General features: G+C 59.3%; 55 protein-coding genes and 1 tRNA gene (2 of these 56 cut by a window edge). 23 read left to right on the top strand and 33 right to left on the bottom strand.

Annotated elements, in window-relative coordinates; translation table 11 throughout:
• The 3 genes from E5180_RS03590 to E5180_RS03580 form a co-directional block, all read left to right on the top strand.
• Positions 1 to 808, top strand: partial view of a PfkB family carbohydrate kinase gene (locus E5180_RS03590; RefSeq protein ID WP_171048892.1) — the 3' portion only. It extends 77 nt beyond the left edge of the window; 808 of the gene's 885 nt are visible here — the last part of the coding sequence; its start codon lies beyond the left edge, outside the window; the stop codon is at positions 806 to 808.
• Positions 805 to 1,719 (top strand): pseudouridine-5'-phosphate glycosidase, encoded by a 915-nt coding sequence (locus E5180_RS03585; RefSeq protein WP_138923193.1) that lies wholly within the window; start codon positions 805 to 807, stop codon positions 1,717 to 1,719. Before E5180_RS03590 ends, E5180_RS03585 begins: the two co-directional genes overlap by 4 nt.
• 86 nt (positions 1,720 to 1,805) lie before the next feature.
• Positions 1,806 to 2,552, top strand: coding sequence for a DUF502 domain-containing protein (locus E5180_RS03580; RefSeq protein WP_138923192.1), 747 nt, complete (start codon positions 1,806 to 1,808; stop codon positions 2,550 to 2,552).
• 79 nt (positions 2,553 to 2,631) lie between these two features.
• On the opposite strand, the gene E5180_RS03575 is transcribed toward E5180_RS03580, so the two are convergent.
• Entirely contained in the window at positions 2,632 to 3,405 is a 774-nt protein-coding gene (locus E5180_RS03575; protein ID WP_206338739.1) for a 3-hydroxybutyrate dehydrogenase, read from the bottom strand.
• A 423-nt stretch (positions 3,406 to 3,828) separates the two neighbouring features.
• Between E5180_RS03575 and E5180_RS03570 the strand changes: the two genes are divergently transcribed.
• The gene (locus tag E5180_RS03570; RefSeq protein ID WP_138923191.1) at positions 3,829 to 5,547 is read left to right on the top strand and encodes an extracellular solute-binding protein; all 1,719 of its coding nucleotides are present in this window, start codon (positions 3,829 to 3,831) and stop codon (positions 5,545 to 5,547) included.
• A gap of 125 nt (positions 5,548 to 5,672) precedes the next feature.
• Here E5180_RS03570 and E5180_RS03565 read toward each other — a convergent pair whose 3' ends face one another.
• Positions 5,673 to 6,296: a helix-turn-helix domain-containing protein gene (locus E5180_RS03565; RefSeq protein ID WP_138925103.1), complete on the bottom strand. Its 624-nt coding sequence runs from the start codon at positions 6,294 to 6,296 to the stop codon at positions 5,673 to 5,675.
• Between the two features lie 64 nt (positions 6,297 to 6,360).
• Here E5180_RS03565 and E5180_RS03560 point away from each other — a divergent pair, with 64 nt between their 5' ends.
• The 4 genes from E5180_RS03560 (at position 6,361) to E5180_RS03545 (ending at position 10,442) form a co-directional block, all read left to right on the top strand.
• Positions 6,361 to 7,875, top strand: coding sequence for a class I adenylate-forming enzyme family protein (locus E5180_RS03560; protein WP_138923190.1), 1,515 nt, complete (start codon positions 6,361 to 6,363; stop codon positions 7,873 to 7,875).
• Entirely contained in the window at positions 7,872 to 8,513 is a 642-nt protein-coding gene (locus tag E5180_RS03555; RefSeq protein WP_138923189.1) for a DsbA family oxidoreductase, read from the top strand. Before E5180_RS03560 ends, E5180_RS03555 begins: the two co-directional genes overlap by 4 nt.
• Positions 8,514 to 8,628: 115 nt before the next feature.
• A complete protein-coding gene (locus E5180_RS03550; protein WP_138923188.1) occupies positions 8,629 to 9,102 on the top strand; it encodes an adenylyltransferase/cytidyltransferase family protein in 474 nt (157 codons plus the stop codon).
• A 101-nt stretch (positions 9,103 to 9,203) separates the two neighbouring features.
• Positions 9,204 to 10,442 (top strand): multidrug effflux MFS transporter, encoded by a 1,239-nt coding sequence (locus E5180_RS03545; RefSeq protein ID WP_138923187.1) that lies wholly within the window; start codon positions 9,204 to 9,206, stop codon positions 10,440 to 10,442.
• 162 nt (positions 10,443 to 10,604) lie between these two features.
• Here E5180_RS03545 and E5180_RS03540 read toward each other — a convergent pair whose 3' ends face one another.
• Positions 10,605 to 11,906: a DEAD/DEAH box helicase gene (locus E5180_RS03540; protein WP_138923186.1), complete on the bottom strand. Its 1,302-nt coding sequence runs from the start codon at positions 11,904 to 11,906 to the stop codon at positions 10,605 to 10,607.
• Positions 11,907 to 12,221: 315 nt separating this feature from the next.
• The gene (locus E5180_RS03535) at positions 12,222 to 13,265 is read right to left on the bottom strand and encodes an AbrB family transcriptional regulator (RefSeq protein ID WP_138923185.1); all 1,044 of its coding nucleotides are present in this window, start codon (positions 13,263 to 13,265) and stop codon (positions 12,222 to 12,224) included.
• Positions 13,266 to 13,398: 133 nt separating this feature from the next.
• Here E5180_RS03535 and E5180_RS03530 point away from each other — a divergent pair, with 133 nt between their 5' ends.
• Together E5180_RS03530 and eno are read left to right on the top strand one after the other, a co-directional pair.
• A complete protein-coding gene (locus E5180_RS03530; protein ID WP_138923184.1) occupies positions 13,399 to 14,268 on the top strand; it encodes a DMT family transporter in 870 nt (289 codons plus the stop codon).
• 69 nt (positions 14,269 to 14,337) lie between these two features.
• Entirely contained in the window at positions 14,338 to 15,615 is a 1,278-nt protein-coding gene (gene eno / locus E5180_RS03525; protein WP_138923183.1) for a phosphopyruvate hydratase, read from the top strand.
• An 80-nt stretch (positions 15,616 to 15,695) separates the two neighbouring features.
• On the opposite strand, the gene E5180_RS15675 is transcribed toward eno, so the two are convergent.
• Positions 15,696 to 16,367, bottom strand: a complete 672-nt coding sequence (locus E5180_RS15675) for a hypothetical protein (protein WP_171048891.1) — start codon at positions 16,365 to 16,367, stop codon at positions 15,696 to 15,698.
• A gap of 328 nt (positions 16,368 to 16,695) precedes the next feature.
• The gene (locus E5180_RS03510; protein WP_138923182.1) at positions 16,696 to 17,847 is read right to left on the bottom strand and encodes an anhydro-N-acetylmuramic acid kinase; all 1,152 of its coding nucleotides are present in this window, start codon (positions 17,845 to 17,847) and stop codon (positions 16,696 to 16,698) included.
• Positions 17,848 to 17,912: 65 nt separating this feature from the next.
• Between E5180_RS03510 and tyrS the strand changes: the two genes are divergently transcribed.
• Entirely contained in the window at positions 17,913 to 19,163 is a 1,251-nt protein-coding gene (gene tyrS, locus E5180_RS03505; RefSeq protein WP_138923181.1) for a tyrosine--tRNA ligase, read from the top strand.
• A 44-nt stretch (positions 19,164 to 19,207) separates the two neighbouring features.
• On the opposite strand, the gene E5180_RS03500 is transcribed toward tyrS, so the two are convergent.
• From E5180_RS03500 to E5180_RS03490, 3 genes are all read right to left on the bottom strand, one after another.
• Positions 19,208 to 21,019, bottom strand: coding sequence for an ABC-F family ATP-binding cassette domain-containing protein (locus tag E5180_RS03500; protein ID WP_138923180.1), 1,812 nt, complete (start codon positions 21,017 to 21,019; stop codon positions 19,208 to 19,210).
• An 85-nt stretch (positions 21,020 to 21,104) separates the two neighbouring features.
• Positions 21,105 to 21,854: a GNAT family N-acetyltransferase gene (locus E5180_RS03495; RefSeq protein WP_138923179.1), complete on the bottom strand. Its 750-nt coding sequence runs from the start codon at positions 21,852 to 21,854 to the stop codon at positions 21,105 to 21,107.
• 9 nt (positions 21,855 to 21,863) lie between these two features.
• Positions 21,864 to 22,328: an outer membrane protein assembly factor BamE gene (locus E5180_RS03490; protein WP_138923178.1), complete on the bottom strand. Its 465-nt coding sequence runs from the start codon at positions 22,326 to 22,328 to the stop codon at positions 21,864 to 21,866.
• Positions 22,329 to 22,419: 91 nt separating this feature from the next.
• On the opposite strand from E5180_RS03490, the gene E5180_RS03485 reads away from it, so the two are divergent.
• From E5180_RS03485 to E5180_RS03450, 8 genes are all read left to right on the top strand, one after another.
• Positions 22,420 to 22,974, top strand: a complete 555-nt coding sequence (locus E5180_RS03485; RefSeq protein ID WP_171048890.1) for a YceD family protein — start codon at positions 22,420 to 22,422, stop codon at positions 22,972 to 22,974.
• A gap of 194 nt (positions 22,975 to 23,168) precedes the next feature.
• Positions 23,169 to 23,375, top strand: a complete 207-nt coding sequence (gene rpmF / locus E5180_RS03480) for a 50S ribosomal protein L32 (protein WP_093733647.1) — start codon at positions 23,169 to 23,171, stop codon at positions 23,373 to 23,375.
• A gap of 42 nt (positions 23,376 to 23,417) precedes the next feature.
• Positions 23,418 to 24,494: a phosphate acyltransferase PlsX gene (plsX, locus tag E5180_RS03475; RefSeq protein WP_138923177.1), complete on the top strand. Its 1,077-nt coding sequence runs from the start codon at positions 23,418 to 23,420 to the stop codon at positions 24,492 to 24,494.
• Entirely contained in the window at positions 24,491 to 25,462 is a 972-nt protein-coding gene (locus tag E5180_RS03470; protein ID WP_138923176.1) for a beta-ketoacyl-ACP synthase III, read from the top strand. The genes plsX and E5180_RS03470 overlap by 4 nt, the downstream gene beginning before the upstream one ends.
• Before the next feature lie 96 nt (positions 25,463 to 25,558).
• Positions 25,559 to 25,861 carry an integration host factor subunit alpha gene (ihfA, locus tag E5180_RS03465; RefSeq protein WP_093733680.1) on the top strand — a complete coding sequence of 101 codons (303 nt, stop codon included), beginning with the start codon at positions 25,559 to 25,561 and terminating at the stop codon, positions 25,859 to 25,861.
• A gap of 4 nt (positions 25,862 to 25,865) precedes the next feature.
• Positions 25,866 to 26,843 carry a MerR family transcriptional regulator gene (locus tag E5180_RS03460; protein ID WP_138923175.1) on the top strand — a complete coding sequence of 326 codons (978 nt, stop codon included), beginning with the start codon at positions 25,866 to 25,868 and terminating at the stop codon, positions 26,841 to 26,843.
• A 69-nt stretch (positions 26,844 to 26,912) separates the two neighbouring features.
• Positions 26,913 to 26,989: transfer RNA gene (locus E5180_RS03455), tRNA-Pro, on the top strand.
• Positions 26,990 to 27,053: 64 nt separating this feature from the next.
• Positions 27,054 to 28,133, top strand: a complete 1,080-nt coding sequence (locus E5180_RS03450; protein ID WP_138923174.1) for a 2'-deoxycytidine 5'-triphosphate deaminase — start codon at positions 27,054 to 27,056, stop codon at positions 28,131 to 28,133.
• Positions 28,134 to 28,161: 28 nt separating this feature from the next.
• On the opposite strand, the gene E5180_RS03445 is transcribed toward E5180_RS03450, so the two are convergent.
• From E5180_RS03445 to E5180_RS03415, 7 genes are all read right to left on the bottom strand, one after another.
• Complete coding sequence (locus E5180_RS03445; protein WP_138923173.1) at positions 28,162 to 28,404, bottom strand: hypothetical protein; 243 nt, start codon at positions 28,402 to 28,404, stop codon at positions 28,162 to 28,164.
• 80 nt (positions 28,405 to 28,484) lie between these two features.
• Positions 28,485 to 29,138, bottom strand: a complete 654-nt coding sequence (scpB, locus tag E5180_RS03440; RefSeq protein WP_138923172.1) for an SMC-Scp complex subunit ScpB — start codon at positions 29,136 to 29,138, stop codon at positions 28,485 to 28,487.
• Position 29,139: 1 nt separating this feature from the next.
• A complete protein-coding gene (locus tag E5180_RS03435) occupies positions 29,140 to 29,925 on the bottom strand; it encodes a segregation and condensation protein A (RefSeq protein ID WP_138923171.1) in 786 nt (261 codons plus the stop codon).
• Positions 29,918 to 30,922: a beta-N-acetylhexosaminidase gene (nagZ, locus tag E5180_RS03430; protein ID WP_138923170.1), complete on the bottom strand. Its 1,005-nt coding sequence runs from the start codon at positions 30,920 to 30,922 to the stop codon at positions 29,918 to 29,920. Before nagZ ends, E5180_RS03435 begins: the two co-directional genes overlap by 8 nt.
• The gene (locus tag E5180_RS03425; RefSeq protein WP_138923169.1) at positions 30,922 to 31,839 is read right to left on the bottom strand and encodes an SPOR domain-containing protein; all 918 of its coding nucleotides are present in this window, start codon (positions 31,837 to 31,839) and stop codon (positions 30,922 to 30,924) included. Before E5180_RS03425 ends, nagZ begins: the two co-directional genes overlap by 1 nt.
• A 162-nt stretch (positions 31,840 to 32,001) precedes the next feature.
• Entirely contained in the window at positions 32,002 to 33,744 is a 1,743-nt protein-coding gene (gene argS / locus E5180_RS03420; RefSeq protein WP_138923168.1) for an arginine--tRNA ligase, read from the bottom strand.
• A 63-nt stretch (positions 33,745 to 33,807) separates the two neighbouring features.
• On the bottom strand, positions 33,808 to 34,950 hold the full coding sequence (locus tag E5180_RS03415; protein ID WP_138923167.1) for a deoxyguanosinetriphosphate triphosphohydrolase: 1,143 nt from the start codon (positions 34,948 to 34,950) through the stop codon (positions 33,808 to 33,810).
• Between the two features lie 85 nt (positions 34,951 to 35,035).
• Between E5180_RS03415 and E5180_RS03410 the strand changes: the two genes are divergently transcribed.
• Positions 35,036 to 35,359: a HesB/IscA family protein gene (locus E5180_RS03410; RefSeq protein ID WP_138925101.1), complete on the top strand. Its 324-nt coding sequence runs from the start codon at positions 35,036 to 35,038 to the stop codon at positions 35,357 to 35,359.
• A 70-nt stretch (positions 35,360 to 35,429) separates the two neighbouring features.
• Here the strand turns inward: E5180_RS03410 and E5180_RS03405 are convergent, their stop codons facing one another.
• On the bottom strand, positions 35,430 to 36,521 hold the full coding sequence (locus E5180_RS03405; protein WP_138923166.1) for a DUF6902 family protein: 1,092 nt from the start codon (positions 36,519 to 36,521) through the stop codon (positions 35,430 to 35,432).
• 60 nt (positions 36,522 to 36,581) lie between these two features.
• On the bottom strand, positions 36,582 to 36,809 hold the full coding sequence (locus tag E5180_RS03400) for a hypothetical protein (protein WP_138923165.1): 228 nt from the start codon (positions 36,807 to 36,809) through the stop codon (positions 36,582 to 36,584).
• Between the two features lie 363 nt (positions 36,810 to 37,172).
• On the opposite strand from E5180_RS03400, the gene xth reads away from it, so the two are divergent.
• The gene (gene xth, locus E5180_RS03395) at positions 37,173 to 37,955 is read left to right on the top strand and encodes an exodeoxyribonuclease III (protein ID WP_138923164.1); all 783 of its coding nucleotides are present in this window, start codon (positions 37,173 to 37,175) and stop codon (positions 37,953 to 37,955) included.
• A gap of 166 nt (positions 37,956 to 38,121) precedes the next feature.
• Here xth and E5180_RS03390 read toward each other — a convergent pair whose 3' ends face one another.
• The 12 genes from E5180_RS03390 to E5180_RS03335 all read right to left on the bottom strand — a co-directional run bounded on the left by E5180_RS03390 (position 38,122) and on the right by E5180_RS03335 (position 50,355).
• Positions 38,122 to 39,627, bottom strand: coding sequence for a mannitol dehydrogenase family protein (locus E5180_RS03390; RefSeq protein WP_138923163.1), 1,506 nt, complete (start codon positions 39,625 to 39,627; stop codon positions 38,122 to 38,124).
• 72 nt (positions 39,628 to 39,699) lie between these two features.
• On the bottom strand, positions 39,700 to 40,704 hold the full coding sequence (locus E5180_RS03385; protein ID WP_138923162.1) for an ABC transporter ATP-binding protein: 1,005 nt from the start codon (positions 40,702 to 40,704) through the stop codon (positions 39,700 to 39,702).
• Positions 40,705 to 40,719: 15 nt separating this feature from the next.
• A complete protein-coding gene (locus tag E5180_RS03380) occupies positions 40,720 to 41,550 on the bottom strand; it encodes a carbohydrate ABC transporter permease (protein ID WP_138923161.1) in 831 nt (276 codons plus the stop codon).
• Positions 41,551 to 41,562: 12 nt separating this feature from the next.
• Entirely contained in the window at positions 41,563 to 42,429 is an 867-nt protein-coding gene (locus E5180_RS03375; protein WP_093733631.1) for a carbohydrate ABC transporter permease, read from the bottom strand.
• A gap of 118 nt (positions 42,430 to 42,547) precedes the next feature.
• Positions 42,548 to 43,852: an ABC transporter substrate-binding protein gene (locus tag E5180_RS03370; protein WP_138923160.1), complete on the bottom strand. Its 1,305-nt coding sequence runs from the start codon at positions 43,850 to 43,852 to the stop codon at positions 42,548 to 42,550.
• A 115-nt stretch (positions 43,853 to 43,967) separates the two neighbouring features.
• Positions 43,968 to 44,999, bottom strand: a complete 1,032-nt coding sequence (locus tag E5180_RS03365; RefSeq protein ID WP_138923159.1) for a LacI family DNA-binding transcriptional regulator — start codon at positions 44,997 to 44,999, stop codon at positions 43,968 to 43,970.
• 192 nt (positions 45,000 to 45,191) lie between these two features.
• Entirely contained in the window at positions 45,192 to 46,133 is a 942-nt protein-coding gene (locus E5180_RS03360) for a carbohydrate kinase family protein (protein ID WP_138923158.1), read from the bottom strand.
• Positions 46,134 to 46,136: 3 nt separating this feature from the next.
• The gene (locus E5180_RS03355) at positions 46,137 to 47,327 is read right to left on the bottom strand and encodes an ROK family transcriptional regulator (protein ID WP_254700521.1); all 1,191 of its coding nucleotides are present in this window, start codon (positions 47,325 to 47,327) and stop codon (positions 46,137 to 46,139) included.
• A gap of 180 nt (positions 47,328 to 47,507) precedes the next feature.
• Entirely contained in the window at positions 47,508 to 48,092 is a 585-nt protein-coding gene (locus E5180_RS03350) for an HNH endonuclease (RefSeq protein WP_138923157.1), read from the bottom strand.
• A 213-nt stretch (positions 48,093 to 48,305) separates the two neighbouring features.
• On the bottom strand, positions 48,306 to 48,971 hold the full coding sequence (locus E5180_RS03345) for an alpha/beta hydrolase (protein WP_138923156.1): 666 nt from the start codon (positions 48,969 to 48,971) through the stop codon (positions 48,306 to 48,308).
• Positions 48,968 to 49,600 carry a DNA-3-methyladenine glycosylase family protein gene (locus E5180_RS03340; RefSeq protein WP_138923155.1) on the bottom strand — a complete coding sequence of 211 codons (633 nt, stop codon included), beginning with the start codon at positions 49,598 to 49,600 and terminating at the stop codon, positions 48,968 to 48,970. Before E5180_RS03340 ends, E5180_RS03345 begins: the two co-directional genes overlap by 4 nt.
• Positions 49,597 to 50,355: a precorrin-6A/cobalt-precorrin-6A reductase gene (locus E5180_RS03335; protein ID WP_138923154.1), complete on the bottom strand. Its 759-nt coding sequence runs from the start codon at positions 50,353 to 50,355 to the stop codon at positions 49,597 to 49,599. The genes E5180_RS03340 and E5180_RS03335 overlap by 4 nt, the downstream gene beginning before the upstream one ends.
• Before the next feature lie 75 nt (positions 50,356 to 50,430).
• On the opposite strand from E5180_RS03335, the gene E5180_RS03330 reads away from it, so the two are divergent.
• Positions 50,431 to 51,654 (top strand): MFS transporter, encoded by a 1,224-nt coding sequence (locus E5180_RS03330; protein ID WP_138923153.1) that lies wholly within the window; start codon positions 50,431 to 50,433, stop codon positions 51,652 to 51,654.
• Between the two features lie 2 nt (positions 51,655 to 51,656).
• On the opposite strand, the gene E5180_RS03325 is transcribed toward E5180_RS03330, so the two are convergent.
• The 3 genes from E5180_RS03325 to cysS all read right to left on the bottom strand — a co-directional run bounded on the left by E5180_RS03325 (position 51,657) and on the right by cysS (position 55,617).
• A complete protein-coding gene (locus E5180_RS03325) occupies positions 51,657 to 52,424 on the bottom strand; it encodes a squalene/phytoene synthase family protein (RefSeq protein WP_138923152.1) in 768 nt (255 codons plus the stop codon).
• Positions 52,425 to 52,430: 6 nt separating this feature from the next.
• On the bottom strand, positions 52,431 to 54,047 hold the full coding sequence (cimA, locus tag E5180_RS03320) for a citramalate synthase (protein WP_138923151.1): 1,617 nt from the start codon (positions 54,045 to 54,047) through the stop codon (positions 52,431 to 52,433).
• 106 nt (positions 54,048 to 54,153) lie between these two features.
• The gene (cysS, locus tag E5180_RS03315) at positions 54,154 to 55,617 is read right to left on the bottom strand and encodes a cysteine--tRNA ligase (protein ID WP_138923150.1); all 1,464 of its coding nucleotides are present in this window, start codon (positions 55,615 to 55,617) and stop codon (positions 54,154 to 54,156) included.
• Positions 55,618 to 55,842: 225 nt separating this feature from the next.
• On the opposite strand from cysS, the gene E5180_RS03310 reads away from it, so the two are divergent.
• Positions 55,843 to 56,802, top strand: the 5' portion of a protein-coding gene (locus tag E5180_RS03310; RefSeq protein ID WP_138923149.1) for a pyridoxal phosphate-dependent aminotransferase. It continues 219 nt past the right edge of the window; the window shows 960 of its 1,179 coding nt (coding positions 1–960); it begins with the start codon at positions 55,843 to 55,845; the stop codon falls past the right edge of the window.

The following is a 56,802-nucleotide window of genomic DNA, read 5'->3' as shown; positions in this document are numbered from 1 at the left end:
GCAAGGGTCGGACATGCCTGGTCGCATCACGCGCCTGCCCGGTGGCGTTGCACTGAACATCGCGATGGCGCTGGCCCGCTTTGGCTTGTCCCCTGCGCTGATCAGTGCTGTTGGACGCGACCCCGAAGGCGACGAGCTTATTGCCGCGTGCAAACTCCGGGGGCTTCATACGGATCATGTGTATCGGTCGGATGATCTGCCCACTGACCGCTATATGGCGGTCGAGGGGACGAACGGTCTGATCGCCGCCATCGCCGATGCTCATTCGCTGGAGGCGGCAGGCGACAAGATCCTGCGCCCGTTCGAAGACGGATCACTGCCAACTCCCTATCGTGGTGCCGTGGCGCTGGATGGCAATCTCACACTCGACCTTTTGTCACAGATGGCGCGTAGCCCGCTATTGGAGCATGCCGATCTGCGCGTCGCCCCGGCATCGCCCGGCAAGGCGCTGCGGCTGGCCCCCTTTTTGCAGGCCGAACGCGGCACGCTTTACGTCAACCTCGAAGAAGCGGGGTTGCTGTGCCAAGCGACGTTCGACAGCTCGCGCGACGCGGCAGCGGCGCTGCTGGCGCGTGGTGCAGTTCGTGCTGTGGTGACTGACGGCGGAAATCCTGCGACCGTGGGTCAGCCCAGCGGGTTAATCACCCAAGACCCGCCCCCCGTTTCCGTCACACGCGTGACCGGCGCCGGTGATACCTTCATGGCTGCGCATATCGCGGCCGAAATCAAAGGGGCGGCACCAGACGCGGCCCTGACCCAAGCGCTTTCTGCCGCTGCCCAATATGTTTCTGGAGAGACCAAAATATGATCCCCCTGCACCGCTCTGCCGAAGTCGCCAAAGCCCATGCGAATGGCACCCCCGTTGTTGCGCTGGAAAGCACAATCATCACCCACGGGATGCCCTATCCGCAAAACCTTGAGGTCGCGCGCCAGGTCGAAGCAGACGTACGCGAGGCCGGTGCTATTCCCGCGACAATTGCGGTGATCGACGGGCGGCTGCACATCGGTCTGGAAGACAGCGAGCTGACGGCGCTGGCGCAAGCCAAGAATGTCGCGAAACTGTCGCGTGCCGATATGGCCGCCTGTATTGCCACGGGCGGTACTGGTGCCACCACGGTTGCCGCCACCATGATCGCCGCCCATCTGAGCGAGATCGCGGTTTTCGCCACTGGCGGGATCGGCGGCGTGCATAAGGGTGCGGAAAACAGCTTTGACATCTCTGCCGACCTGATGGAGCTGGCCCAAACGCCGGTGACCGTTGTCGCTGCCGGGGCCAAGGCCATTCTAGATGTGGCAAAAACACTTGAAGTGCTGGAAACCCAAGGCGTGCCGGTGATCACCGTCGGCCAAGACAGCTTTCCCGCGTTCTGGAGCAGCACGTCCCCCCTGAAATCCCCCCTGCGCATGGACAATGCCGCAGATATCGCCGCCGCCCATACAATGCGCGGCAACATGGGCCTGCCGGGTGGTCAACTGGTGGCGAACCCAATCCCGAAAGAGGATGAAATCGCCGCCGCCGATCTTGCCCCGATCATCAAGGCGGCCCAGGCCGATGCCAACACCCACGGGATCAGTGGCAAAGCCGTTACCCCCTATCTGTTGCAGCGCATATTCGAGCTGACCGAGGGCCGGTCACTGACCGCAAATATCGCTCTGGTCCGCAATAACGCTCGTTTTGCGTCCAAAATTGCGGCTGCACTTATGTCAAAAGACGCATAAAGCCTAATATTTATGCGTCCTCCATTGTAGCAACGCGTGAAACGCCCTAGCTCTAACGCATTGCTGCAGTGGGATAACCTTCATTCATGAACACACCGTTTACGCCGCCTCTTCCTCCCGCACCGCGCCGGACTTTGTTCGCGCGAGTCAGGGCGTCGTTTTTGACCGGCCTGGTCGTCATCGCGCCGGTCGGTCTGACCATCTGGCTGATCTGGACCGTGATCGGCTGGATCGACGGTATCGTGTTGCCGATGGTTCCTTTGGCCTATCATCCTGACCGACTGATCCAGACCTATTTCGGGCTCGACCCGTCCGCACAAATCAACGTGCGCGGCATCGGTGTGATCATCTTTTTGCTGTTCACGGTGATTGTGGGCTGGTTGGCCAAGGGCATCATCGGGCGGTCGTTCATCCGCTTTGCAGAAAGCCTTGTGGAACGCACACCCGTTGTCCGCACGATCTATTCCGGCATCAAACAAATCTCTGAGACGATTTTTGCCCAGTCAGAGCGCAGCTTTGAAACCGCGTGCATGATCGAATATCCGCGTAAGGGCGTTTGGGCGCTTGGTTTTATTTCGATCCCCGCTAAGGGCGAAGTCGCCGCCGCGGGTGGTGAAGGGGCAAACCTCGTGGGGGTTTTCGTACCGACCACACCCAATCCCACGTCGGGATTCCTGCTGTTCGTGCCGCAAAGGGAAGTGACTGAACTGGACATGTCGGTGGAGGATGCAGCCAAGCTGGTGATCTCTGCAGGGCTGGTCTATCCCGCGCAAAAGCCCGTTCCAGTGGATCAGGCCCTTGGTCCACGCACGAACCGTATTTCACCAAGCTGAACCCCAAGCGCGGATCACACGAACTGCGCTTGAGGTTCTTCCACTATCGCCATCTTCGGTCGATCTGCGCGTATACTGGCTACAGCGCGGTCCAGCCGCCATCGACGCTGATGGTTGTACCGGTGATCTGGTCGCCCGCCTCGGAACACAGGAACGTCGCGGTACCGCCCAGCTGTTCCACGGTTGCAAACGCCTTGGAGGGTTGGCGCTTGAGCATGACGTTCTTGATCACCTCTTCGCGCGTCATGCCGTACTCTTTCATCGTGTCAGGGATCTGCTTTTCGACGATATCGGTCAGCACGTACCCCGGACAGATGGCGTTGCAGGTGATGGGATCTTCGGCCGTTTCCAGCGCGGTCGTCTTGGACAGGCCAACGATTCCGTGCTTTGCAGCGATATAGGCTGATTTATAGGGCGACGCGGTCAGCCCGTGCGCGGAGGCCACGTTGATTACACGACCCCAGCCTGCTTGGCGCATCATCGGCAAGGCAACGGCCGTGGTATGAAAAGCAGAGCTGAGGTTGATGGCGATGATGGCGTCCCATTTTTCGGTGGGAAAGCTCGGGATCGGTGCGACGTGCTGGATACCGGCATTGTTTACCAAAATATCGCAACGGCCCGCGTCAGTGATCAATTGGCGACATTCATTCGATTTCGACATATCCGCCTGAATATAGCGTGCCGTCACACCGGTTTCGGTGGCGATGTCTTTGGCGATGGCATGGTCTTCTTCACGGTCGGTAAAGGAGTTCAGCACAACATCCGCCCCCGCCCGCGCCAAAGCCCAAGCGATGCCAAGGCCAATACCGGAATTGGATCCGGTGATGACGGCTGTTTTTCCTGAAAGGTCGATGCTGTAGGCCATGAATTTCTCCTCGCGTTTCTGCAGCTGCATCATGGCGAGCGCGTAAACGAATGGAAACGGCTAATTGAACGCGCCAGCGGAATGCCCCTGATGCGACCACTGCAGCCCAATCACGGGCAAAAAAAAACGTCCGCACGAAGCGGACGTTAAGTTATTGAGGCAGGTTTCATACAGGCAAGAAACCTATCGAGCAGTGAGTTGGTTATACGCAATTCGCCGCCGTAATCCAAGCTTAAAGTTTGAACTGTAGCCCCCGTATCGCTAAGGAATACGCTAATAAAACAAGGCTAGAGCGGGATTGTTGCTAAAATGGCGTTTAATTTTTTCCAAAGCTGTCGGGCAGTTGCAGCCGTTTCTTCACTGATTCTTCTCAGTGGATTCGCCCGTGCCGAGCCCGCGCATGGTATATCTATGTATGGGGACCCCGCGCTCCCACCTGATTTTGTGTCTCTGCCCTATGCCAACCCGAATGCGTCCCCAGGCGGCTCGATTGTTCTGGGCAACACCGGCGGCTTTGACAGCCTCAATCCTTTCGTGCGCAAGGGCACGTCGCCTTGGCAGTTGCCATTTTTTACCCATGAAAGCCTGATGGGCCGTTCGTGGGATGAACCCTTCGCACTTTACGGACTTTTGGCCGAATCGATTGAGGTCCCCGACGACCGGTCATGGGTCGAATTCACCCTCCGCCCCGAAGCGCAGTTTGCGGATGGCACGCCGGTCACCCCCGAGGATGTGATTTTCAGTTACGAGCTCTTGGGCACCCAAGGACACCCGCGCTATCACGGACTTTACGCCCAGATCGACAGCATCACCCAAACTGGCCCCCACAGCGTGAAGATGGTGTTCAATACCGACAACCGCGAGCTCGCCCTGCTTGCCGGCATGCGTCCGATCCTGAGCAAAGCCCAATGGGACACCCGCGATTTCGCCAATGCACCTCTGGCAGAGATCCCGCTGGGCTCCGGCCCCTATGCGGTCAGCGACTATAAGGCAGGCAAACAGGTCACCCTAACGCGCAACCCCGACTACTGGGGCAAGGATGTTCCCTTTCGCAAAGGCACCCATAATATCGACGAAATAAAGCTCGACTTTTATGGCGATGCGAATGTGCTTTTCGAAGCGTTCAAAGCCGGAGAGATTTCGGCCCTGCGCGAGTTCAACGCCGAAACCTGGGCGACGCAGTATGACTTTCCCGCCGTACAGCGCGGTGACGTGGTTAAATCGACTTTTGCCCATAGCAAACCCTCGGGCATGACAGGGCTGGTGATGAACACCCGCCGTGCGCCCTTTGATGATATTCGTGTCCGCGATGCGCTGATTGCGGCGTTCAACTTTGAATATATAAACGAGACGCTGACCGGTGGCGCGCAGCCGCGCATCACCTCGTATTTCTCGAACTCTCCGCTGGCGATGCAAGCGGGGCCTGCGACGGGGCGTGTGGCTGAGCTGTTGACCCCCTTTGCTGACGCCCTGCCCCTAGGTGCTATCGACGGCTATGCGCTGCCCGTGTCCGACGGATCAGCCCGCAACCGCGCCGGCATCCGCCGCGCCATGCGGGCACTGTCCGACGCAGGGTTTAGCGCGGACGGCGGCACGATGCGCGGCCCCGACAGGCAGCCGTTGTCGTTCAGCATCCTGCTGTCCAAAGGCAGCAGCGAAAATATCGCCATTGCAGAGTTGTATATTCAGGCTCTGGCCCGTTTGGGGATCACTGCCCGTGTGGATGCGGTGGATGATGCGCAATTCGTTGCCCGCAACGCGGCGTTCGACTTCGACATGGCTATCTTTCGCCGCGCCCTGTCGCTGAGCCCGGGCAATGAGCAACGCTATTACTGGGGCTCCGAGGCGGCAGATCAGGATGGCAGCCGCAATCTCATGGGCGTAAAATCACCCGCCATTGACGCGATGATCGATACGATGGTCGGGGCCAGCAGCGCCGAGGATTTCAACGCGGCCACCCGTGCGCTTGACCGTGTGCTGACGGCCGGGCGTTATGTCATCCCGTTCTGGCAGTTCACCGAAGACCGCATCGCGCATGTCGCAGCGATGAAATACCCTGACCATGTGCCGCTGTATGGAGATGGGCCGAACTATATGCCGGAAGTCTGGTGGATTGATCCAACGCAGTAGGGCGCGCGTGTGAGGCCGCGAAGGGGTGGGCGCGGCGCAGACCGGCCCTTCGGGGAGAGTTTATTGGGCAAAATGAAGCGCGCTGGTGCGGTCGATCAGGTAAGGCCGGATCAGACGAGGCCCAATCAGACGAGAGATGTGACCCAGAGGATTGTGGCGTCTTCATCGCTGGTCGATACAACGTTATGGCCCATCGTCGCGTCGTAATAGGCGCTGTCGCCACGGCGCATTTCGACGGGTTCGTAGAACTCTGTGTATAGAGTAATGACGCCGGTCAGCACATACAGAAACTCTTCGCCGTCGTGGCGCACCCAGCCGTCGAATTCATCCATTCTGCGCGCGCGAATACGGGCGCGGTACGGCAGCATCTGCTTTTTGCGCAACGTGTCGGCCAGCATCGTATGCTCGTAGGTGGTGGTCGCTTTCGCGGCACCCTCGTCCGATTTGGTAATCGCCATCCGCCCGTTGATTTGCCCCGCTGATGGCGGCGTAAAGAGCTGCGGCACCGATATTTCCAACCCGACGGCCAGCTTTTTCAATGCCTCGTAGGTGGGCGACATCTGACCGTTCTCGATCTTGCTGAGGGTCGATCGTGCCAGTCCTGCCTGATTGGCGGCCTGTTCCAATGTCCAGTTACGCGCCTTGCGCAACTCGCGCACGCGGGCCCCCAGATCGACCGGCGGCGTGGTTTCCGTCTCGCCGCTTTCGCGGGCGATCTGGATCATGGTTTTGGGGACATCCTGCGTCATGAACTGGCTATAGCGTCGGGTCGGCGTGCTTGCAACGCCGCTGCGTGCGGGGTAGCGATTGGGCATGAAATCACTCTCTGCTTCGACGGGGTTCACGCCCTGCCCCGCTTCGTTCAATCTTGCTGCTCATGTGTTGGCACGCGCTGCCGGCCTGGGTGCCAAACCGGCGCTGTCGATACTTGGGCCTGCCACCAACGAGACATGGAGCTTTGCCCGTCTGGAGGCTGCCGTGCGCGGCACAGCGACCGGATTGCTGCGGCGCGGTTTGGCACCGGGTGACATTGTCCTGATGCGCCTTGGAAATACCGTGGATTTTCCGTTGGCGTATCTAGGTGCCTTGGCCGCAGGGCTCGTGCCCGTGCCCACAGCCGCCGCGCTCACAGAGCCAGAAGTCGCCGCGATTATCGCGACCTTGGAGCCAAAGGCCATTCTGCGTGACCCCGCCGTGCCCTGCCCGCCAGCGGATACCCTCATTGATCTGGACGATTTGCGGGGCATGCCCGACCTGCCCCCTGCCGACTGGCACATGGGCGACCCCGACCGGCTGGGCTATATCATCTATACCTCTGGCACATCCGGAAAACCAAGCGCTGTGATGCATGCGCATCGTGCCATCTGGGCGCGACAGATGATGGTGCGCGGCTGGTACGACCTGCGTCCCGACGACCGCGTGATGCATGCAGGGGCGTTCAATTGGACCTATACGCTTGGAACCGGCTTGATGGACCCCTGGACCGCGGGTGCAACTGCGCTGATCCCCGCGGCGGGCGTAGCTCCGGCTGATCTGCCGAAGCTTATGGCCCGCCATGAGGCAAGTATTTTTGCAGCAGCGCCCGGTGTTTACCGCCAGATCCTAAAACATCACGGCCGTATTGACGCTCCAAGCCTCCGCCATGGCCTGAGCGCGGGGGAAAAGCTGCCTGCCGCAGTAGCACGCGCATGGAAGGCCGCAAGTGGCACCGAGATTTTCGAGGCCTACGGCATGTCTGAATGCTCGACCTTCTTATCCGCCTCCCCCGACCGGCCTGCGCGCAGGGGCACGCTTGGCCAGCCGCAAGACGGGCGGCGCATTGCTTTGATCGGGGCCGATGGTCCGGTCGAGATCGGACAGGAAGGTACCATCGCGATCCACAAGAGCGACCCGGGGCTAATGCTGGGATACCTCGGCGCGGCCGAGCAAACGGCGCGGAAATATCAGGGCGACTGGTTCCTGACCGGCGATCAGGGGGTGATGGGCGAGGATGGCCAGATCACCTATCTGGGACGCAATGACGATATGATGAACGCAGGCGGGTTCCGTGTGTCGCCGATCGAGGTAGAACAAAGCCTCGCCAAGTTTCCCGGTATCCATGCCGTCGGCGCGGCGGAGGTCGAAGTGCGCCCCGATGTGACAGTGATCGCCGCCTTTTATACAGCAGACAGTCCGCTGGACGAAGCCGCGCTGGCGCTTTATGCACAAGACAACATGGCGCGCTACAAGCAGCCGCGCCTTTTCATCCACCTGCCAGAACTGCCCATGGGCGCGAATGGCAAACTGCTGCGCCGGTCCTTGCGCGCGGCCTATGAGGCGCAACGATGACCCAAACGATCAAGCTTGATATCATGTCCGATCCAATTTGCCCTTGGTGTTATATCGGCAAAGCGCATCTGGACCGTGCATTGGAAAGCGAACCCGACCACCCGTTTGCGATTGAATGGCACCCCTTTCAGCTGAACCCCGACATGCCCGCCGACGGCATGGACCGACGCGCCTATCTGGAGGGTAAGTTCGGCGGCAAGGACGGCGCGGTTCGGGCTTATGCCCCCGTGGTGGAACATGCCGAGAAAGCCGGGCTGAAGATCAATTTTGAAGCGATGCAGCGCACGCCAAATACGCTGAACGCCCATCGGCTGATCCATTGGGCGGGGATCGAGGGTCGCCAGACAGCTGCGGTATCCGCATTGTTCAAAGCGTATTTTGTTGATGCGCGGGATATTGGCGACGCAGAGGTTCTGGCCGACATCGCCGATGGCATCGAAATGGATGCCTCTGTTGTGACGCGGTTGCTGGCGACCGATGAGGATATGGACGTTATCCGCAAACGCGATGCCCACAGCCGCGAGATGGGGATTTCGTCGGTCCCTACCTTTATCGTCGGCGGACGTCATGCCGTGCCAGGTGCGCAACCACCCGAGCTTTGGAAAAAGGTTCTGGCAGAGCTGCGCAACGAGGGCTGAGGCCCCGTCAAACGAGATATACATTCGGACAGAAAGCCTTTGCCATCGTGACGAAACCCGCCTAGAATCAGTTGGATAAAGGGGCAAAGACCCCTCTCAGATACGAGCGGGCAGCATGAATTACGATATACCCTTTCCCTTTTTGGGACGCGGGCGGGCGGCGGTGGTGACACCAGCTGCGCCCCCTTCTTTAAGTGCGTTAAAGCGCCCTGTGGCGCGGACGATCCTGACCTATGGCGGATTCGACGGGTTTCATACGGGCCATGGCGATTGGCTTCGTCAACTGTCCCGACTGGGCAGCGATCTGGTCGTCGGATGTCATAGCGACGCGTTTTGCACTCGGTTAGGCCAGCCTGCCCATACGGGCTTTGTCGCCCGTCGCGCGGTGCTGGAACGTTGCCGCTTTGTCTCGCGGGTCATTTCGCTTGAGACATGGGACCAGACCCGCAGCGATATTGTAAATTACAACGTCTCGGTGCTGGCGCTTCCAGAACATATTCGCCTGCCGATGTCAGGGCTGGACGAGATTGTCCAAGTGCTGCGTCTGCCGGTGCGCCGCCGCCAGACAGCGTCACGTTTCAGCGCCTAAGACAGCCGGCGACACACCGTCGATTGCACTATCTGTAAGGCAGACTTATGAAAGGTCGACGGCTGCGCGACGTGGCCCCGCCGACACGATGGAGACCGTGGATGACCGACGACCGACCCGACATCAAGATGAGCCGCCCCGAGTTTGTGGCGCTGATTGCGATGATGTTTGCAATCATCGCGTTTTCAACCGACGCGATGCTGCCTGCCCTGCCACAAATCGGTAACGACCTGTCCCCTATGGATTTGACCAAAGTGCCGTTGATTGTCACCGCGTTCATTCTGGGCATGGGAATGGGCACTTTTGTGACCGGCCCGCTGTCCGATGCTTTTGGACGCAAGAACATCATTTATCTGGGTTCGGCGATCTATATCGCAGGGGCGGTCGTGGCGTGGATCAGCCAATCACTAGAGCTGATGCTGGTGGCCCGGGTCATTCAGGGGATCGGAGCGGCAGGCCCTCGTGTGGTCGCGCTTGCTATTATCCGCGACCTTTATTCAGGAAGGCAGATGGCCAAGATCATGTCTTTTGTGATGATGATCTTTGTGATTGTGCCTGCCTTTGCCCCTGCCATGGGGGCCGTGATTATCGCGCTGTCCGACTGGCGCGGCGTGTTCCTATCTTTCATTGTCTTTTCAATGACTTGTGTCGTCTGGGTTATGCTCCGCCTGCCCGAAACCCTGCCCAAGCACAAGCGCCGCCCGATGCAGATCGGTCTTTTGTGGCGCGCGGTGAAAGAGATTTTCAGCAATCCGATGGTCTGCCTGTCGATCACGGTACAAACCCTTGTGATGGGGTTCTTGTTCTCGACGTTGATGCTGGTCCAGCCGATCTATGATCAGGTTTATGACCGCGCCGAGAGCTTTCCGTTTTGGTTCGGCGTTGCGGCGCTGATCTCTGGCACCTCGAGCTTGCTGAATGCGTTACTGGTTGTGCGATTGGGGATGCAGCGGATCGTGACACTGGCGCTGGGGCTGCAAATCGTGCTGTCAGGACTGATGCTGGGCCTTGGTCTGGGTGATCTACCCGAGCCCTATGGCTTTGTGTTTTTCCTAATGTGGCAGGCGTCGCTGTTCTTTCAGGTAGGGCTGGTGATGGGCAACCTTAACGCTCTGGCGATGGAGCCTTTGGGCCATATCGCGGGGATGGCCGCATCGGTCATCGGGGCGGTGTCGACGGTCATGGCGGCAGTGCTTGCCTCGGCCATCGGGATGACGTTCAACGGGACGATCACACCGCTGATTGGCGCCGTGTTGGTGCTGGCAACGATTGCTTTTGCGCTGATGCTGCTTCTCGGGCGGGTGGTCGACCGACAGCCGGTGACGGAACCTGCGGAATAGGCTAAGCGACTGCGCTTGTCCAAAGCGGGTAGGTTTCGCCCTGCGGGCGAGGATTTAAAGCCATTTGGAAGCTGCAGTGTCGGCTAAGGCATATGGCCCAAAGCAAAAGGGGCACCGCGGATAGCGGTGCCCCTTTTATCATTTCATAACGGTTTGGCGACGTTAGGCCGCTTTTTGAGTGCTGGGTTTGCGCCGGCGCCGTGCTGCGCCGGCGGGTTTGCCCGCGCCGCCACCATTGCCACCACCGCCATTACCACCGCCACCGCCACCGCTTGGGCGACCTCCACGACCGCGGCCGCCGCGGCCTTTCGGTTTTACGGGTTCATCAATCGCTTCCCATGGACGACCAGAGGCCACCGGGATCGAAATCTTCATAGTCTTCTGGATGTCTTTCAACTCGCCCATCTCGTCGGGAGCGCAGAACGCGATGGCCGCGCCATCTTTGCCCGCCCGCGCCGTCCGGCCGATACGGTGGACATAGTTGTCCGGCACGTTGGGCAGTTCGTAGTTATAGACGTGTTTGACGTCCGGGATATCCAAACCGCGTGCGGCAACATCTGTTGCCACAAGCACAGTGACTTCGCCCTTTTTGAAGGAATCAATCGCGCGGTCCCGTTGACCCTGGCTTTTGTTGCCGTGGATCGACGCGGCTTTAAAGCCCGATTTGACCAGATCTTTCATCAGCTTTTCACAGCCGTGTTTGGTGCGTCCGAAAACCAGCGCACGTTCTTCGGTGTGTTTGCCAAGCAGTTCGATCAACAAAGACTTTTTCTCGGCTTTGGCAATAAAGTGCACTTCTTGGGTGACCTTGTCCGCCGCCTTGCCCGGAGGCGAGACTTCGATCCGGATCGGGCTGTTGAGGTAGCTGTTGGCGATCTCGTTCATCAGCTTGGGCATGGTGGCCGAGAACAGCATCGTCTGGCGTTCTTTGGGCAGCACCGCCGCGATCTTGCGCAGATCGTGGATAAAGCCCATGTCGAGCATCTGGTCCGCTTCGTCCAGCACAAGGAACGTCGTCTTGTGCAGCAGCACCGCACGGCGGTCCATCAGGTCAAGCAGACGGCCCGGTGTGGCCACCAAAAGGTCAACGCCGCGTTCCATCCGTTTGATCTGCGGGTTGATCGACTGACCCCCTACGATCATCATGGTCTTCAGCTGGGTGCCTTCGCAGAAGCCCTTGAGGTTCTCCATGATCTGGTTGGCTAGTTCACGTGTCGGTGCCAACACCAGTCCGCGCACGGTGCGCGGTTCGGGGCGGGCTTCGCGTTCCAGCATCTGCGCGATCAGCGGGATACCAAAGGCCGCGGTCTTGCCGGTGCCGGTCTGTGCCAGACCCATCACGTCACGGCCGTTCATCCCGTGGGGGATCGCCTGTTTCTGGATCGGGGTCGGGTCGGTCATGCCCATGTTGGTCAATGCTTTGACCAGACGGCGCGGCAGGCCCATCATTTCAAAATCGCTCATAGTATTGTCGTCTTTCCGCGGAAAACAGGCATTGCGCCTTCCCGCCATAGCAGTCACGCGGGCCCTAACTCTCGAGGGAGGCCGCGAGGGACGCAAAGCAGATCGCAGGGGGCAGCCTAGTGCCAACACCCTGTCTGTTGCGCTTGGCCCCACGCGTGATTTTGGGAACATCGGCGGCCTTTTGTTCAGCACTCATACGAACCGGCGACTAAAGATCGACGGGTCAAGGCTGGTCTGCTCACGCGGCAGAAGGCATCGCTTGCGCCCCAGATGGGCTGTTTGGGCGGCAAAGTCAACGGGGCTGTGAAAAATTGCCTAGCGCGGTGCGCTGCGTGCCAGCATCAACGGCAAAACGGCGCTTAGGATGAACAGGCGCATCATATGGCAGGCCGCGACAAACCCCGGGCTGATGCCCAACACGCTGCCCATAGCGATCATTGTCTCGAAGCCGCCGGGCGCAAACGCTACGAGGATATGCGCCAGCGGCATACCAAGCGCCAAGGCAACGGGGATCGCGCCGACCATCGCCAGCCCCACCGCAAGACAGGTCACGGAAAGCCCGGCGGCAAGCCCTTTGGTCAGATCATCAAGGCGCACACCCGAGAACCGTGTGCCGATCATTGCCCCAAGCACGATATAGGCCGGCATCACCAGCCACATCGGCAGCACACCCGGTGCAATATCCGTCACATGCGTAAGGGACGACACCAGCATCGGTCCGATCAGCATCGGCGCGGGCACCCGTATGCGCCCCAGCAGCAGCCCTGCCCCGACCGACAAGCCGGCCATGACCGCGAGTGTGATGGCCCCCATTACAGCGCCGTCGGGTACGATGGTCCCGCCAAGGTCCACTCCCATTGCGAGCGCGACGAACGGCACAACTAGCGTCAGGGACAACAGCCGCACCGACTGCGTTGTCGAGATACGGACCACGTTGTCGCTGCCTTCGGCCGCCATCGCCAAGACAAAGCTGAGATGTCCGGGAGCCGACGCAAGCAGTGCCGCGCGTCGGTCAAAGCCGAAAAACCGTGACAAAAGCCACCGGCTGAGCACAAGCATCGCCCAAACCAGCACCGCCATCACCACAAATGCTAAGGGCCAGCGCAGCATCGCATCGACCGCATTGTGATCGAACCCGGCCCCGACCGACAGGCCAATGACCACAAAGCAGACATTGCGCAGCGACAGCGCAATTCCCATCCGCGCACCTGCCAGACCCGCAAGAGACACCAGCACGGCTGGCCCCAGCAACATGTAAATGGGGGCATTCAATAGCCAGCCGAACCCCGCGCCGAGGACACCGATAAAGACGGTCAGAACGCTGGTCAGTATATCGGACGGAGGGCGCGGCAATTTCATGCGCTTGTGCTATCAGGTGACCCGGACCCCCGCCAGTCCCGGCCCCGTAAAACGACCGGGGCTTGCACATCTCCTGACAAAGGGACATGCATCCTCCGAAGATATTTAGAACGATTGTATGAAGGGATACGAAATGGATAATCTGCGCGGCGCTTTGATCATGGTGCTGTCGATGCTGGGCTTTGCCATTGAGGACATGTTCATCAAGCTGATCGGGACAGATATCCCGATTGGGCAGATTATCTTTTTGTTGGGGACCGGCGGGGCCATTTGTTATGGCGCGATGGTGTTGATCAAGGGTCAGTCGCTGGTAGATCGCGCCATGATGACCCGCCCTATCCTGCTGCGGGCCTTGGGCGAAATTATCGGGACCTTGGGCTTCGTATCGGCCATTGTGCTGACGCCGATCTCTTCGGCCTCGGCTATCTTGCAAGCTACCCCGTTGGTGGTCACCCTCGGGGCGGCGTTGTTTCTGGGCGACCCTGTCGGTTGGCGCCGGTGGAGCGCTATTTTAGTAGGCATGTTCGGCGTCTTGCTGGTTATCCGCCCGGGAATGGACAGCTTTCAAGCCTTGTCACTGCTTGCGGTTCTGGGCGTTCTGGGATTGTCCTTGCGGGATCTGGCGACACGGCGCGTGCCCAGATCGACGTCAACATTTCAATTGTCCTTTCTAGCGTTTCTGGCGCTGGTCCCCTCCAGCCTGCTGTACATGCTGGGCACCGGAACATCATTCGTACCCATGTCCGGGACACAATGGATTTTTATGGCAGCCGCGCTAACGACAGGGCTGGTCGCGTATTATGGCATCGTGGCTGCGATGCGGATCGGTGAAATCAGTTTTGTCACACCGTTCCGCTATGCACGGCTGCTGTTTGCCATGGTGGTCGGGATCACAATCTTTGGGGAACGCCCTGATCTGCTGACCTATGTTGGCGCAACCATCATTGTTGGCTCGGGCATCTATACGGTATGGCGTGAGCGAAAGGTCAAAGAACAGGCCTGAATACTTTCAATCCTCCCCTCGGCGCGGTAAACCGCTGCGCAATTGTCATCTGCAAAAGGATAGCCCCTTATGAGCACGATCATCGACATCCACGCCCGCGAAATCATTGACAGCCGGGGCAACCCCACGGTGGAGGTCGACGTGACGCTTGAAGACGGCACCATGGGCCGCGCCGCAGTCCCGTCGGGGGCGTCGACCGGTGCCTATGAAGCCGTCGAGCGCCGCGATGGCGACAAGGCCCGCTATATGGGTAAAGGCGTGCTGGAAGCCTGTGCGTCGGTCAACGGCGAGATCGCGGACGCACTGGTCGGCATTGACGCGACAGAGCAGGTCGAAATTGACGGCACCATGATCGAGCTTGACGGCACCGAAAACAAGTCGCGCCTGGGGGCAAATGCCATTCTGGGCGTGTCGTTGGCCGCTGCAAAGGCCGCCGCGGATTACTGCTCCCAACCGCTGTATCGCTATGTCGGCGGCACCTCTGCGCGGATGCTGCCCGTGCCGATGATGAACATCATCAACGGCGGCGAACATGCTGATAATCCTATCGATATTCAAGAGTTCATGATCATGCCCGTTGCGGCTGAAAACATCCGCGACGCGGTGCGCATGGGCTCCGAAGTGTTCCACACGCTGAAAAAAGAGCTTTCGGCCGCGGGTCTGTCCACCGGTATCGGTGACGAAGGCGGCTTCGCACCCAACATTAGCTCCACCCGCGATGCGCTTGATTTTATTTTGAAATCTATTGAAAAAGCAGGCTACAAACCCGGTGAGGAGATTTATCTCGCGCTGGATTGCGCGGCGACAGAATACTTCAAGGACGGCAGCTATGTTCTTTCTGGCGAAGGAAAAACCCTGTCCAGCGCCGAGAATGTGGATTATCTGGCCGCGCTTTGTGCCGACTATCCGATCATCTCTATCGAAGACGGCATGTCCGAAGATGACTGGGACGGCTGGAAGCTGCTGACCGATCGTTTGGGTGACAAGATTCAACTGGTGGGCGACGATTTGTTCGTGACCAATCCCGAACGTCTGGCCCAAGGCATCAAGCGCGGCTCTGCCAATTCGATGTTGGTCAAGGTCAACCAGATCGGCACGTTGTCCGAGACGCTGAAAGCGGTCGACATGGCACACCGTGCAGGTTTTACCAACGTGATGTCCCACCGGTCGGGCGAAACAGAGGACGCGACGATCGCGGATCTTGCTGTGGCGACCAACTGCGGGCAGATCAAAACCGGCTCGCTCGCGCGGTCCGACCGGTTGGCAAAGTACAACCAGCTGATCCGCATCGAAGAATCGCTGGGCGTGACGGCGGAATACGCTGGCCGCTCCATCCTCAAGGGCTGATCTTTGCCGACAGGCGTTGTCCTATAAATAACGAAAGCGCGCCCCCAAAAGGCGCGCTTTTTTAATGGCTGGTCGGATAATCAGCTTTGGATCTGCCGCAGCAACCCTGACTTCGTGAACCCGAGCCGGATACTATCCGTTGCGCGCTTCGGGACCGGCATATGGATCTGAATGGTCCGAGGTGCCGCGCCAAATGCAACATTCATGCGGATGGTCGCCACGAATTTGCCCTGCGCCGCAGGGCGCACATCTTCGATCATACCAACGACCTGCCGGTCTGATGTCATTACCGTTGCACCCAACGCGGCTTGGATTGGTACCGCCGATCCGGAAAGGCCTGCAACACCGCCCCCGGAGCTTTGCGATCCAGCCGAGGCCGTAGCCGTGGCACCATTTGCACCTCCGGTCCCGCCGCCCGTCGTACCGCCGTTGCCTGCTGTCGTGCCACCACCAGTAGAACCGCCGCCGGTTGAACCTCCGCCGCTTGAACCGCCAGTGCTGCCGACGCTTACACCCGCACCGACACCGGCGACGGAATCGCCGCCAACAGAGGCACCTGCCCCCGCGCCAACGTTGCCTACGCTAGCACCGACACCCGCGTCCGCGACAGAGCCGTGGCCGACGCTGGCCCCCGCACCGACACCGACGCCGCCTACGCTTGCACCCACACCCACTTCCAACGCAAAGGCCGATGTCGCGATGAATACCGTCGCAACCGAAGCCGCGGTGCTTTTGAAAAATATACTCGTCATGGTCACTCTCCTTTTTGATGAGGAGCGGCGCGAGCAAAGCCCTCACTTTATGCACGACCGCTCTGAGGTAGTACACGTCAGGGTAGCGTCACTCGAATCTCTGGCAAGGAAACAGACTGTTGACAGAATTCGATTGTGCATCTGTGCAACAGGGGGCTGCGCGCAGATATTCCTGCCGGATACAGGTGACCTATTCGGGAGAAATGGATTTCAATTCTACTTTGGCACGTACAGTACCATCGCGAATCGGTACATTTTTTATACTGTCAAGCCAAAAGCCTACATCTAAACGCCGCCTTCACTACAGCGCTGCACCACAGAACAAAGGTTATTCTAAAGGGTGGTTTGCCTCGGCTGGTAGGCTCAAGGTGCCGCCCCCGACAGCGGCCCGCACCCCTGTGGTCCCGGGGCAAGAGGTCGGCAGCCCCCGCGCCACCCGCACTGCAAGATAGCCGAACGCCTGTGCCTCAAGCATGTCGCCATCTAGCCCGATTTCCTCGATCGGAACGACGGGACAATCCAGACTCACACTGAGCATCTGCATCAACACAGGGTTGTGCCGCCCGCCGCCGGTGACCAACACGCGGTCCGGCAAGCGCGGGCAATGCTGCATCGCCTCGGCCACGCCGGCGGCACACATGGCCGTCAGGGTTGCAGCCGCGTCCGCGTCGGACAGCTCGGTCACTAGCGCCACCATCTCCTCGAAATCATTCCGGTCCAGCGACTTTGGCGGCATTCGCGCGAAATAAGGCTCCGCCAGAAACAGCTCCAGCGCGCCCGTCTCAACCTGTCCGCGCGCAGCAATCCTGCCGCCCTCGTCAAAGGGCAGCCCAAGGCGCGTCTGCATCAGGTCATTGATGGGCGCATTGGCGGGGCCGGTGTCAAATGCCAGTAGGGCCCCATCGGTTTCGGGCAAAGGCAGCGCCGGATCAACCCACGTCAGGTTTCCCACGCCACCGAGGTTCAGAAAGGCGACCGGCCCGGTCAGCCCCGCATAGCGGGCGCAGGCGTGGTGAAAGAACGGCGCAAGCGGCGCACCCTCTCCGCCCAAATGCACATCGGCGCTGCGAAAATCCCAAATCACGGGCAACCCCATATGATCCGCCAACGCGGCCCCGTCGCCGACCTGCAACGTCCCCTGCATCCGCGGCGCATGGGCCAGCGTCTGACCGTGAAAACCGATCAGATCAACGTCGGTATAATTAGCCAATGCCTCAAGGTGTGCAGCTTCGACCACTTGCGTCGCCGCTGATACTTCTGGCCCCGACCATTTGCCAAAACCGGCAGCGATGGTGCGGCGCTCTGTCTCGGAATAGCTGCGGTAGCTTGAGGTGCCGAACCCGATGATATCGCGCCCGTCCGTCTCGATCACAGCGACATCCACCCCGTCCAACGACGTGCCGCTCATCGCCCCTGCGGCGCGCAGCGGGCCTGTTTTTGCAATCCGTGTCGGGGTTCTTGCCCCTTGGGCCTTATTCATGGCCTTTTCCTTTGTCTGCTCAGCACCTATAGAGTGCACCACCACCCAAGCTGAGGGCAAGCACCATGACATACCACCCCAAATCCGATTTCATCCGCATCATGATGGAGCGCGGCTTTCTCGCCGATTGTACGGACTATCAGGGCCTTGATGACGCGCTGATGAAAGGGGCTGTGCCTGCCTATATCGGCTATGACGCGACAGCGAAATCCCTTCATGTGGGGCATCTGATGAATATCATGGTGCTGCGCTGGTTGCAGAAATGCGGCGGCAAACCGATCACCCTGATGGGCGGCGGCACCACCAAAGTGGGCGATCCGTCGTTCCGGTCGGATGAACGCCCCCTGCTCGACAACGCCGCCATCGACGCCAACATTTCTGGCATGCAGCAGGTGTTCGGAAAATACCTGTCGTATGGCGACGCTGACAGCGATGCGATCATGCTGAACAACGCTGAATGGCTTGATAATCTGAACTACCTCGAATTCCTGCGCGACATCGGCCGGCATTTCAGCGTTAACCGCATGCTGTCGTTCGAAAGTGTGAAATCGCGTCTTGATCGCGAACAGTCGCTGTCCTTCCTCGAATTCAACTACATGATCCTGCAAGCCTATGATTTCCTTGAATTGAACCGCCGCTATGGCTGCTTGTTGCAGATGGGCGGATCGGATCAATGGGGCAATATCGTCAACGGCATCGACTTGACCCGCCGCGTGCTGGACCAAGAGATCTACGGCCTGACCACGCCCTTGCTCACCACCAGCGATGGCCGCAAAATGGGTAAATCCCAGGGCGGCGCGATCTGGCTGAATGGCGATATGCTGTCGCCCTACGAGTTCTGGCAGTTCTGGCGCAATACGACTGATGCGGACACCGGCAAGTTTCTCAAAATCTTTACCGAGCTGTCTGTCGAAGAATGTGACCGTCTGGGAGCTTTGGAAGGGTCCGACATCAACGCCGCCAAGATCATCCTCGCCAATGAGGTGACGACGCTGCTGCACGGCGCAGAGGCGGCCAAAACCGCCGAAGCCACGGCGCACGAAGTGTTCGAAAAAGGCGGTGTCGGCGATGACCTACCAACCCTGACGCTCAGTGCTGCCGACATCGGCGATGGTATCTCTATCGTTCAGCTGATTGTGAAATCCGGTCTGGCGGGGTCGGGTAAAGAGGCAAAGCGTCTGATCACCGAAAACGGTGCCCGCTACAATGACGCCCCGCTGACAGATGCGGGCCTGATCGTCGACGCCGCCACGCTGGCCACACCGATCAAGCTGAGCGCGGGCAAAAAACGCCACGCGCTGGTACAACTGGGTTAAGCTCTCAGAAGTATGCGAGGGGGGCGGGCGCGCCCTGCCCCCCCTTAGCTTTCGGCTTTCTCTTCCAGCATAAGCCACTCGGCCTCTGCATCTTGCAGCTTTTCATTCCGCTCGACCAAAGCATCGGTCGCTTTTTGGAACTTCACCGGATGCTCGGAATACAGCGTCGGGTCGCTCATCAATTCTTCGAGCTTTGCGATCTCGGCTTCCAGACGTTTCATCTCTGCCGGCAACGCCTCAAGCCGGTGCTTTTCTGTAAAGCTCAGCCCCGATTGCGCTGCGGCCCTGGGCTTCTCGCCTTTGGCCGATGGTTTTGATTTGGCTACAACGCTTTGGTCAAAGTCGTCCTGCTGGCGCTGTGCCAGATAATCTGTCCAGCCGCCGGCATAAACCGTCGCCTTGCCGTCACCTTCCATCGCGATGGTGGTCGCGGCAACGCGGTCCAGAAAGTCACGGTCGTGGCTGACCAGCAGCACAGTCCCGTCATAGGTCGACAGCAATTCCTGCATGAGATCAAGCGTTTCGACGTCCAGGTCGTTGGTTGGTTCATCGAGCACAAGCATGTTGCTGGACCGCGCCATAATCTTAGCCAGCAGTAACCGCGCCTTTTCACCCCCCGACAACGACCGCACAGGTGCCCGTGCTTGCCCCTCGTCAAAGAGAAATTCTTTCAGATAGCCAACCACGTGTTTCGGCTGCCCGCGCACCAGAATCTGGTCCGCCTTGCCCGACACGCGCATTTCAGGGTCGCCCGTCAGACTGTCCCATAGGGTCATATCCCCGTCGAGCTGCGCGCGCGCCTGATCAAACAGCGCAATCTCGAGGTTGGTGCCTTGCTTGATCTCACCGCCGTCAGGCTGCTCTTTTCCGATCAGCATGTTCAGCAAAGTGGTTTTACCCACACCGTTTGGCCCGACCAAAGCAATGCGGTCCCCGCGCTGGATCGTGATATCAAACGGACGCAGAATCGTCTTGTCGCCATAAGCCTTGGTGATGCCAATGGCCTCGACCACCTTGCGGCCAGACTTTGGCCCTGCCTCAAGCGACATGGCTGCTGTGCCCTGACGCTTGATCTGGCCGGCACGTTCTGCACGCAGGTCTTGCAAGGCGCGCACGCGGCCTTGGTTGCGCTTGCGCCGCGCTGAAATGCCCTCGACAGCCCACCGCGCTTCCGACTTGATCTTGCGGTTCAGCTTGTGGCGCTGCATGTCCTCTTCTTCCCACATCTGGTCGCGCCAGGCTTCGAACCCGCCGAAACCGATATCCTGACGACGGACAACGCCCCGATCGACCCAAAGCGTCGCACGGGTCAATTCGCGTAGGAACGCCCTATCGTGAGAAATGATAACAAATGCCGCACGGGTCGCCTTCAGCTCGTCTTCAAGCCAGCGGATCGCCTCGATATCCAGGTGGTTCGTCGGCTCGTCCAGCAACATCAACTCCGGCTCGGATGCCATCAGACGTGCAAGTGCCGCGCGACGACGCTCCCCGCCAGAGGCGGTGCTCACGGGGCGTGCAGGGTCGAACTTCAACCCTTCGCCCGCACGTTCGACCTTATACATCTCGGATGCATCCAGTCCGTGTGCTGCGAAATCGCCCAATGTCTCGAACCCGGTAAGATCCGGGTCCTGCTCCATATAGCCAACCGAAACGCCTGGTCCGACGATCACATCACCGCTATCGGCTTCGATCAATCCGGCCATGACCTTCATGAGGGTGGATTTACCAGATCCGTTCCGGCCCACCAGCGCCAAACGGTCGCCGGATTGAACCACAAGGGACATGTCTTCGAATACGGGATCGCCGCCGAAAGTCAGCGAGATCTCGTTTACTTGTAAAAGGGGTGCGCGTGCCATGACAGCCAGCTAGCGTCGTGCCGCGTCAGCGTCAATGACCCCTGTTCCAAATGGGCTAAAATCCTCGCCGAAGGCATGAAATCTCTTAGGCGGTACCGCGCAGCAAACGTTTGCGCCCCTCGGGGATCGCCGCGATCTCGAGCCCGGTGAACACATGCAGCGTTTTCATCTGCCGGTCGATCACCGCATGATCGCTGACCCAGCCGCCCATCATCAGGTAACTGCGCAGCAAGGCCGGAAGCATCTGAAGTGCAGCCTTCTCGGCAGGTTTGTCCAGCTGCCCCTTTGCAAAACCCACCGTCTCGGGGGCTTTAACCTGCGGCCGCCATACCTGAGGTGCAAGGTGACGGTCCTGCAGCAAGCTCATGACATCACGATAAGGAGCCGGATCAGTGCCGCGGAAAGACGTGCACCCAAACAGCAGCGTTACCGCATGGGCGTCAACAACCTGCGCCAGCGCGGCCCAAGCCATACGCACCACGTCAGGATCCCGCACCTCCGGTGCCAGACAGAACCGACCCAGTTCCATCATCGGGCCGTCAAAACCTGCAAGTTTGGTCAGATCGTAAAACTGCGCCGCATAGCTTTGGTCTAGCGACGCGCCCTCCATCACCCCGATACGGTAACAACACAGCAGTTCGCCGCTGCCTTGATCACGCACGAGGATATGATGCTTTTTCGCGTCGAACCCGTCACTATCGTGCGTTTCATCCAAACCAAAGGCCCGTGCACGCAACGCCTGCGCGGCATCGATATCTTGTGGCGAGGTCGCACAATAGGCTCGGTACGGACCGCGCACGAGCGGCTCCAGTACAGCGCCGCACAGCACCGTCATAGCCTTGCCCTAGCCGGCCAGTGCCGCGGGGTTAAGACGTCCAATATTACCGAAAAGCTGACGGATAAAGGATTTGTCAGAAATCGGAGAACTGGTCACGCGACGATCAAGCGTGACGACATTACCGCGCTCGAGCCCAAACCGTTCGACGTTCTGCACCACACCGTTCCCGTCAAAGCTCACAGCCACCACTTCGCGCTCTGTTTCGCGCGGTGCCATGAACCACATTGCCTGACGGCGCGACCGGACATAGTAATAGCCCGAATTGGTCAACAGGCCCGCCGATGCAGGCACACCCACGGTTTCGGCCACAGTGTCGCGCGTATCCTGACCGACGGTGATCTTCGACAGATCTTCTTGCGGCGGGATATACCCGTGGTTGCTATATTGAGGGGAGCAGGCCCCGAGCGTTAGACCAGCAGCGAGAACTGTGGCGGTCAGCAGTGTCTTTTTGACATGGCGGTCGATACGCATTCTTGGTGCCCTCTTGCCCTTGGGGATCATGGCTTTTATCTCGCATACACTAAGCACGCCCCATGGTTCAAGAAACGAAAGTACCCCTAACATGTCTCGCACGCCCCCAAGCCCCACAGCATTGCGCGTCGCAGAGCTGTCGCAGAATGCGCAAACCCCTTTCTCCCTGCGCCCTGACGCCGACAGCTTGCGCAAAATCGCGGAAGAACTCGATCTCTCAGCGCTACGTAAACTCTCGTTCGAAGGGCGGCTCAAGGCGCTCGGGCGCAGTGACTGGCAGCTCGAAGCCCGTTTGGGTGCCACCGTGGTGCAGCCCTGTGTCGTCACGCTCGAGCCGGTTCAAACCCGGATAGACGTTGATATCACGCGTTTATTTGTCCAAGACTACGAGCAGCCCGAAGAAACCGAAGTCGAGATACCAGAGGATGACCGTACCGAACCTCTGGGTGCCTGGATCGACCCCGCCGTTATCATGATAGAGGCGCTGGCACTGGAAGTTCCCGAATACCCCCGCGCCGACGGGGCTGAACTGGGTCAAGCCGTCTACACCAAGCCCGGCGAGGCCCCAATGACCGATGAAGACGCCCGCCCGTTCGCCGGTCTGGCTGATCTAAAGGACCAGCTAAAGGACAGTAACGGCGAATAACCCTGTCGGTTTGGGTGAATAAGGGTTGCTTCGGCAGTTTTTCGCAGTATTTTGCGCCCTTCACCCCAATTAAGGTTGGACATCGGATAGGCTTCGGCCTAAACGCACGTCACGCCCAAACCGGGAGTTGATCTGAAACACGGTCGTCTTTGGCAGGAAGCCGATGAACGACCCCGAAGGCAAAGGCACCAGACATGGCTGTCCAACAGAATAAAGTTTCCAAATCGCGTCGCAACAACCGCCGCGCGCACGATTCGCTGACTGCAGCGAACCCCAACGAATGCACCAACTGTGGTGAGCTCAAGCGCCCACACCACATCTGCGCTGCATGCGGTCACTATGACGACAACGAAGTTGTTTCTCTGAACGAAGAGATCGACCTCGACGAAGACGCAGCGTAAGCTCGTTACGTCAATCGCAGTTCATAAGAGGCATCGCACCAGATGACGGCCACGTCCGATCAGCCTAGCGCGAGTACTCAGCGCACCCTAATCTCAGTTGATGCGATGGGGGGCGATCAGGGCCCGGCAATCGTTGTTGCCGGGTGTTCTGCGTCCGCGCTCAAGAATCCCGATATCAGCTTTATCCTGCACGGCCCTGCCGACACGCTGGAACCGCTGGTGGCCAAGCGCCCCGAACTTAAAGGGCGCTGCACCATTCGGGATGCCCAAGGGGTTGTCACTATGGATGACAAACCCAGCAACGTTGTACGCAATGGCAAGGACACCTCGATGTGGTCCGCCATCGAATCCGTGCGCAACAAAGAGGCCTCTGTCGCAGTAAGCTGCGGCAACACCGGCGCGCTGATGGCGCTGTCGATGATCCGCCTGAAAAAGCTGCCGGGCGTCAACCGCCCTGCCATTGCCGTGCTTTACCCGTCGACCAACCCGCAAGGGTTCAATGTGTTGCTGGACGTGGGTGCGGATGTGCGTGCGGATGCCGATGATCTGTTGCGCTATGCGTTGATGGGGACATCTTATGCCCGTAACGGCATGGATATCGAACGCCCGCGCATCGGCCTGCTGAATGTCGGTACCGAAGAACACAAAGGCCGGACCGAGCTGAAAGAAGCCCACGAATTGATTCGCGACGCTGCAGATGAAGCGGGCTTTGATTTCGTCGGTTTCGTCGAAGGCGGCGATATCGCGGGCAATGCCGCGGATGTGATCGTCACGGACGGATTTACTGGTAATATCGCGATCAAGACTGGCGAAGGTACCGCCACGCTGATCGGGTCAGGTTTACGCCAAGCGTTCAAAAACTCGATCTGGTCCCGTGCGGCTTCGTTGTTTGCCTACAGCTCGCTGCGCCGCGTCAGCAAACGCTTTGACCCGAGAAACGTAAACGGCGGCGTGTTTCTGGGCTTGAACGGAACTGTTGTGAAATCCCACGGGGCAGCTGATGCCAAAGGGGTTTCATCAGCGATCAAGCTGGCCGCGCGATTAGCGGAAAGTGAATTTACACATCGTCTGGCCGCGCGTGTGGCCTCAGCAAAGCCGACGAAAGAGACCGAAGAATGACAAAAAGAGCCGTCGTAATTGGTGCCGGACACTACCTCCCGGAACGTATTGTCGAAAACGCAGAGTTTGAAGGCAAGATCGACACCACTGACGAATGGATCAGGTCACGCTCTGGAATCGAACGCCGCCACTTTGTCGGCGAAGGCGAAACCACATCGACGATGGCAACTGCTGCCGCCAAGGCCGCGCTGGCTGATGCAGGTAAAACAGCCGCAGATGTCGATGCTGTCATCGTCGCCACCTCTACCCCCGATCTTACGTTCCCGTCTGCCGCCACGATGGTGCAGGCCCAGCTTGGTATGGAACGTGGCTTTGCCTTTGATGTTCAGGCCGTTTGTGCGGGCTTTGTCTATGCCTTGGCCAATGCCAACGCGCTTATTGTTTCCGGGCAAGCCGACCGCGTGCTCGTCATCGGGTCCGAGACCTTTTCGAAAATCATGGACTGGACCGATCGCAGCACCAGCGTCCTGTTCGGCGACGGTGCTGGCGCGATCCTGCTCGAGGCACAGACTGGCGAAGGCACTTCGGATGACCGCGGTGTCCTGTCGATCGACCTGAACTCTGACGGGCGCTACAAAGATCTGCTGTATGTCGACGGCGGCATCAGCACGGGCACCACCGGCTATCTGCGGATGCAAGGGAATCAGGTGTTCCGCCACGCGGTTGAAAAGCTCGCCGCCTCGGCAACTACCGCGATGGAGCGCGCCGGCGTGGCGCCGGATGAGGTTGACTGGATTGTTCCTCATCAGGCGAATATCCGTATTATTCAAGGCACTGCCAAGAAACTGAACCTGTCGATGGATAACGTCGTCGTAACGGTTCAAGACCACGGCAACACCTCAGCTGCATCGATTCCGCTGGCTCTTTCAGTCGGACAAGAGCGCGGCCAGATCAAGAAAGGCGACCTGCTGGTCACCGAAGCGATCGGCGGCGGGCTTGCATGGGGCGCAGTGGTTCTGCGCTGGTAAGCGGCTTTTCTTCGCGCGAACAGCACGTTACGTCCCATAGTTGTTGACTTGCGGAAAAATGACAGCCTATGCTGCTTAAAACACATGGGGGAAGTTATGGCCGACAAGACGTTGACCCGAATGGATTTAAGCGAAGCAGTTTTTCGTGAAGTAGGTCTTTCCCGCAATGAAAGCGCACAGCTTGTCGAATCTGTGCTGGATCATATGTCCGACGCGCTGGTCGACGGCGAGCAGGTCAAAATTTCCTCTTTTGGTACTTTCTCTGTGCGGGATAAATCGGCCCGCGTGGGTCGGAACCCTAAAACCGGCGAAGAGGTTCCGATTAACCCGCGCCGCGTTCTGACATTCCGCCCGTCCCATCTGATGAAGGACCGGGTTGCAGACGGGAACAAGCGATAACCTGATGCCCAAGTCCCCGGATGCATTCCGAACCATCTCAGAAGTTGCAGAGTGGCTTGAAATTCAGGCCCATGTTCTGCGTTTCTGGGAGAGCAAGTTCACACAGGTCAAACCGATCAAACGCGCAGGCGGGCGGCGATATTATCGCCCCAACGATATGCTGCTGCTTGGCGGGATCAAACGTTTGCTGCACGAAGACGGGCTGACGATCAAAGGCGTTCAGAAAGTCCTGCGCGAGGAAGGCATGGGCCATGTCGCCGCGCTTTCCGCCCCTCTTGAAGGTGTCACCCCAGAGGATCTGACCACGGCAGGCGACACCATCGACATGGCACCGATGCACGAAGATGCAGAGCAGCCCCATGAAGGCGTTGTGCTTGCGTTCGAATCGCGCGCGGGCAAAGCTTCAAAAGGTTCAGACCCACAACAAACCCCAGTTTCCGAGGTGCCAGAGCCACCGACGGCGGAAGCTGACAACTCATCTTCTACTCCGCCAGTCGAGAGCGAAGCACCCGCCGAAGCAGAGCCTACCCCATCCGCGCTGGATAAAGGCATCGACGAAGACCTGCCAAGTTTCTTGCGCCATCCGATGACCTCTGCACCCGTGCCGCCAAGCGACAACACGCCTGACGAAGCGCCTGCTGCACCGCAAGCGGCGGCACCAGTCGAAGATGAAACGGCCAAGACACCTGCCCCATCTGCGCTACCGCCAGAGGCAGATATTGATCATAGCGCCGCCAACATCTTTGAGGATGACGAGGATCAAGAAGAACCACTCGAGGCTGGCCCCAAGCCGCGCGTGATCGACCTGCCCCCGCTGCTAGCAGAAGACGCGTTCCCGGCGAAACCCTCTGTGCTGTCTGCGGCGTTGATGTGCCGCAATCTGCCACATGAATCGGCTCAGGATATTGCGCCATTGCTTAACCGCTTGGCCGAATTGCGTGATTCCATGCGCGCTGATGTGCTGCGTCGTACAAAAGTCTAAGCTGCCCGTGCGATTTGCAACAATTCCCCCTTGCGCGCCCGGTTTTATCAGGTATGAAACGCCTCATGTCGGGCTATGGCGCAGCCTGGTAGCGCGTCCGTCTGGGGGACGGAAGGTCGCAGGTTCGAGTCCTGCTAGCCCGACCAACCGACATACAACAAACGCCCGTACCCTGATGGGTGCGGGTGTTTGCATTTGAAAGGCCCGGATATGATCGGCGTAGTTCCCAACCAGCATATCACCGACATGATCGCATCGGGTCAGATCATCGGCACACCGCCCGTTGATGACGCTCAGATTCAACCGGCCAGCCTTGATCTGCGTTTGGGTACAGTGGCTTACCGAGTGCGTGCATCGTTCCTTGCAGGACACGGTGCCAAGGTGGCAGACCGTCTGACTGAGTTCGAGATGCACCGCGTGGATCTGACCGAGGGTGCTGTGCTGGAAAAGGGCTGTGTCTACGTCGTTCCGCTGATGGAGACCCTCGCCCTGCCCCAAGGCACCTCTGCGGCGGCCAATGCCAAAAGCTCTACGGGGCGGTTGGATCTGCTCACACGGACAATCACCGACGGTGGCACGGAATTCGACCGCATCGCGCCAGGCTACACCGGCCCGCTGTACGCCGAGATTTGCCCGCGCTCGTTTTCAGTGCTGGTACGCCCCGGTATGCGGCTGAACCAGATCCGGTTTTCAACCGGGAATGCGACGTTAGACGACGACGCCCTGCGTGCGCTACATGCGGATACCCCACTGGTTGATGGCGAGGCCGTGATCGACGATGGTTTGGGCTTTTCCGTCGATCTGCGCCTGCCCGATACGACGCTTGTTGGCTATCGCGCCAAGCCGCATACCGGTGTGATTGATCTGGACAAGCTCGGCTATTACAAGCCGGCCCAATACTGGGAAGAGGTCCACAGCGACAATGGCCAGATTATCCTCGATCCCGGAGCGTTCTATATTCTGGTAAGCCGCGAAGCCGTGACGATCCCCCCCGAATATGCCGCCGAAATGGCCCCCTACCTCGCGATGGTAGGTGAATTTCGGGTGCATTATGCAGGGTTCTTCGACCCCGGGTTCGGCCATGCGTCCGCAGGCGGAGCAGGGTCACGCGGCGTGCTAGAAGTACGCTGCCACGAAGCACCCTTTGTGCTTGAGCACGGTCAAGTTGTCGGGCGGCTCGTCTACGAGAAAATGACCCAAGTGCCAACCCAGCTCTACGGAGCAGGCATCGCGTCGAACTATCAGGGGCAAGGACTCAAGCTAAGCAAGCATTTCAGCCCACCGCGGTAAGGTCAGCGTCAGGGCGCGCTGCCGATTGCTAGAACCGCGTCAGCTTGCGCATGTTTCGCACCATTTTGCGCGCCTGTTTTCCCTGTTGGTTACCGGCTTTATTCCGCCGTGCGTTTTCAGCAGGGCTTGGCGGCACGGCATCGCTATCGCGACCTTCCACATCTTTTCGGCCCTTCCCAAGTTTAGAGGCTTGGTCAAATCCGATATTGATACCCTTATTGATCAATCGCCCCATAAAGCGACGCATGATCATGTTCACAATCTGGTTCATTTCGTGATTTCACTCCCGCATAGGTCTATATCTGGGCTTAATATAACATCCTTTGCGGCGATTTTCAGGCCCGCGGGGGATTAATCCTCGAACAGCTCGCTCTGGCCTTCGGTGGCCTCTGGTTCTTCGTCGCTGTCGACACCCGGAATTGCACTGAACGCGGGGCGCCCCTCGAGCAGCCCGGCAGAGCGGAGCTCCTGTAGACCTGGCAGATCTCGCGGGCTTTCCAGCCCGAAATGCGCCAGAAACTCTTGGGTCACAACAAAGGTCACGGGCCGGCCGGGCGTCATCTTGCGGCGGCCAAAGCGGATCCAGTCAAGTTCAATAAGCTGGTCCAAAGTCCCGCGCGATACCGACACGCCGCGGATCTCTTCAATCTCGGCACGGGTGGTGGGCTGGTGATAGGCAATGATCGCCAGCGTCTCGATTGCGGCGCGGGACAGTTTGCGGGTCTCGACTGTCTCATGGTGCATCAAATATCCCAGATCGGCGGCCGTGCGCATGGCATAGGCATCCCCGATCCGGCAAAGCTGCACCCCCCGCCCGGCATAGCGTTTGCGCAGATGGACCAGCGCTTCCGCAGGATCACAGCCGTGGGGCAGACGGGCTGTAATCTCGCGCAGGGTCATGGGATCTGCGGTGGCAAATAGGATCGCCTCGATCATGCGTTCCTGTTCGGCCAGAGGTGGCGCGTCAAACAGGCTTTCTTCGATTTGTTGGGCGGGGTCGGCCACGTCAGCTATCCTTCTTGCGCAACTGGATCGGGGCAAACATCCCGTCTTGGCGAATTTCCAGATGCCCTTCTTTTACCAATTCAAGCGACGCCGCAAACGTTGATGCCGTCGCCGAGCGGCGCATTGCCGGTTCCTTGTCCCAGCCTTCGGGCAGATAGCGTGTCAGGTCGGACCAATCGCCCTCGAACCCGATGAGACCGCGCATCCGTTCAAGCGCCTGCTCCATCGTAAAGACCTTTTCACGATCCATCACAAAGGGGCGAAACTCGTCGCGCGTCCGTGTGCGGGCATAGCCTTGCATCAGGTCCAGCAAGGTCGCGTTATATGTCACCCGGCGGGTCTGCTGCATTTCCTGGGTCTGGCCGCGGGCAAAAAAATCACGTCCCAACTGATCACGTGCCATAAGCTGCGAAGCGACGTCTCGTATTGCTTGCAGACGTTCCAGCTGAAAGGCCAGATGCGCGGCCAGCTCTTCGCCCGAGGGACCTTCGTCCTTGGGGTCAGGCGGTAGAAGCAAACGGGATTTCAGAAACGCCAGCCACGCCGCCATGACCAGATAATCCGCCGCCAGTTCAAGCCGCAGTGCCTTGGCCTTGTCCACGAACATCAGATATTGCCGCGCCAATTGCAGCACCGAAACCTTGCGAAGATCAACCTTTTGGGTCCGGCTAAGCGTCAGCAACAGGTCAAGAGGCCCCTCGAACCCGTCGACATCCACAATCAGCGCCTCGGCGGTGCGCCGTTCAGCAACTTTTGCCTGTCCATCGTCCATGACCGTATCAGCCATCTGACGCCCCGCCCAAAAGCGTGTCGAGTTGTGCATTTAGGGCAGGAATGTCGACATCATCAGGCTCACGGCGCATCGCCAGCGCCCGTTCTGCACGGGTTTGCGCAGCGTCGGTCATTTCGCCTGCTGCCTCGGCCACACGGCCGCGGTCTTCCAATGTGGCGTTGCAATAAAGGACGACATCACAGCCCGCCGACAACGCATCAGCCGCAATCTGGTCTACTTCACCCGCCAATGCTTTCATCGAGATGTCATCGGTCATGATCAGATTGTCAAAGCCGATGTCCTCGCGGATCAGGTTCATCATCACCGGTGACAACGTGGCAGGACGTGGATCAATCGCATCATAGACAAGATGCGCTGTCATCCCCATCGGCAGGTCGCTCAGCGCCTTGAAGGGCGCGAAATCATGGGCATCCAGCGCGGCGCGCGGCGCATTGACCAGCGGCAGTTCATAGTGGCTGTCCATCGTGGCGCGCCCGTGCCCGGGTATGTGTTTGACCACGGGCAGTACGCCGCCCGCCAACATGCCATCTGCCGCAGCGCGGCCCAAGGCCGCGACCACGTCCGGCGTTGTGCCATAGCATCGGTTGCGTAGAAACTCATGCGTTTGCGTGCCAGCCACATCGACCATAGGTGCACAATTGCTGTCTATGCCGATGCGGTGAAGCTCGTCTGCGATCAGACGAAAGCGCAGATACATCGCCTCTGCCGCATTGCTACCAGCAGCCTGTACAAAATCAAGCGGAGCCGACCAGTCGCGCCACTGTGGCGCACGCAGACGCTGCACCCGTCCGCCTTCTTGGTCGACGGTAATCACAGCGTCATGGCCCGCCGCGTCGCGCATTTCAGCGCAAAGGGCACGTACCTGATCAGGCGTGTCGATATTGCGTGCAAACAGAATGAACCCAAAGGGTTTTACGGCACGAAACAACGCCTTTTCTTGCGCCGTCAGCCGCAGCCCCGACGCATCCAGTATTGTCGCCCCGTACCGCATCAGCGTGTAACGACGGGAATGCAGTCAGTGTTTTCAGCCACCAGCGCCGAACAAAAGCGCCGTGCGTCCGCGATATCCGAAAACCCATGCGCGCGCAGACGATAGAACGTCCGACCGCCGCTGCTGGCCTCTTGGATGATGCGGTCTTTGCCGTCCATATAGGCGCCGAAACGTGCGTTCAGACGGACCCATTGTGCCCGCGCGATCTGCGGTGAATCGAATGCGCCCAGTTGCACCAGACGTGTGCCTGTGGGCAGGCTGTCGGGCGACAGCTCTTTGACTTCTGCCGCAGCCACGGGGGCGGATTCAAAGGATGCTTTGGTCGCAACCATTCGGCCACCGGGCCGATTTTGTGGCCGCAAGGATGCACGTACGCCGGGTTCTTCGCCCATTGCCACGGCTACAGCGTTCGACACGGCCATTTCGAGCGGATCCACATCCATCGTGGCGCTCGCGCTCATCGGCTCTGGCAACGTGGTTCCGTCGTCTTGATCTTCCAGTGGCTCCATCCCATCCGTGAGAGAGGCAACCAAACCGTCTACATCCCCGTTTTGAAACGCCGCTGCAACGTCTACCGCTGGCGAGGTGGAGGCTGGGGCCTGTTGCACAGGTGCAACCATCGCGACGGGGATGGGCTGGTCTTCTTCTTCCAGATCCAATGGTTTCGGGGCCAGTATCAACTGTTCAGCGAACTGGTTCGCCGTCCCTTCAGAGGCAACGGCGTTGACCGACAGCCCCTGATTATCGGCCAGTTGCCCGCCCGGATTTTCAGGACGCACACGCATATCGCCTTGGGCGGCACGGACCACCGGAATACCCGTCACATCGCGCACAAGCAGCTTGTAACCCCACACCCCGATCCCGACGATCAAGGTGATAGACAGCGCAGCACCTGCAAAATTTGCAAACTTTGTCAAAGGCTTAGCCGGTGTCTGCGGGCCTAGTCCGGTGTCATGCTCAAAGGAATACCCCCCACCCTGGGAGGAGGACGTGTAATCTGCCATTTCTGCCTCACTGACCGCGTCCGGCATCGCCTGCGCGGGTCTGTTTTTTGAACCTGCCTGACCAGCGTGTGTGCGTTATCGCATCTCTTCCGCTGGCTTGACCCCAAGAATACCAAGACCTGACGCAATTACAATCGCTGCGGCCTGCGCAAGAGCGATTTTCGACTGCGAGACCGCAGCATCATCTTGCAAGAAACGCAGCTCTGGCACGTCATTCCCACGGTTCCAAAGCCCGTGGAAGTCGCCCGCAAGCTCGTAAAGGTAGAACGCGATCCGATGTGGTTCGTTGCTACGCGCCGCCGTCTCGACCATCCGCGGCCACTCTGCCAGCTTCTGCGCCAGTTTCAGCTCTGCCTCATGGTCCAGCTTGCTCAGATCGGCGCGTTGAAGCGTTTCAATATCTGTCGCGACGCCGGCCTCTGCCGCTTTGCGCAACACGGAATGAACGCGGGCGTTGGCGTATTGCACATAGAACACGGGGTTTTCGCGCGATTGCTCAAGCACTTTGGCAAAGTCGAAGTCCAGCATCGCGTCATTTTTACGAGTCAACATAACGAAACGCGTCACATCCGCGCCCACTTGATCAACAACATCACGCAGGGTCACGAATGTCCCTGCCCGCTTGGACATTTTGAATTCCTTGCCGTCCTTGAAAAGCTTGACCAGCTGCGTCAGCTTGATGTCGAGCGGCACAGCCCCTTCGGACAACGCCGACACCGCGGCCTTCATCCGTTTGACATAGCCCCCATGATCCGCCCCGAACACGTCAATCAACATGTCAAAGCCGCGCTGCACCTTGTCGTAGTGGTACGCAATATCGGGCGCGAAATAGGTCCAGCCGCCGTCCGACTTCATCACCGGGCGGTCCACATCATCGCCATGCGCAGTGGATTTGAACAGCGTCTGCTCGCGCGGTTCCCAGTCTTCGGGCTTTTTGCCCTTTGGCGGCTCAAGCACACCTTCATAGATCAGACCCTTGGCCTTGAGGTCTTCAATCGCGGCTTCAATCCGGCCCGTGCCATAGAGCGATTTTTCCGAATAGAACACATCCATTTCCACCCCGAGAGAGGCCAGATCTTCGCGGATCAGCTTCATCATCTCGTCGGTGGCAAAATTGCGTACATCTTCAAGCCAGACGGATTCATCCTTATCGATATAAGCGTCGCCCACCTTGTCTTTCAGCGCCACGCCCACGTCGACCAGATAGTCGCCGGGGTATGTGCCTTCGGGGAAAGCAACCTCTTGGCCGTGTGCCTCAAGATACCGCAGATAGACAGAGCGCGCCAATACATCGACCTGTGCCCCGCCATCGTTGATGTAATATTCGCGCGTGACATCAAAGCCCGCAAAATCAAGCAATGACGCCAGCGCATCCCCAAAGACCGCCCCGCGGGTGTGGCCAACATGCAGCGGGCCGGTCGGGTTGGCGGATACATATTCAACGTTCACGCGTCTGCCCTGACCTAGATCGCCGCGGCCAAAATCAGTCCCTTGCCGCAGAACCGCGCCGACAACGCCCTGCCATACCGCAGCGCTTAGCCGCAGGTTCAAAAAGCCGGGCCCAGCCACATCAGCCGCAGTAATCCGCGCATCCTCACCCAGCTTTGCAGCCAGCTTGTCGGCGATATCGCGCGGCTTCATACGGGCAGGCTTGGCCAGCACCATCGCGGCATTGGTTGCCATATCCCCATGTGATGCATCGCGCGGAGGCTCAACAGTGATGGCGTCAAAGCTCAGGCCCTCGGGCAGAAACCCGTCAGCGACCAGCGTATCAAGGGTGGACAGCACAAGGCTGCGGATATCGGCAAATAGGTTCATAACGGGGTTCCTTCGACTTGGCCCCGTGTATCACCTGAATATGCGCCCATAATCAAGGGCGGTTCAGCCTTTAGCGATCAACCGCTCGTGCTCTTGCAGGGCAAAGCGATCGGTCATCCCCGAGATATAGTCACTGACGATCCGCGCGAGTGCCGTATCGCCGTCTGCGTCCTCTACATCTTTGCGCCATTGTTTGGGCAATTGATCCGTATGCGCGCAGAAATAGGGGAACAAATCCTCGACCACCTGCGTCACCTGCTTGCGCATAAGAACCACCGACGGCGCGCGGTACATCCGGTCAAACAGGAATGCGCGGATCACCTTGAGGTCTTGGAACACCGGATCGGAAAACTGGATCAGCGTGCGCCCCGCCATTCGAATATCAGTGGCGGTTTCGGGCTTCATTTCGGCCAAACGGGTCCGCGCGACTGTGATAACATCCTCGACCAGCACACCAAAGAACCGGCGCAGCGCCTCGTGGCGACGCCGGTAGTAGTTCAAACCGGGATAAAGCCGGTCCACCTCGGCAAAGTTGTCCTTGAGGATCGGAAGCTCGGCCAGTTCATCCGTCGAAAACAGCTCCGCGCGCAGCCCGTCATGCAGATCGTGGTGGTTATAGGCCACGTCGTCGGCAATCGCCGCCACCTGCGCTTCGGCACTGGCGAATGTATCCAGCTCTAGATCATGCTGCCGCCCATAGGCCGCCAGAGCCCACGGCAGGTCTCCTGTCACCGGCCCATTATGTTTCGCCAGCCCCTCTAATGTTTCCCACGTCAGGTTCAACCCGTCGAATTCCGCATAGTGCCGTTCAAGATGGGTGACGATTCGAATGGCCTGCGCGTTGTGATCAAACCCGCCATAGGGGGCCATCAGCGTCTCCAGCGCATCCTCGCCGGTGTGACCAAAAGGCGGATGCCCCAGATCATGTGCCAGCGCGACCGCCTCCGTCAGCTCTGCATTCAGACCCAAAGCACCGGCAATCGTGCGCGCCACCTGCGCCACCTCGATCGAATGGGTTAGCCGCGTGCGGTAATAATCGCCTTCATGTTCAATGAACACTTGGGTTTTATGCTTGAGCCGCCGAAAGGCGCTGGCGTGAATAATCCGGTCGCGATCCCGCTGAAAGCAGGAACGAAAGGTACTTTCCTCTTCGGGTATCAACCGTCCCCGGGTCAGTGCCGGATCAGAAGCAAAAGAAGCGCGCATAGTCGGTGGTCCTTGTGGCCTGTCCTGAGGGTTTCTATATTGTATGATAAGACAGATGGAAACCGATCACCCCGGAGCCCGAAAAATGAACCTGCCCCCCCAAGTCACCCCGCGCGCCTTTGACCGCCTTGCCGAAATCGGTGCCGCAGCAGAGGGCCAAGCCCTGCGCGTCGCAGTGGAAGGCGGCGGTTGCTCCGGCTTTCAGTACGATATCGCGCTGGATGCCCCAAAGGACGACGATCTCGTCCTTGAAGGTGCCGGCCAGAAAGTCGTGGTCGACAGCATCTCGCTGCCCTTCCTTGCCAATGCTGTCATCGACTTCTCCGAAGAACTGATCGGCGCGCGTTTCGTGGTTGAAAACCCTAACGCGACCAGCGCCTGCGGTTGCGGCACATCCTTCTCGATGTAGCACTCAGCCCGTTTCATTCTGCCCAAGAACCCCCCGCCGGAGGCTGGTCTCATGCCAGCATGAGGCCGCCCTAAAGCTGAACCCGCGCCGAACCTCCCCCCGTTTTGGCCGGCGCACGGGCGAAGCGGGCAAAAAACGCATTGAACCGCGGGCAAGACGCCTCTGCCTGTGCCAAGATGTTTTGTGCCGAGGGGGCAAGCGACGCCATTATCCTCCCACGCATACGCGCCCAATCAGATTGCCGCGTGTCTCCCATCTTGAAAAGGGTTTCGGACAGCCCCAATAGCGCACCCTCTGGTGGCGCGTAGCGGATGGAGACCGGGCCCTGTGGCACCGCTTGGCTGAATGCCGGAGCCCCCGCCATCTGCGACAACCAGCCGGCCACCAAATAGATATGATACCCGTCGCCCGCCCCCTCCCCGTGGTGCGGCACGATCTGGCAGGCGTTTGCGGCAGTGCGGACAGCGTCTTCCCACAAGACGGGCGCAGGCGAGCCGGCCAACCTCAAAGCAGCGCAGAGCTCTGCCAGCAAATCTATATCCTGATCCAGATAAGCCAGGACGCCGGCAAAGGTCAGGCTTTCAATTGCCGCGAGGGGCAGTGCCGGATCACGTTGACCATAGTCGGACAGGTAGAAAACAATATGCGCGAGCTCGTAAGATGCTTTTTTATTCGGCAGCACAAAGTTTTCTGATCTCAGGAAAAACCCGCGCAATCGCGCGTGCAGGGTTTCGTCTCGGGTGACGGGCATCCGCCGTGCCATCAACCGCTCTGCCTCGGCGCGTTGTAGGTCGGAAAGTTCCCCATCGACCAAGCGCATACGCGAGACCCAGTGCACCAGTCGCAGCCCTGTCTCTCCGGGCATGCCAAGATCCTCAAGATCAAGGGCTAGTGACAGGAAGAAACGGTAATACTGCGGGAAAAAACGGATCGTTTCCTCCAGTTGGTCATAGAAAGATGCGTAGGGCATCAAAGCACCCGACGACACTGGCATATTCGAGCTTGCCAACACCCCCAGCCATTCTGCGTTTTCCTTCAACCAGAACACATCCCCCGCACGGCGACGCTGCTGTGCAAACATGCGGCTGATCGCTGCTATATCGGCGTGTTTCGCAGCAATACCGCGGGCGCGAACGGACGAAAGTGTCACAACGTTAGACATAGAACTCCCTCTTCGTTGGTTACCCCTGCGCCGTTTCTGGCGCAGGGTGACACGGGAATATCAGCCAGCGGTAAACAGACCGCTAATCCCCGCGGTCGCCATGGGGCCTGCCTGTGGCTCTGACTGCAATCCGGTGGTGAACAATCCGGTCCCGTGACCGCAATGCGGGTCGCGTCCGGTACGGATTAGGCCGGTGGTATAAAGGCCGGTGCCCGAACCCAGCTGCAGCGTCGCATCAGCGGCACGAACGGAGGGAAGGGTGTTCTCGGCGTAGGCAATTGCGGTCATATTTTCTTCCTTTTAGGTGGTTTTTGAAATCGGCAGCGAAACCTGAGGCTGCACGTCCTTCATCAATCACCACAGCGCAGCGTGAACCTAGCCGTCAAAAAGATCGAATTTTAATGATGCAATTCATCCACATGCGCCACGTAGTTGATCCCATTGAAACTGCAAGACGACGTCGTGTTCTCCACATTAGAGACAACTTTACAGACCTATCCTGCACACCCCTGTCGGGCCGATGCCCCAATTAGATAAACGCCTGCACAACGCCCGAATCGCGTGCGAAAACCGGCCAAGCCGGCGCAGCCCCCTTGCCCCATATCGCGGTATGCGCGATAGCTGCGCGAACCAATATAGGGGGGGGCTGTCATGAAAATCGCCACGTTCAACATCAACGGGATCAAAGCGCGGATCGATGCCCTGCCCCAATGGCTGGACGAAGCGCAGCCTGATGTCGCAATTCTGCAAGAAATAAAATCCGTCGACGAGGGTTTCCCGCGCGAACTTTTTGAGGACCGCGGCTATAACGTCGAAACCCACGGCCAGAAATCGTTTAACGGCGTCGCAATCCTGTCAAAGCTGCCGCTTGAGGATGTGACCCGTGGCCTGCCCGGTGACGACAGCGACGAACAGGCCCGCTATATCGAGGCGACCGTTGTGGGGGATCATTCGTCTGTCCGGCTGTGCGGGCTGTATCTGCCCAATGGCAACCCTGCGCCGGGCCCGAAATACGATTATAAACTGGCCTGGATGCAGCGCCTAGAAGACCGCGCCCGCGCGCTGCTGGCCGAAGAAACCCCCTTTTTGCTGACCGGCGATTTCAACATTATTCCGCAGGCCGAAGATGCGGCCACGCCGGACGCATGGCGCGAAGATGCGTTGTTTCGCCCGGAATCCCGTGCCGCATGGCGACGCCTGCTGGCGCTTGGCCTGACAGAGGCATTTCGTGCGCGCACCCAAGGGCCGGGGCACTACAGCTTTTGGGATTATCAAGCGGGCGCGTGGAACCGCAACAACGGCATCCGCATCGATCACTTCCTGCTGAGCCCCGCCATCGCCGACAGTCTGCGCGATTGCCAGATCGACAAGGACGTGCGCGGGCGTGAAAAACCGTCAGATCACGTGCCGGTCTGGGTCGACCTCGATCTCTGAGTCTAATCCAACTGTACCGAGCCAAATCCATTTTAGCCGACTCTAATCAAGCCCGGACAGAAATCCTCGGGCCGTTGCCCCCTGCCACTCTACTTTGTCTCTAATAGACCAGAACAGGCAGCGGGGGGCATTTTGCACGCCGAACAGGGCACGGCCAGAGGCTGCCTCAACCTGCCTTGTTAACCCGCCCACCCTGGTTGTCGGCCAGCGCATAGGTGTTCATCGCGGCGACGGCTCCCTCTGCCCAGATCAACGTAAGCCAATGGGAAAACGCAGTCCTAAAGTCCTCGGCCAGCGCCAGATCACCGTAGTGGCGCTCTTGTTCCAGCCACGCGGCAGGGCGCGTGCGCGCAGCTTCGGCAACAGTGCGCAATTCGTCCCAGATCGGATCGTTTGGCACGATCTCGCTGCCGTCTTCCCGCGTGCCTGCGCACATCCGGGCCCAGAACGCTTCGACCAAGGCCAGACCGGCAACCGACCGACCTGCGGCCAATTGATCGCGCAGGATCGGCAGAACGAAACCTGCGTGCCGCGCCGAGCCGTCAAAAGCGACGCGGCGGGTGGTGTCGACAATGCGCGGGTTAGAGAAGCGCTGCTCAATCAACTCCAGATATGTCAGCGGCGTCATGCCGGGCACAGGGGCAACCGTCTGTGTGATCTCGTCGGCCTGCACACGGTGGAACATCGCGCGGATCGCCGGATGCGTCATACAGTCCGAGATTGCCTCGATCCCCAGTACTTCACCAACATTCGCCAAAACCTGATGGCCCGCGTTGAGAATGCGGATCTTCATTTTCTCATAAGCATGGACGTCGTCCGAAAAGGTTGCGCCCACCTTGTCCCAGTCTGGCCGTCCTGCGCAGAAATCGTCTTCGATCACCCATTGGCGAAAGGCTTCGTGGGTCACAGGGGCGGCGTCGATCACGCCAAATTCGCGCGCCTGCGCGATCTCGGCTGGACCGGTCACCGGGGCAATGCAATCGACCATGGAGTTGGGGAAGCTGCCGTTCGCGTCAATCCAATCAGCCAACGACGGATCCGACATCCGCGCAAGGGACACGACGGTTTGTCGTAGGATATCGCCGTTGCCTTGCAGGTTGTCGCAACTCAGCCCTGTGAAAGGCCCCTGCCCCGCATCGCGCCGCAGACGCAATGCCGCGACAATGGCACCAAAGGCCGTGCGCGGGGTTTCAGGGTGGGCCGCGTCATGGACAATATCGGCATGGGACGCGTCAAAACCCTTGCTGACCGGATCAATGTAATAGCCGCTTTCGGTCACCGTCAGCCCGACAATACGAATGGCCGGGTCGGCCATAGCCTGGATAAGCGCGCCGTTGCCGTCCTCGATCGGGAGGTAATCGATCATCGATCCTACAACCTCTGCCGAGGTTTGCGCAGGGTCGAGTTCAATCAGCGTTGTCAGGCAATCCTGCGCCAGAAGCTTTTCGCGCATGGCCGCATCATAGGGACGCACGCCCGCACCAAGGATCGCCCAATCATGCGCCTGACCGATCTGCATCAACCTGTGCAGATACCACGCCTGATGGGCACGGTGGAAGTTGCCGACGCCGATATGGACAATGCCGGGCGTCAGCGCGCTGCGATCATAGGTGGGCCGGACGATATCAAGATCGCCGAGCGTCGCATTTGAGAGGTCTACCAACTTATCCATGATCCACATCCTTGTCGGATCGCGCGCCAGAAACACGGCGCGGGGTCCAACCTGTCATTCCTGCTGATTGCATCACTCGACCCTTAGGCCCTGCGCATCGAAACGGTGCAGCTTGTCAGCCTGTGGTGTCAGGAAAATCCGGTCCCCGTGTTTGACTGGCAACTCGCCGTCGACGCGCACAGTCATCGGCTCAGAGCCCGCGGCCCCGTGGACGTGCAAGAAGGTGTCAGAGCCCAAATGCTCGGCCACGCCGATGGTGCCTTCCCAAGCACCTGCGGTGGTGGATACGTCAAGATGTTCGGGCCGGATGCCGATGGTGGGCGCGCCGCGCGCTTCGGCTTCGGCACCTTTGATGAGGTTCATTTTAGGCGATCCAATGAAGCCCGCGACGAATTCATTGCGCGGCTTATAGTAAAGCTCAAGCGGGCTGCCGACCTGTTCGATATAGCCTGCGCGCAGCACGACGATCTTGTCGGCCATTGTCATCGCTTCGACCTGATCGTGGGTGACGTAGATCATCGTCGTTGCCAGCCGCTTGTGCAGCTCGCTGATTTCCAGACGCATCCCCACCCGCAGCGCGGCGTCGAGGTTCGACAGCGGCTCGTCAAATAGGAAGGCCGAAGGTTCGCGCACGATGGCACGCCCAATGGCGACACGCTGGCGCTGTCCGCCCGAAAGCTGGCCCGGCCGACGGTCCAGATAGTCGGTCAGATTAAGCGCATTGGCAGCGGCTTCGATCCGGCGCTTCTGCTCATCCGCAGGCAGACCGGCCATCTTCATCGGAAAGGCGATGTTCTTGCGCACCGACATATGCGGATAAAGCGCGTAGGATTGGAACACCATCGCCAGTCCGCGCTTGGCGGGCGGCACATGGGTCGCATCCATGCCGTCGATATCGATATGGCCGGATGTGATATCCTCTAGCCCTGCAATGAGCCGCAGCAGCGTCGACTTCCCGCAGCCCGAGGGGCCGACGAAGACGGTAAATTCGCCGTCTTCGATGGTCAGATCCAGAGGCGGAATGACCCGCACGTCGCCGAAGCTTTTGGAAACCTGATTAAGTCTAATTTGTCCCATGTGACTGTCCCTTACTTACTTGACCGCGCCGAATGTCAGGCCGCTGACAAGCTGCTTTTGGCTGAACCAGCCGAGGATGAGGATTGGCGCAATTGCCATCGTGGAGGCCGCGCTGAGCTTGGCATAAAAAAGGCCTTCGGGGCTGGAGTAGCTCGCGATGAAGGCGGTGAGCGGAGCGGCCTTGGCCGCGGTGAGGTTGAGCGTCCAGAAGGCTTCGTTCCACGCGAGGATAAAGTTCAACAGCAAGGTGGAGGCAATGCCCGGGATCGCCATCGGCGTGAGCACATAAAGCACCTCTTCGCGCAAGCTCGCCCCATCCATCCGTGCGGCTTCTAGGATCTCGCCGGGGATTTCGCGGAAGTAAGTGTAAAGCATCCAGACGATAATCGGCAGGTTGATGAGCATCAGAATGATGACCAGTGCGATCTTGCTGTCGAGCACGCCGAACTGGATGCAAAGCAGATAGATCGGGTAAAGGACACCTACCGCTGGCAGCATCTTGGTCGACAGCATCCACAGCAGAATGTCTTTGGTGCGCTTGCTAGGCACAAAGGCCATCGACCATGCGGCAGGTACAGCGATCAGGATACCAAGGACGGTAGACCCGCCCGCGATGATAATAGAGTTCCACAAGAAGCGCCCGTAGTTGGACCGCTCCAGAACCGCTTGGTAGTTGGCCAGCGTCCAATCAAAGCCGAGAAAAATCGGTGGATCGGCAATCGCCTGCGCCTCGGTCTTGAAGCTGGTGAGGATGGTCCAAAGGATGGGAAAGAAGATCAGGAAACCGATGCCCCAAGCGAGGGCGGTGTTGATGATCTTGCGTTTCTGGGTGATTGCGCGTGCCATGATATCTCCTCCTCAGGCGTCCAGGTTCTTGCCGACGATGCGCATCAGGAAGATGGCAACGATATTGGCAAGAATGATTGCATAGACACCGCCCGCAGATCCGAGGCCGATGTTTTGGCTTTCCAGCACCCGCTGGTAGATGAGATAGGTCAGTGTTTTGGTCCCAAAGGCACCGCCCGTGGTCACAAAGATTTCCGCAAAGATCGACAGTAAAAAGATCGTCTGGATTAGTATCACCACGGTGGTCGCGCGGCCCAGATGCGGGAGTGTAATATAAGCGAAACGCTTGGTCGCGGGTGCGCCGTCCATCTCGGCGGCGTCCAACTGCTCGCGGTCGAGCGACTGAATTGCCGTCAGCAGGATCAGCGTCGCAAAAGGCAGCCATTGCCAAGACACGATGATGACAATCGAGGTCAGCGAGGCTTGGCTCATCCATTGGACCGGTGTCGCACCGAAGAATTCCCAAAGGTAGGCAAAGAGCCCGTAGTTCGGGTCCATGAACATGTTTTTCCACACCAGCGCCGAGACGGTCGGCATGACGAAAAAGGGTGCGATCACAAGGATGCGGACAAAGCCCTGCCCCCACATCGGCTGGTTCAGAAGGATGGCGAGCAAGATACCCAGGCCCACAGTAATCGCCAAAACACTGCAGACAATAATGAGCGTGGTCACCACAGAGGGCCAGAAGGCGCTGGATGTGATGAAACGCACATAGTTGTCGAACCCTACCCAGCCCAGATCACCGCCGCGCATGGGCAGGTATTTCTTGAACGAAAAGTAAAGCGTCATGGTCAGCGGAATAAGCATCCATCCAAGGAGCAAGACCACCGCAGGGGCCATCATCAGACGTGCCGCTGATCGGGAATGTTGGGTCGCCATCTGGCACATCTCCTCTGCTGGCGGCGGATGCCGCGTTTAGGTGAAGGGTATCATATTAGGTGGTGGGGTGGAAAAGGGCGGCGGGGTCCGCCGCCCTTAATACCGGTGAAGCGGCGGCTTAGCGGTAGCCGGCGGCTTCCATTGCGTCGTTGGTCAGCGCCTGCGCCTTCTCGAGCGCCTCTTCGACGGTCTGCTGACCGGCATAGGCGGCGGAGAACTCTTGGCTTACGTCGGTCGCGATGCCTGCAAACTCGGGGATCGCGGCGAACTGAACACCGACGTAAGGCGTCGGATCAACCGTGGAGTTCTGCGGATCAGCCGACAGGATCGAGTCGAGCGTCATCTGAGCAAAGGGCACTTTCTGGTACTCTGGGTTCTCATAAAGCGATTTGCGTGCGCCGGGAGGAACGTTTGCCCAGCCTTCGTTCTCGGCAACCAGATTGATGTAGTCTTTGGACGTGGCCCATTCGATGAACTCTTTTGCCGCATCTTCTTTCTGAGTACCCGCCGGGATCGCCAGCGCCCATGCCCAAAGCCAGTTGGAACGTTTGCCAAGGCCCGTATCGGGTGCCAGCGCAAAGCCAACCTTGTCGGCCACGGTGGAATCGTCACCGTTGGTCACAAAGGATGCCGCAACTGTGGCGTCGATCCACATGCCGCATTTGCCTTGCTGGAACATCGAAAGGTTTTCGTTAAAGCCGTTGGACGCATATCCCGCAGGGCCGCTCTCATCCATCAGGTCTTTGTAGAAGTTGATTGTGTTGGCCCATGCGTCGGTGTCGAACTGGGCGTTCCAATCCTCGTCGAACCAGCGTGCGCCAAAGGAATTCGACATCGCCGTGATAAACGCACCGCCCTCGCCCCAGCCGGCTTTGCCGCGCAGGCAGATGCCGTTGATGTCGTTTTCGCGATCGGTCATGGCAGCCGCGGCTTCGCGGATGAATTCCCAGGTGGGGTCTTTCGGCATTTCCATGCCGGCTTTTTCCATCAGATCCGTGCGGTACATGATCATGGAGCTTTCGCCATAGAAAGGTGCGGCGTAAAGCGTGCCCTCGTGGCTCAGGCCACCTGCCATAGCAGGAAGGATATCGTCTGCGTCATAGTCTTCGCTGAGGTCATCCAGCGGTACAAGCCAGCCGTTCGCACCCCAGATCGGCGTTTCATACATGCCGATGGTCATGATGTCGAAAGAGCCGCCCTTGGTCGAGATGTCGGTGGTGACGCGCTGACGCAGCACGTTCTCTTCCAAGGTGACCCATTCCACTTCGTGGCCGGTCTCTTCGGTGAATTTGTCGGTGTAGCCTTGCATACGGATCATGTCGCCGTTGTTCACGGTGGCGATGGTGATCGTTTCAGCAAACGCACCCCCGCCCATGATCAGGGACAAGGCGGTAGCAGCATACAGTGAATTCTTGCAGAGCATCAATAGTTCCTCCCTCTATAGATGATGAAGCGAGAGTAGCCAGTGATGCAACGCGCAGTCAACTTAAATTTTACGCGCGTTAATTATTTTTCAGGCAACCTGAGAACACAACGACTTACGCCGACGCCCGCATGACCAGCGTTCCCTCAAACAACGTCTCTTCGCGTTCGGTCAGCCGGGTTTCGCTTTCGATGATACCGAACAAGGTGCTGGCTGCACGATTCGCGATGGCGCCATAATCCTGTGCGATGGTGGTCAGCGGCGGGCATGTGTAACGCGAAAACGGGTGGTCATCCTGCCCTGCGATCCGCATGACACAGCCCTTGCCATGACCGACCTGCATCCCCAGTTCATAGGCTGCCGACAGCATCCCGATGGCCAGTCGGTCGTTCGAGCATAGCACCGTATCCGTCTCGAACGCCCCCGCTGCCATCAGTTTCCCGCCTTCGGTGGCGCCAATCTCTTCAAACTTCCACCCCTCGCCAGGCACCTGATGGATATGTGGCGCAAACCCGTGACGCGCCATTGCCTCCAGATAGGCCTGACGACGTTTGTTGGCGTTGGGGTTGCTTGGGGTCTTCATTTCGAAAAAACACGGTGGCTCGCCGCTGCGACACAGGTATTCAACCATCAGATCGACACATTGAAAATTGTCGGTTCCGACGAACGCCTCGCAGACTCCTTCGATATTTGCATCAAAGGTCACAACGGGGACGTCTTTGCTAAAGCGTTCAATATCGGCGCTGTCAGAGGCTTTGCCAAACGGTGCCAGCAAAACGCCCGCCGGTTTAAGTGCCCTCAGGGATTCCAGATTAACCCGCTCCTGTGCGGGGTTGCCGTGCGAGCTGAGCAATATGGGGCTATAGCCTGCTGCCATACAGGCAAGTTCTACCTCGCGCCCGATCTCGGAAAAGAAAGGGTCAGCGAGGTTGGGCACGACGATGCCGATGTTGCGCGTCTTGCGGCGATTTTGGTTTACCGCATAGACATTGGGCCGGTAGTCATACTGGCTTAGCGCCGCTTCGATCCGTTCGCGGGTGGTGCGCCTTACACTGTCAGGGTCGTTGAAATACTTTGATAGCGTGGGCCGAGAGATCCCACTGACGGCGGCAAATTCCTCCATGTTACGGATTCTTTTCTCACCCATCTTGACCCTCGCTTAACAAAACGCTGCGCGCGTAAACTCTGGTCAATATAGGGAAAGGTTCGCCCGGACCGCAAGAGCGCTGAGCCTTGGCGCAGAAACGCCGCGACAGTGGGATTGCCGACACCGCCCCTACGGCGATGCGCGGCTAAACTGTTTAATCGCGACGCCTGATACCTGAGCGGGCGCGAGAGGTCATTGCGGACCCTGTCTCATCTCTTCGATCCACGGCGGATTGGCACCGGCACGCGAAACAGTCACCGCGGCGACCTGCGCGCCATAGGCCAATGTTTTTGCTAGCACCTCAGGCGTGAGGCGTCTCAGGGCGTCTTTGTGCAACTGCCCGAGCTCTGACATTTTTGCCAGAACACCTGCGTTGAACGTATCCCCAGCCCCGACCGTATCGACAACTTCCGTTTTCAAAGCGGGCACTTGCACTTCTGCGCCATCCGCCAAATAGCCTGTGGCCCCCTCGCTTCCGCGTGTAAGGATGACGACCGACGGTCCCTTATTCAGAAGATCTGCCACCTTATCTCGGAGCGCGAGCGGCGCGGGGTTGATCCAGTTAAGATCCTCGTCCGAGACTTTCACAATGTCCGCCAGCGCCAGCATATGATCGAGCCGCGCGCGGTAACGCGCTATATCCTTGATGAAACCCGGGCGGATATTGGGGTCGATCATCACCGCACGCCCGTCGGCATTGCGCGCCAGCAGCGCGGCGTAGGTATCTGCGCCCGGCTCGCACGCCAGGCTGATGCCGCCGAAATACAGCGCCGAAACCTCATCCGAAAGCGCGGGCAGTTCGTCTGCCGTGATCATGCGCCCGGCCGAGTTCTCGTCATAGAAATCATAGGTCGCGTGGCCGCCGATCAGCCGTACAAACGCAAGTGTCGTCGGTCGGTCGGAGACAATAAGATGCGACACATCTACATGGCTCTCCTTGAGGCCATTGACCAATTGCTGCCCGAACCTGTCGGACGATAGACCCGAGAGCATCCCCACCTGCGCCCCGAGCCGCCCCAAAGCGATGGATGTATTAAAAACCGCCCCTCCCGCATGCGGCACGAAACCGTCAGGACCAGCATTGGTTGGTGTCGGGATCATATCGATCAGAGCTTCTCCGCAGCAAAGGATCATCTTTTAACCTTTCAAAAATGCGTCGCGGTCGACGAGGAAACGGTCCGAGAGCGGTAGGCTCGCCGCACCAAGCGCACGCGCGTCGGCACCGATGGTACCTTCGCGCACTTCGGGAGTATTCACACCGGGCAAGTGGTGGAGGTCGAGCGCGCGCCGGGTCCGCACAACCAGGTCGGCACGGGTCTCTTCGGCCAGCGAGCCATCGATCATCACGGTGTCGAAATCGATCAGACAGGTCGCGGCACGGATCGCCTGTGCCAATGCCTTGGCGGCCGCATCCAGCCAACTATCCCGAATGTCTCGTGGGAACTGCCACGCCGCCGGATCGTTCCAGCCATGGCTGTGGCTCTCGCCAGCATCATGCAGCATCGCCTCCAGCGTGGAAAGAGACGCGACATCAACGAGCTGCTGTCCGGATGTACCCGAACCCGCGACCGGCATGGAGCCAAGCGCCCCTGCGTCACCGCTTTTGCCGGTATAAAGCTTGTTGTCGAGCACCAGTCCACCGCCGACAAAATAACCGATATAAAAGTAAAGGAACTCGCGCGGTTTATCGTGAGCACCGAACACCAGCTCCGCCCCGCAGGCCGCCGAAGCGTCATTGCATAGGTAGATTGGGCCCTCAACAAACTTTGCCAACGCCGCCACGATATCGAAGTCCCGCCACGCACCGAGGCTTTGGTTTGCGACGTCCCATGCCCACATGTTGAACGGCAGCGCGACGCCCAATCCCGCCGTCCGCCTGCGCTGTGTGGCGGATAGAGTGGCGCGCATTTTTTCTAACGCCCGCTCAGTGAATCCCATAACCGCGCTCGGGGTCGGATGGCCATAAACCTCGCTGCTGTGGCGCAGCACCTTCCCCGCGAAATCGGTGAGGATCAGCTCTACGCTACGCCGACCGACCTTCAGTCCAAGGAAGAATGCACCGTTGGGGTCTAGCCCGATTGGAACAGATGGCTGCCCTACCCTGCCTTTTACCCGCACACCCTTTTTCAGCATGCCGTCGGCTTCGAGCGCGCGCATGATGACCGAGACAGTTTGCGCAGAGAGCCCCGTCGCGCGGGCGACTTCGGCCTTGGGTGTTGGCCCGTTACGGCGCAACAGAGACAGAACAAGCCTTTCGTTATAGGCCCGCATCCCGCTTTGGTTTGACCCGCGCGTCGGTCGGTCGGCGTGCGATGGATTGTCCTGCAAACCGACCTCCCCTTTGACATCTGCGTAGCTTTACCCGCAGTAATTCCCAAACAAGCGACAGCAAGTCAATAATTAAATCACTCTTATTTATTAAATAGAACATTTGGCAAAGAGTTCCATCCGCGCACCCTACAGGCGCGTTCAAATCTCGAGGATCCTGGAAACAGAGGTTTCTACGCCTCAGGCTTGGAGCTCAGCGTCCCAATACAGAAAATCCATCCAGCTTTCGTGCAGGTGATTAGGCGGGAATTTTCGGCCCATGTTACGCAGGTCTTCGGCCTGCGGCTGGCGCGGTGGCTTGCGCAGCTGGAACCCGGTCAGGTGCAGTGCTTTGGACCCTTTTTTCAGATTACAGGGGCTACAGGCCGCGACGACATTTTGCCAGCTGGTGATCCCGCCTGCCGCGCGTGGCACCACGTGATCAAACGTCAGATCCCCGCGCGCGCCGCAGTACTGGCAGCAAAATTCATCCCTCAGAAATAAATTAAAGCGCGTGAAGGCCACGCGCTTTTGAGGTTTGACATAATCTTTGAGAACAACCACCGACGGGATGCGAATTTGCATCGACGGGCTGTGAACATAATCGTCATACTCGGCGACGATATCCACCCGATCAAGCCATTTGGCTTTGACGGCTTCTTGCCAAGGCCAAAGCGACAGCGGGTAATAAGACAAAGGTCTATAGTCCGCATTCAGCACAAGGGCCGGTTTGTTTTTCAGCCCTGCCGGGCTTCGCGTAAATTCAGTCCTAAAGTCGCCGTCCATTGTTCGATAGCCCCTTGCCGTTCCGCGTCCGGTCCAGCGAGACAGCCCCGCTGATGCTTTCGACTATATCTCGTGGTTTGCGTCTGACAAGTCGCAAACGGCTACAAGATGTCGCAGAAGGATTAGGGCGATTACGTAACAGGCATGTGACTGCAAGGGGCTTGCGTCGCGGGGGTCCCCCTGCGCACAGCCGAGGCCGCCGCAGGGGTCAGGTCAAAGACCCAGTTTGTCGCGCATAAAGGCAAGCGCCACGCTCAGCCCATCGGGGGCGATCCCGTGGCCTGTACCCTTCATGATATGGGCAAAGACATCCGTCCAGCCGGCTTCTTGCAGCGTCTCTGCGGCTTGGGGCAAGGACTGCGGTGGGACGACATCATCCGCATCACCATGCACCAGCAGCACCGGAGGGCGTACGACGATTTCGTCTTTCAGGCTTTCAGGTGACAGCAAGCGACCCGAGAATGCTACAACGCCAGCCACTGCATCCTCGCGCCGCGGTGCGACATGAAGCGCCATCATTGTCCCTTGGGAAAAGCCAAACAGCACAACCTGTTCGGGCAGCAGGTCTTCGTCCACCATCAGCGCGTCGAGAAAGGCATTCAGGTCATCGACTGCCTGCATCATGCCGCGTTCTGCTTCCTCTTCCGACGAATTGTCGATCCACGGGATCGGGAACCACTGGAATCCCATGGGCGCGCCAGCGCAGGCTTCGGGCGCATCGGGGGCCACGAACAGTGTATCGGGCAGATGTTCAGCCAACGGGTCGGCAAGCCCCAGCAGATCGGCACCATTCGCGCCATAGCCATGCAGGAACACGACGGCAGACCGCGTTTCCCCCGAGACCGGTTCGCGGCGCTCTGCGTTTAGTACTCGTGTCATGAAATCCCTTCCCGTTGTTTTGCCACGCGGTAGTACGAAAACAAGATGCGGGCTGCAACCGATCGCCATGGCGACCAATCCTGCGCCATTGATGCAAGCTGTTTTGGCTTTGGTCGCTCTGGCAGATCAAACAGGATTTTTGCCGCCTCTTGCAAGGCCAGATCGCCTTGGGGCAGGATATCGGCGCGGCCCAGCGAAAACATCGCATAGATCTGCGCCGTCCACAGCCCGACACCGGGCACCGCCGTCAGCGTTTCAATCACCAGGGCGTCCGGCACATCGTGCAACGCGGGATAGTCGATCCCCGCTTCTGCCAGCGCCAGCGCATAGCGAATTTTCTGCCGGCTCAGGCCCGCATTGCGCAAGCCATCTTCACCCGCGGCAATAATCGCCGCCTCATGGGTCAGCCCCGCTGCATCCATCTTGGCCCGCATGGCGTTTGCCGACGCGACCGAGACTTGCTGACTGATGATCGCCCCGATCAGCGCGTCAAACCCGTCACTGCGCAGCCGTAACGGAAGCGCGCCAGTGGCGTCCAGCGCGATCGCGAATTGCGGCACCTGTGCTGCCAGCCACGCGGCACCTTCGGCGACATCGGCGTCGCAGGTGATGATCGGACCAATGCTCATATGCCCGCCCCTTTGCGTGGCAATGTTTCGATCCACGTCATCCCCGCCTCTGCCCCATGCAGCGCCTGAGCGCCTGCGGGCGGTGAGGGGCGGTCAATGGCGATCACCCGCAGCCCAAGGTCAAGCGCCGCATCCAGTTTAGGGCGGCTTGGCGCGCCTCCGACATTGCGCAAGACCAGCGTGTCGATCTGCAATCGGCGAAACAATTCTGCTTCGGCTGCCCGCGTAAACGGCGGCTGACCAAAGACGGCTTCGGCAAAGGGTGGCAGCGCGGATCGCGCCTGTGCGTTGGTTTGACGCAGATACAGCCGCGCACCTGAGAAAGGGTGATACTGGTCTAACGTCCCCCGCCCGGTCGCGGCAAAGACGCGCGCCTCGGATCGGATCATCAGCGCGGCCTCGGCCACTGACGCAGCCCGCTCCGCTGGCGCGGTGATATCCCACATGGGCCGCACTATTCGCACATAGGGCAGGTTCAGCTGTGCCGCTGCGCCGAAAGCGATCTGGGATATATCAGCGTCAAACCCGTGCCCCGCGTCCAGAACGGCGGTAAATTTATGCACTCGAAGATAGGCCTCAACCTCATCCACATCGCGCGGTGACCAGATTTCAGAAGGTACGGGCAGCGGGCCAAAGCTCCGCTCCGCCCGTCGCAATACCGCCCGTGCAGACACGCCCGCCGCCGCCATGGCAGCAGCAATCTCATGCGCCTCAGCGCTGCCTGCGATCAGCAGGATATTCGGGCTCTGGTTCATGGCGCGACCATCGACGAGCCCGCCGCCGGACGCAAGGCCCTTGCAGCCCCCCAAAGCCCGGTCTACGCATTCACCATGACAGTGATTGATGACACCCGCGCCAAGCGCAACGTTGCCGTGCTGGTGACCGCGCAGGCCTTTCTTGGCAGCCAGATGCCGATGTATTTTGTGGTTGGCGGATTGGCGGGGCAGCAGTTGTCGCCCAATGTCTGCCTTGCCACGCTGCCGATCTCGATGATCGTGTTCGGGTCGATGACCACGGCACCTTGGCTGTCAACTGTGATGCAGCGCTTTGGCCGCCGTGCGGGGTTCGTTACGGGCGCGGTTGGCGGTATGACGGGGGCCGCACTTTGTGCCTATGCGCTGACGGTGCAAAGCTTCATGATCTTCCTGCTGGGCAGTTATCTGATCGGCATCTACATGAGCTCCCAAGGCTTTTTCCGCTTCGCCGCCACGGACACCGCCTCTGACGCGTTCCGGCCCAAAGCGATTTCCTATGTTATGGCGGGCGGGTTGATCTCGGCCATCATCGGGCCGCAGCTGGTGGGCTTTCTGACCGGCGCGAACGGTGACGCGACCGTCATGCGCTTTTATCCGGTCTATCTGGCCGCGATTGCGCTGAACGCTGTAGGCATGGTGCTTTTCGCCTTTCTCAACATCCCCAAACCACCCGTGCCTGCCGTGGATGCACCCAAGGGCCGCAGCCGGATGGAGCTTTTGAAAACCCCGCGCATCGCCGTCGCAGTGATCTGCGGGATGGTGTCCTATGCGCTGATGAACCTCGTGATGACATCGACCCCGCTGGCGGTTGTGGGCTGCGGCTATGACATCGTCGATGCATCCCACGTGGTGACCGGCCACGTGCTTGCCATGTATGCGCCGTCATTTTTCACCGGTCACCTGATCGCGAAATTCGGGGTCGAGAAAATTCTTGGGATCGGAATCGTGATCCTCGCGGGGGCCGGTATGGTCGCCCTGCAGGGGGTTGACCTGAACAACTTCTACATCGCTCTGATCCTGCTTGGCATCGGTTGGAACTTTGGTTTTATCGGCGCGACATCTATGTTGGCCGGTGCGCACGAGCCCCATGAACGTGGGCGGATGCAGGGGCTGAACGATCTGCTGGTGTTTGGCGGCGTAACCTTCGCATCGCTGTCCAGCGGCGGGCTGATGAACTGTTCCGGCGGCAACCCTGTCGAAGGCTGGGCCGCCGTCAACATCGCGATGATCCCATTTCTGGTTCTAGCGGGCGGGTCATTGATCTGGCTGATGCTGCGCCAGCGCAGCGAGCGGGTCTAGAGCTACCAGCGCCCCGACAGCGCACGCCATGACAGCGGGAAATCATTCATCGGCGGCAATTCCCCCGCGCTAACGCGTGCGGGAGATGCCATCGCCGCGCTGAGCACCTTGTCAGCAGCCCCCACGCTATACATCGCCGGACGCGCCGCCTTGGAGATTCTGTTGCGATTTCGCCGTGCCCGCTGCAACCGCGCCCGCGCCTTTTCCGCCAGCGCCACGACGCCTGCGTCGGTGCCGTCCAACAGCGGCACGCGCCCCTGCTCGACCAGCTGCGGGATTGCATGCAGCCATGCAGCCACCCCCGCGCCATAGGCCGCATCTCGTACCGTCGCCTCATCCGCCGGCCCCAGACGGCGGGCAGCCACCCACATCAGATTGCCAGTGGTCTGGTCAATATAGGCGTCGAAATGCACGGTATCCTCAAAGGCGTCGCGGTAGATATCCCACCGCCGCGTCGCAGCCAGCGTATCCAGCAGCACCGCATCCTCGGGCGCGATGGCCAACGCCAGGGGCGTCGCCACCTCGTGCCGCCGCACGATGCCGCGCTTTGCGATCTCGTCACAGACGTCGCGCCACCATTGCAGACGCATCTCTGCGATCATGGTTTCCTGCGTCACCCACGGGGCCCGCGCCACTTCGATGTTAAATGCATAAAGCGGGAACAGCACGCGCCGCGCTGCGACAGGTGCGGCCATGCTGGCGCGAAACCGCAGCGGATCGGCACGCTCGACGATTCCCGCGCAGGCGTTCAGATCGGCATCAAACTCCATCTTGTCTTACCCTTTACGGTCCCGGATCAGCTTCCAGCGGATCGCGTCCAGCAGCGCCTCGAATGACGCATCAACGATGTTTGCCGACACGCCCACCGTGGACCAGCGTCGCCCCTGCCCGTCTTCGCTGTCGATGATAACGCGTGTCACCGCTTCGGTGCCGCCTTGGGTGATCCGCACCTTGAAATCGACCAGATGCATGTCTTCGAGTAACGCAGAATACTGCCCCAGATCTTTGACCAACGCCTTGCTCAGCGCATTGACAGGTCCGCGATCACAGCCCTCTGTGTCCATACTTTCGCTCACCGACAGACGTTTTTCGCCGTCGACCTTCACAACGACAACGGCCTCTGACAGGCTGACCATCTGGTCATATTTGTTTTTACGCCGTTCGACGGTGACGCGGTAGCGTTTGACCTCGAACAGGTCCGGCATCTGCCCCAAGGCCTTGCGCGCCAGCAGCTCAAAGCTCGCCTGCGCGGTGTCATAGCTATAGCCTTCGGCCTCGCGCGCTTTCACCTCGTCCAGGATCTGCCCCAAGGCGGGGTCTCCCTTGGTGATGGTCAACCCTGCGCTTTCAAGTCGGCGGCGCAGGTTGGACTGGCCAGCCTGGTTCGACATGGGAATGATGCGCGTATTGCCGACTACAGCGGGATCGATATGCTCGTAGGTGGACGGGTCCTTCAGGATTGCACTGGCATGCAGCCCCGCTTTATGCGCAAAGGCCGACGACCCGACAAAGGCCGCTTGCTTTAGCGGCACGCGGTTCAATATCTCGTCCAGCGCGCGGCTGATCTGCGTCAGGTTGGCCAAGCCGCCCAAGGGGATTCCCGTGTCAAAGCGGCTGGTATAGGGTTCTTTCAGCAGTAGGATCGGGATCAGCGTGGTCAGGTTGGCATTGCCGCAGCGTTCACCCAGACCATTCAACGTCCCCTGTACCTGCCGCGCACCTGCATCAACGGCGGCCAGCGAACAGGCGACCGCATTTTCGGTGTCATTATGGGTGTGGATGCCCAGACGATCGCCGGGAATGCCTGCGGCGATGACCTCGCCCGTGATTCGCCCGACCTCGGCTGGCATGGTGCCGCCATTGGTGTCGCACAGCACAATCCAGCGCGCGCCCGCGTCATAAGCCGCCTTGATCGCGGTCAGGGCGTAATCGGGGTTGGCGCGGTAGCCGTCAAAGAAATGCTCGGCATCAAACAACGCCTCGCGTCCTTGGGCCACCAGATGCGCGATCGACTTTGCGATATTCTCGGTGTTTTCTTCCAGCGTGATGCCAAGGGCTGCCGAGACGTGGAAATCATGGGTTTTGCCCACCAGACAGACCGTATCCGTCCCCGCGTTCATCACCGCCGCAAGTACATCATCATTTTGCGCCGACATGCCGTTGCGCTTGGTCATGCCAAAGGCCGTCATTCGTGCCCGTGTGGTAGGTGCGGCGTCGAAAAAAGCACTATCCGTCGGGTTCGCGCCCGGCCAGCCGCCTTCGATATAGTCAACGCCCAAAGTGTCGAGCGCAGTGGCGATGATGACCTTTTCAGCGGTAGAAAACTGCACCCCTTGCGTCTGCTGCCCGTCGCGCAGCGTGGTGTCGTAAAGGTAAAGGCGTTCGAGGGTCATCGCAGCGATCCCTCCTTCATTTTGCCAAGTAAACTCCGGGGAGCGTGAGGGGCTGGCCCCTCGCTCCCGCACGTTGCAAAAGCACCAGTGCTGGACGCGTAGCACATCACTTCAACGCATCCAGTTTGGCAGGGTCGAAGTTTGACGCAGGTTGTAAATCCACGCCCGTTTTGCTCATCCTTACCTCAACTCCCGCTGCGAGTAGTGCGCTCTTGAACGCATCGACCTGAGAAAAATCTTTGCTTTGCATAGCGGTTTGTCGCAGTTCGTCGAGACGATTGGCCAGCGAAGCCAGCGCGTCCGAGGCACCACTTCCCATACTTGTTGTGTAAGCAGATCGCGCCTTCTCATCATCCTGCCGCGCCTTGTCGCCTAGGAACCCAAGCCATCGCGCGTGGTCGAGCAGCTTTTGAGGCTGCGCAGTCAGGGCATTCAGGTAGGTCAGTGCGAGATGCGTATTCAGGTCGTCGGCAACGGCATCTAACAGTTTCTGATCGGGCGCAAACGTGGTCGGATCGCTGGGCTGTAAATCTCGTGTCAAATCCAACCACTTTCGCAGCGTCTTTTCCGCTTCGTCGCGCTTCTTCTCCGTCCAGTCCATCGGCTTGCGATAGTGGGTGCTGAGCATGACGAAACGGATCACTTCGCCCGGCACGCCCTGATCCAACAAGTCCCGTACCGTAAAGAAGTTACCAAGCGACTTGGACATCTTCTTGCCCTCGACCTGCAACATCTCGTTGTGCAGCCAGTAGCGCGCCATTTCGTCGGTGCCATTGGCGCAGCAGCTTTGGGCGATTTCGTCCTCGTGGTGCGGGAATTGCAGGTCCAGCCCGCCGCCGTGAATGTCAAAAACGTGGGGCTGGCTTTTCGCACCTTCAGACAGACGGTCCTGACGCAAGGGTTCTTTCCACAGCAGTTCGTCCGCCATGGCCGAACATTCGATATGCCAGCCCGGACGGCCGCGACCCCAAGGACTGTCCCACCCCGGCGTTGCGTCGTCCGACGGTTTCCACAAAACAAAATCCATTGGGTTGCGTTTGTAGGGGGCTACTTCGACGCGTGCGCCGGCGATCATGTCGTCGATCGACCGCCCCGACAGCGCACCATATTCCTTATAACTTTCAACGGCGAAGAGCACATGCCCCTCGGCGGCATAGCCGTGGCCCTTGGCGATCAGCCCTTCGATCATCTCGACCATCTGCGGAATATAGGCCGTGGCGCGTGGCATGTGATTGGGCTCTAGCGCGCCAACGGCGGCCATATCATCCAGAAACCACTGCGTCGTTTCAGCGGTGATATCGCCGATTGACCGCCCGCTTTCGGCCGCCCGCGCGTTGATCTTGTCATCCACATCCGTGAAGTTGCGCACGTAGGTCACGTGATCCTCGCCATAGACATGGCGCAGCAGGCGGTTGAGCACGTCAAACACGATGACGGGGCGCGCGTTGCCCAAGTGGGCGCGGTCGTACACCGTCGGCCCACAGACATACATCCGCACGTTTTTATCATCGATTGGGATGAAATCCTCGCGTTTGCGGGTCTTCGTGTTGTGCAGCTTGATTGAGGTCATGGCGCGTCCTTACGCAAGGATTGCGCGGGCATGGCACTGAAATCTCGGGAAGAAAACGATGTGAGCAAGCCCGCCGGAAGGTCTTAGCAGGTAATACAGCAAATAAGGGGTGGCATCATCTTCATGCGGTCTGCGTAGCCCGACCCGCCCGTGGCGGTCAAGCCTGATTGACAAATCAACCCTGCTCTGCGCCCCTGCGTCTTCACGTTACGAGGGAGAGACGGCATGCAACTATCATCGCGTATTACAGGACTGCTTGGCGGCGGATCAGACGGTTGGGGCGTATTCTTGCGCGCGCGCCAGATGATCGCGGATGGTACCGATGTAACCGAACTGACCATTGGCGAACACGACATCCGTACTGCCGCGCCGATCTTGCAAGATATGCACCGTGCAGCGCTGGCCGGTCACACAGGCTATGCTGCCATTCCCGGCACCACCGACCTGCGCGATGCCGTGGCCGCGCGGCTGCAAGAACGCACCGGTGTCCCCACAACGCGCGATAATGTGCTGATCACACCCGGTGGGCAAAGTGCGCTGTTTGCGGCGCATATGGCGACCTGCAACCCCGGCGATACCGCGCTTTATATCGATCCGTACTATGCCACCTACCCCGGCACGATCCGCGGTGTCAGCGCCCTACCCCATGCCGTTTTCGCCAGTGCCGATGATGCATTTCAGCCCCGACCCGACGCGATAGCCGCCGCAGCCAAGCAGACCGGAGCAACATCGCTGCTGGTCAATTCCCCCAACAACCCGACGGGCGTTGTCTATTCTCGCGAGACGCTTGAAGGCATCGCGCAGGTCTGCCGGGATCACAACATGTGGCTGATCTCGGACGAGGTGTATGACACGCAGGTTTGGGAAGGCGAACATCTGTCGCCGCGCGCGCTGGACGGTATGGCAGATCACACGCTGGTCGTGGGGTCGATGTCGAAAAGCCACGCTATGACCGGTTCCCGTTGTGGCTGGATCGTCGGGCCGGTCGACGCGATTGAACATCTGACCAATCTTGCGACCCACACGACCTATGGCGTGCCGGGATACATTCAGGATGCCGCCTTGTTCGCGCTGAACCAGGGCGCTGCGTTCGAGACCGAAATCTCGGCTCCCTTCCAACGTCGCCGGTTGTTGGCTCAGGATATTCTGGCACGGCAAAACGCCGTCAGCCTCGTTCCTGCCCAA

Origin of the sequence: Sulfitobacter sp. BSw21498 (assembly GCF_006064855.1) — a bacterium.
Lineage (GTDB): Bacteria > Pseudomonadota > Alphaproteobacteria > Rhodobacterales > Rhodobacteraceae > Sulfitobacter.
This window is presented reverse-complemented; position numbering and strand designations above follow the sequence as displayed.

Bases quoted from the DNA above. Each gene is read 5' to 3' on its own strand.
- E5180_RS03345 (WP_138923156.1), bottom strand. From the start codon at position 48,971: ATGACACGAGTACTAAACGCAGAGCGCCGCGAACCGGTCTCGGGGGAA.
- argS (WP_138923168.1), bottom strand. From the start codon at position 33,744: ATGAACCTATTTGCCGATATCCGCAGCCTTGTGCTGTCCACCCTTGAT.
- E5180_RS03510 (WP_138923182.1), bottom strand. From the start codon at position 17,847: ATGAATAAGGCCCAAGGGGCAAGAACCCCGACACGGATTGCAAAAACA.
- E5180_RS03550 (WP_138923188.1), top strand. From the start codon at position 8,629: ATGAATTACGATATACCCTTTCCCTTTTTGGGACGCGGGCGGGCGGCG.
- E5180_RS03410 (WP_138925101.1), top strand. From the start codon at position 35,036: ATGAACCTGCCCCCCCAAGTCACCCCGCGCGCCTTTGACCGCCTTGCC.
- cysS (WP_138923150.1), bottom strand. From the start codon at position 55,617: ATGACCTCAATCAAGCTGCACAACACGAAGACCCGCAAACGCGAGGAT.
- xth (WP_138923164.1), top strand. From the start codon at position 37,173: ATGAAAATCGCCACGTTCAACATCAACGGGATCAAAGCGCGGATCGAT.
- E5180_RS15675 (WP_171048891.1), bottom strand. From the start codon at position 16,367: ATGACGAGTATATTTTTCAAAAGCACCGCGGCTTCGGTTGCGACGGTA.
- eno (WP_138923183.1), top strand. From the start codon at position 14,338: ATGAGCACGATCATCGACATCCACGCCCGCGAAATCATTGACAGCCGG.
- E5180_RS03470 (WP_138923176.1), top strand. From the start codon at position 24,491: ATGACAAAAAGAGCCGTCGTAATTGGTGCCGGACACTACCTCCCGGAA.
- E5180_RS03530 (WP_138923184.1), top strand. From the start codon at position 13,399: ATGGATAATCTGCGCGGCGCTTTGATCATGGTGCTGTCGATGCTGGGC.
- E5180_RS03585 (WP_138923193.1), top strand. From the start codon at position 805: ATGATCCCCCTGCACCGCTCTGCCGAAGTCGCCAAAGCCCATGCGAAT.
- E5180_RS03540 (WP_138923186.1), bottom strand. From the start codon at position 11,906: ATGAGCGATTTTGAAATGATGGGCCTGCCGCGCCGTCTGGTCAAAGCA.
- E5180_RS03370 (WP_138923160.1), bottom strand. From the start codon at position 43,852: ATGCTCTGCAAGAATTCACTGTATGCTGCTACCGCCTTGTCCCTGATC.
- E5180_RS03450 (WP_138923174.1), top strand. From the start codon at position 27,054: ATGATCGGCGTAGTTCCCAACCAGCATATCACCGACATGATCGCATCG.
- E5180_RS03485 (WP_171048890.1), top strand. From the start codon at position 22,420: ATGTCTCGCACGCCCCCAAGCCCCACAGCATTGCGCGTCGCAGAGCTG.
- E5180_RS03570 (WP_138923191.1), top strand. From the start codon at position 3,829: ATGTATGGGGACCCCGCGCTCCCACCTGATTTTGTGTCTCTGCCCTAT.
- E5180_RS03375 (WP_093733631.1), bottom strand. From the start codon at position 42,429: ATGGCGACCCAACATTCCCGATCAGCGGCACGTCTGATGATGGCCCCT.
- E5180_RS03460 (WP_138923175.1), top strand. From the start codon at position 25,866: ATGCCCAAGTCCCCGGATGCATTCCGAACCATCTCAGAAGTTGCAGAG.
- cimA (WP_138923151.1), bottom strand. From the start codon at position 54,047: ATGACCCTCGAACGCCTTTACCTTTACGACACCACGCTGCGCGACGGG.
- E5180_RS03565 (WP_138925103.1), bottom strand. From the start codon at position 6,296: ATGACGCAGGATGTCCCCAAAACCATGATCCAGATCGCCCGCGAAAGC.
- E5180_RS03495 (WP_138923179.1), bottom strand. From the start codon at position 21,854: ATGACGGTGCTGTGCGGCGCTGTACTGGAGCCGCTCGTGCGCGGTCCG.
- E5180_RS03360 (WP_138923158.1), bottom strand. From the start codon at position 46,133: ATGATCCTTTGCTGCGGAGAAGCTCTGATCGATATGATCCCGACACCA.
- E5180_RS03405 (WP_138923166.1), bottom strand. From the start codon at position 36,521: ATGTCTAACGTTGTGACACTTTCGTCCGTTCGCGCCCGCGGTATTGCT.
- E5180_RS03545 (WP_138923187.1), top strand. From the start codon at position 9,204: ATGACCGACGACCGACCCGACATCAAGATGAGCCGCCCCGAGTTTGTG.
- nagZ (WP_138923170.1), bottom strand. From the start codon at position 30,922: ATGCGGTACGGGGCGACAATACTGGATGCGTCGGGGCTGCGGCTGACG.
- E5180_RS03580 (WP_138923192.1), top strand. From the start codon at position 1,806: ATGAACACACCGTTTACGCCGCCTCTTCCTCCCGCACCGCGCCGGACT.
- E5180_RS03330 (WP_138923153.1), top strand. From the start codon at position 50,431: ATGACAGTGATTGATGACACCCGCGCCAAGCGCAACGTTGCCGTGCTG.
- E5180_RS03335 (WP_138923154.1), bottom strand. From the start codon at position 50,355: ATGAACCAGAGCCCGAATATCCTGCTGATCGCAGGCAGCGCTGAGGCG.
- E5180_RS03560 (WP_138923190.1), top strand. From the start codon at position 6,361: ATGAAATCACTCTCTGCTTCGACGGGGTTCACGCCCTGCCCCGCTTCG.
- ihfA (WP_093733680.1), top strand. From the start codon at position 25,559: ATGGCCGACAAGACGTTGACCCGAATGGATTTAAGCGAAGCAGTTTTT.
- E5180_RS03500 (WP_138923180.1), bottom strand. From the start codon at position 21,019: ATGGCACGCGCACCCCTTTTACAAGTAAACGAGATCTCGCTGACTTTC.
- tyrS (WP_138923181.1), top strand. From the start codon at position 17,913: ATGACATACCACCCCAAATCCGATTTCATCCGCATCATGATGGAGCGC.
- E5180_RS03350 (WP_138923157.1), bottom strand. From the start codon at position 48,092: ATGGACGGCGACTTTAGGACTGAATTTACGCGAAGCCCGGCAGGGCTG.
- E5180_RS03380 (WP_138923161.1), bottom strand. From the start codon at position 41,550: ATGGCACGCGCAATCACCCAGAAACGCAAGATCATCAACACCGCCCTC.
- E5180_RS03535 (WP_138923185.1), bottom strand. From the start codon at position 13,265: ATGAAATTGCCGCGCCCTCCGTCCGATATACTGACCAGCGTTCTGACC.
- E5180_RS03415 (WP_138923167.1), bottom strand. From the start codon at position 34,950: ATGCGCGCTTCTTTTGCTTCTGATCCGGCACTGACCCGGGGACGGTTG.
- rpmF (WP_093733647.1), top strand. From the start codon at position 23,169: ATGGCTGTCCAACAGAATAAAGTTTCCAAATCGCGTCGCAACAACCGC.
- E5180_RS03365 (WP_138923159.1), bottom strand. From the start codon at position 44,999: ATGGGTGAGAAAAGAATCCGTAACATGGAGGAATTTGCCGCCGTCAGT.
- E5180_RS03385 (WP_138923162.1), bottom strand. From the start codon at position 40,704: ATGGGACAAATTAGACTTAATCAGGTTTCCAAAAGCTTCGGCGACGTG.
- plsX (WP_138923177.1), top strand. From the start codon at position 23,418: ATGACGGCCACGTCCGATCAGCCTAGCGCGAGTACTCAGCGCACCCTA.
- E5180_RS03490 (WP_138923178.1), bottom strand. From the start codon at position 22,328: ATGCGTATCGACCGCCATGTCAAAAAGACACTGCTGACCGCCACAGTT.
- E5180_RS03400 (WP_138923165.1), bottom strand. From the start codon at position 36,809: ATGACCGCAATTGCCTACGCCGAGAACACCCTTCCCTCCGTTCGTGCC.
- E5180_RS03340 (WP_138923155.1), bottom strand. From the start codon at position 49,600: ATGAGCATTGGTCCGATCATCACCTGCGACGCCGATGTCGCCGAAGGT.
- E5180_RS03445 (WP_138923173.1), bottom strand. From the start codon at position 28,404: ATGAACCAGATTGTGAACATGATCATGCGTCGCTTTATGGGGCGATTG.
- E5180_RS03435 (WP_138923171.1), bottom strand. From the start codon at position 29,925: ATGGCTGATACGGTCATGGACGATGGACAGGCAAAAGTTGCTGAACGG.
- E5180_RS03555 (WP_138923189.1), top strand. From the start codon at position 7,872: ATGACCCAAACGATCAAGCTTGATATCATGTCCGATCCAATTTGCCCT.
- E5180_RS03390 (WP_138923163.1), bottom strand. From the start codon at position 39,627: ATGGATAAGTTGGTAGACCTCTCAAATGCGACGCTCGGCGATCTTGAT.
- E5180_RS03325 (WP_138923152.1), bottom strand. From the start codon at position 52,424: ATGGAGTTTGATGCCGATCTGAACGCCTGCGCGGGAATCGTCGAGCGT.